Here is a 43,092-nt window from a genome sequence, read left to right on the forward strand (position 1 = left end):
TCCGCTTCCATTTCTGCAACGATGTCTTGCAAGAGACGGATTGCGAGCGGGTCGGTGACCTCGCGTTCCATCATGCGGTAGCGCATCACCCGGTCTTCAAGTTCCCGCTGTTGCTCGCCGTCGGTCATTGCGCACTCCTTGCGTGAGCAAGACGCGCGAGGAGACTAGTGGTTGCCGGAACCTGAAAAATTCTCGGCAGAATTTGGGCGGTTCACAGTCCATTCAGGCCAGAGCCCGTACTCATCTCCGCGGGAAGCGTCAACGAGGAGGTGGAACATGTCGAACGTTCGCGAGGGCTTCGATGCGATCGATATCGTTGTCGATTGGATCGACGCCTGTAAGCAGGGTCGGTTGGATGATTTGCTAGATCTCTATGATGAGGCGGCTACGGTCGAGTGCTGCGAGGGTGGGCGCTTTCAAGGCCGAGCCGCGATGAAATGGTACTGGGGTCAAAGGCTCGCGGCATCCGCAGCCGAGGCTTTCGAGATCGACGCATTGATGCCGGAGGGGGACGGCGTCTCGCTCGACTATCGCGGATATGACGGCAAGCGCGTGCGGACGCATTTCCAATTTACCGATGCCGGAAAAATCCGGCTCACGGCCTGCGTGCCGATCATAGAGGCGGTCTAGAGTGCGATGCTATCGGGCGGGCCTGTCGGAAATCACGGCTGCGCCATGGCAGAGGGCGCTCTGACGGAGGGGCCGTAACGGGGCTCCACATCCAGGCACTCCAAATGGAAAACGGCCCCTGCCTCGGAGAGAGGAGCAAGGGCCGCTTTCTCCTACAGGCGTCCCAACAGACGCAGAGGGCGAACGGCCGCCCGGCCCGATCGTTCCAAGTTAGGACTTGCTGTGGAACGAATGGCCTTGTCACGCGTCATGAGCGTGCTGGGAAAAGCGCGGACATTGGATCGTGAGAGGCAAGTATACTCGCGAAGCGGCAGCGACGCTGCTCCGCTTTGCAAAATCGACTTCCGACCCCAACCTGGCGGCCGCATTGGTGGAGAAGGCCGCCGACCTCAACGAGCGGGTCGGCGACTTGGCTCTTTCCAGCAAGGACGAGAGCGGCACCGCTGCGCGCGAACAGAAGCAGTAGCCATAGCGGCCGGGTGGGAAACGTTACGGTTGGGCCGCCACCCCCGTAGTTCTCCGACCGTGTACAAGGTTCCCGTACTATGATTTCCTTTGCTCACCGGCATGGGCTGGGGCGGTGAGAAGTGGCTATTTATCGACTATTGCAGCACTCCGCCCTAGGGCCGAAAGAGGTTAGCCGCGTGACAGCGGCATACGAGCAAGCGCTGCGTATCCTCTGCGTCAAGGATCGCGACGACCCTCTGACGGAAATGATCGCGCAGAAGATCATCAAGATTGCGCAATCTGGCATCAAGGACCCCGCACAAATTTCGGCTCTGGCAATCAAAGAACTCGAAATGCGATAAGGCCGGCGCGCTCGCATTTCGCGCGTCTGGAACCGAAACTTTCTCTAACCCATGTGCATTTCATGGCGGGGCTTCGCAAGATGCGAGGCGGTCATGAACCCTTTCTCAGCGGGCGATGTGTTCCTCACCGTCGCCATCATGTCGACGACGTTTCTGATCGAGGTCGGATTCTTCATCCTGATCGGAATGTTCTGAAAAGAACGCGCGCTCTGGCCAGTGCGCGGCCGGATGCACACTAGTCCTCCGGGAACTTGATGGTTGAGACCGGCCATTTGCCATCATGCCCTTTGATCGAAATCCGAAGCCCGTGCAATTCATCCAGCCAGACATTCTCGACCGTACCGGCCTTTCCGTTGGTAAGGACGACGGCGATGCCGATCAGTTCGGATTGCGCCTCACCGTACTCATTCAAAATCGTTATCGCATGGCGCTGAACGGATGGCATTGCTCGTCATCTTCGGCGGAGCCGACTGTGCGGTCCAACGCTGCTCAACGGCCCGGTTTGTCCCAACGCTCAGCCGCTGGAATGATCGACGGTGACTGACTTTCCAGTTCCCGAAGCCGATTGACTTGCGTTCTAATGCTCGCCGGCAATTCCGGCTCCGGTTTTAGCGACGCCCGCAGTCTCTCGCCGATCTCTCGAACAATCGCGCGGCTGTGTTTGTGGTCTAACTCGACCCCGGCGAGCACCGCTGGTAATTCTGAATGGAACCGGAGACCGCCGCTTTTGGCTATCTGCGCGAGCGCTTGTTCTGAAACAGCGGGTCTTTGTGACCTTTGGCTATCCGCGACATGCGCCGTGTAGTTTAACGGCGAGCGGCGGTCTCATGCCTTCTAAAATCGTGGCACGAGCGTTCGTTCCCAATTTCTTGTCGCAGATGATCCTCGCAGTGCGGGAACCGCTTGGCCGTTTTTGAGCCGGCCAGCGTGATAGGGAACTCGTCGGCTCCTTCTTCGCCTCAATGAGCCGAGGCGATCTCCATCAGCCGCCGGGCGGCTTTTTCGGGGTCGGCGTAGGGGCTCGGTTCGACGTATTTCATTCTGGCTTACTCTGCTTCAACGCCTGACCGCCTTCTCCCAGAGCTCAGGCCCTGGCTCTAGGCTCAACCGATATTCTGGATCTACACAGTACCGACGCGCTTCTGCCTCTCGGCTTGGTCCGAAATGATGCACCGGAATCCCGTTGGAGGTGATCGTCCACCAGTCTGCCGGCAGATCATGAGGGCTCCCCGGAGGATGCGTCACCTCGTAGGCCTCGTTCGGATCGTTGGCGGCGTCGATCGGCATTCGTGGCTGATCAACGCTTCATATCGCAGGTGATCTTCGAGCCGTTCAACTCAAAGTCGGCGACGCCTTGGGTGGCGGTACAGAAGTCGAAACCGACACCGTCCTCCTCAGCGCGCCATCCGGCCTTGCCGCAACCATTCTCCGTGATCTTGTAGTCGGTCCCCTTCCAAGTCAGGATGTTCTTCGTATCGTCGACCTTCAGCGGGTGCGTCTTCCCGTGATCCTTGCAGGCGTAGATGAAGGTGTATGCCTGAGCCGGGGTGAGACCAATGGCCAGCGCAACTAGCACCAGTGTCGCAACCCGCAGCCCGGTGTGGAGCTTCTCGATCTTGGCTTGCATTTGCTCAGGCATCATCTTCATTTAGCTTCGGTTCCAGTGGAAAGGTGGAGGCGAAAGGGGAGGGGGTTCTCCCCCCGAAATGCGGAATAATCATCAACATAAAAATTATCTAACCGAAACGCACCTCAGCCCTTTTTATCGTACCAAATGCACCCAGGTCGCCTTGCTAACATATTGAAATTGCGCGCTTTCCCAGTAACCTCCGAGCGCATTATAAGCCCACGTCTAGCGGGCTGCTTGGGAGGAGAAATTACCGTAGCGCGCCCAAGTCAGGTTCAAGCAATCTGCGAGACTCCTGCTCGTAACGCCGTCACTATGGTTCTACGGCTTTCCCTGTCACAGCCACCCTTGCAAGTTCGCCATTCGCGAGCGTTTGGACGAATTCTTCCAGCGAAGGCTGCGCTACCGTTTGAAGCTTGTGAAGCTCTTCGGGCTTCAAATTGGTGTAACGCTGCAGTGCCCGCCAGTGCTTATGGCCGGTCACTAACGCGACCTTCTCGATAGGGAGTCCGGCCTCAAAGAGGCGACTGGTGCCTTCGTGACGAAGGTCGTGAAAGTGCAGGTCCTCGATCTTCAACGTGTCGCAGGCTCGCGTGAACGCCGCGCTCACTGAGCGATGGTTGAATGGGAATACGCGACCCTGACCTCTGGTGATAATCCGCTGCTGAAGCAGGATCTCCCACGCATCGTAACCGGTCAGGTTGAGAAGCGGGACCTTTTGGTCGTTGCCTTCCTTCTCCCGCGGATCCTTGCGGTCGCGGATCACCAGGATCCGCTTCTTCATATCGACGTCCGGCCAGTCGGGCCGGCAGATCTCCTCCTGCCGCATCGTTGTCGCAACGGCGTACCGAACGATGCGGCCCATCGGAATGATTTGTCGACGACTGCTTTCGAAGTATTCAATGAGCTCATCAAGCTCATCTTGTGTTGGCCGGCGATATCGTTCCTGGCCTTTGCCGACGAGACCCAAATGCTTCAATGCAAAACGCGCTAAGCGAACTTCCTCAGCCGAAACTTCAATACCGTGAACTGCCGCCGCATGGGTTGCGATGGTTCTGATGAACGACATGTCGATTGCCAGGGTGGCCGGCCCAGCGCCTTCCTTCGCTCGCTTTCTCCCAAATTCGATCAACCGCTCGCGATTGAGTTGAGAAATTTTCACAGTCCCCAGGGAGAGCTTGAGCGCTTCCATGACCGCCGCTTTGGATCGGCGAGGGGGGCGACCGACTTCATGCATGTCTTCAACGTGCAGATCGATGAGATCGCCGAATGTGCGGACCTTTTGCGTTGCTCGCGGTTTGGGCGATCCGCTGCGATCGATGTTGCGCTCGATATCGAGCGCCCATTCCTCGCCATCCTTGCGACGGCGGAAGGTCTCCGCCACGTAGCGGTTCTTCCGGCGGACCTGGACGCGCCAGTTTCCGGAAGGCAATTGAGTGAAGCTGGCCACAGCCGTGTGCACTCCCCAATTCGTGTGCGCTACGTGTGCACTGAGAGGTCAAAACAGGTACAAACGTGTGCAATTTCGGCTAGTTTGGAGTGCACACGTTCGTGCTTCATCCCATTGAGAGTGTAAGGTAAATCATTGGAATCGCAACACTATCGCTTTTCTGTGGCACCCATGATGGATTGGACCGACCGGCAGTGTCGCGTCTTCCATCGCCAGCTTTCGCGGCGGGCGCGGCTTTATACGGAGATGCTGACCACCGGCGCCGTCATTCATGGTGATCGCGCGCGGCTGCTCGGGTTTGATGCGAGCGAGCATCCGGTGGCGTTACAGCTTGGTGGGTCCGATCCGCGTGAACTCGCCGCTGCAGCCAAGATCGGCGAGGATTTCGGCTATGACGAGATCAACCTCAATGTCGGCTGCCCGTCCGATCGGGTCAAGGATGGCCGGTTCGGCGCCTGCCTGATGGCGGAGCCGGTGCTCGTTGCCGAGGGTGTCGCGGCGATGAAGCGCGCGGTGAAGGTTCCGGTGACGGTGAAGTGCCGTATCGGGATCGACGACCAGGATCCGGAACTGGCGCTCGATACGCTCGCGCGCGGCGTGATCGAAGCGGGCGCGGATGCGCTGATCGTGCACGCGCGAAAAGCCTGGCTAAACGGCCTGTCGCCGAAGGAGAACCGCGACATCCCGCCGCTCGACTATGATCGCGTCTATCGGCTGAAAGCCGCCATGCCCCACGTTCCCATCATCATCAATGGCGGCATCGCGAGTCTCGACGAGGCGAAGCGGCACCTGGCGCATGTCGATGGCGTGATGCTGGGCCGCGCGGCCTATCAGGAGCCGTGGCGGTTGTTGTCGGTCGACCCCGACCTGTTCGGCGAGGCGGCGCCGTACGCCACGATGCAGGACGCGTTTGAGGCGATGATCCCCTATATCGAAGGCGAACTCGCGCGCGGCGCGCGGCTGCATGCGATCACGCGGCATTTCGTCGGCGCGTTCTTCGGCGTGCCGGGAGCGCGCGCCTTCCGCCGCCATCTCGCCGAGCATGGCACGAGGCCGGGTGCGGGGGTGAATGTACTACGCGAGGCGATCGCGCTAGTTGGAAGCCGTGCGGCCGCGTCGATGGCGGCCTAGCACGTCGGGATAGCCGGTCAGCATCAGCTTGTCGGCGCGCACGCCCCAGCTTTCCAGCCGATCCAGGAAGCTCATGCCGAGCAGATTCGTCTTCATCTGCCCGCGCGGCACCACCAGCGCCGGGATAGACTTTTCGACCAGGTGACCGACGGCGAGGCGATCGAGCGTCAGCCGTGCTGCCTTGGTGTGGCCGCCGGCGGTTTCGAGATCGACATTGTATTCGAGCATTTCGATCGGCAGCCCGATTGCCTTCGCGGTCTCCCAGGTCAACACCACCGAGGTCGCGCCGGTGTCGATCACCATCGGCGCGCTGACGCCGTTGATCTTGGCGCGCAGCGCGAACTCGCCGCCCTGTCCGCGCGGGATCTGCACGGCGGGGCCGGGGGTCACAACGTTCCCGCGCAGCATGTGCGAGACTTGGTGGCTGGCGCGCGCGATCTGCTCGGGATCGCCATAGGCGACGACCGCGCCGGCGGTCGCAACCAGCAATAGGAGCACGAGGAGGATGCGGCTCATGACACCGCCTCCCGCGTCCAATGCACCAGAGCATGATCCGGAAAAGTGGGCACCGGTTTTCCCTCGCGACAAACGCGAAGCGTTTGCGCGGAGATCATGCTCAAACAAAGAGCTAGAGCGGGATGACGATTCGAAGAAGAGTCATCACGCTCTAGGCGCGCTTCGGGCGCGGCTCTATCCGCTCGAGGCCCGCTTCCGCCATGCGCGCGGGCAATAGCGTCATTACGGCGAGGCGCTCGGCGCTGTCCATCTTGTGCCAGCGCGCGATCTCCGGCAGCGTCCGCCCACAGCCGAAGCAGAGCTTGGTCCTGGGGTCGATCATACAGACTGCGATACACGGCGTTTCTGTGCTCATCCATCGATAGTGAAACGATTTCGATCGCGGGTGCAAGCGCGTAGCGGGATGACTCTTCGTAGTGTCTATAGCCCGGTGCCTGCACTCATGATCGGCTTGTGGCGCCCCCTTTGCTTGTCGTCGGTCATAGGAATCGAGGGTTGCGGCTGCAACGGCGGCGCTTCCTCGGCCATCGGCGCCAACGCCGACATCACGCGCTCCGGCGGGAAGGTCACGATCACCTCGGTGCCGATGCGCAGCTTCGACTTCAGCGTGAAGGTGCCGCCATGCAGGTCGATCAGGCTCTTGGCGATCGGCAAGCCAAGGCCCGCGCCCTGTTCCGCGGATTTAATCGAGTTGGAGCCCTGGCCGAACGATGCCAGCACGATCGGGATCTCGTCCTCGGCAATGCCGGAGCCGGTGTCCTTCACGCTGAGATACTGGCCGCCGGAGGCGGTCCAGCCGACCTTCAGCCAGATCTCGCCGCCTTGCGGGGTGAACTTGATCGAGTTGGACAACAGATTGAGCACGATCTGCCGGGTGGCGCGCTCGTCGACCCAGATCCGCGGCATGCCCTGCTCAAATACTTCGTGGATGGTGATGCCGCGGCTGGTCGCGCGCAGTTTCAAGAGATGGTGGCAGTCGGCGACGACATGCAGCAGCGAGACCGCTTCCTCGTTGAGCTCGTAGCGGCCGGCCTCGATCCGCGACAGATCGAGGATCTCGTTGATGAGATTGAGCAGGTGGACGCCGGAATTGTGGATGTCGGCAGAATATTCCTTGTACACCGGCACCGCATGCGCGCCGAAGATCTCGCTCTTCATCACCTCGGAGAAGCCGAGGATGGCGTTCAGCGGCGTGCGCAGTTCGTGGCTCATCTGCGCCAGGAAGCGCGATTTGGCGACGTTGGCGGCTTCGGCGCGATGCCGTGCCTCGTCGGAGATCGCCTTGGACTGTTCGAGCTCGGCGATCAGCACGTCCTTCTCGGCGCGCGCCTGCAGCGTGGCGAGCGTCGTCGAATGCAGCCGGTGGGCAAGCAGCGCGAAATAGCCCTCGGCGCCGAGCGCGAGCAGCGCGAACACGTAATTGTCGAAGGAACCGCTCAGCACGAAACTGACGGCGATCGCGATCGTCACCGGCGCGGTGGCCGCCAGTGCCGCCATCGGAAGGCTCGCCGCGAGCATGCTGGAGACCGCGATCACCAGCAGCATCAGGAACATCATCATTGCATTGGAGGCGGCATCCGTGCCCGCGGGATGGGCCAGGATCACCGTCCAGAACAAGCCGTAGAGCAGGTCGAGCAGCACGAAGCGCGCCCGCCATTTGCGCGTCGCGGCAGGCGAGGGGGATTCCTTCAGGAACTTGGTGCAGCTCTTCACGGTCGCGGCATGGATGCCGAGCACGCCGATGGTCCAGGCCGCCGCCACGAGCGGCTCTCGCCACAGGCCGAACAGCACGCCGGTGGCGATCACCAGCAGCATCACGACGTAGGATGCCGAGATCCTGGTCTGGGCATATTGGCGGAGCAGTTCGGTGTCGAATGCGGGGCGCGTCCCGCTGGTTGACGTTAACCGATCCCGCGCCTCCCGCACCCGCTGCGCTGCGGCGCGGCGACTGTTGACCGGCGCGGCAGCCTGGGGCTCGGCCGGCAGCTGGACAACTTCAGGCTTTTCCGCGGGATCACTCATTAACAACACAAAATCCTGCCCGCAAACCGCACGGGCTTTTGCATTGTCTATCTCTCGCGCCAAATCATTAAGCGATGACTTAGAAAGCTAAAGAATCTCGTTAACGAGAGGTTAAATTAACCATTTGGCGTTTGGGCGAGAGCGCCTCGTCCGGCCGTCAACGATGATCGGGTCATCGAAGGTGCGTAGCCAGCCCAGTTTCGTCACGAAGCTCAAGCGCTTTCAGTCAAGCCAGCGTGCACAAGAATAGAATATCCAATCGTCCATGCCTTTCCGCCCCGGTGAAAGATGGTGGAGGTTTCAAAGTATTCGGAGGTTTTCGGAGCAACACTCTGGACGTAAGAACTCGCTAGCTGAGTAGCCTGCTGCATCTCGAATATGTCAAATGTCTCAGGTTGCCCGCGCAACCGCTCCAGCGAGGTCAAGACGTGTTCATGCGCGCGGCGACGCCTCCATCCCAGCATCGATACCATCTTTCGTGTTGCGTCTATCCAAGACTGTTGCGTGATTTCTGCGATGCCCCAACGAACGGCATTCCTTCGTTGGGCGATCAACGTCGGTTCTGTGGGGATTGATCGGTCGCTCTCTTCTTCAAGCCGTTCCAGCGTCGTCCAGACCGCTGCAAGGGCCTCTGCGATCCGATCCAAATCATCGGCAAGCACGCTCTCGACCTCGGTTCGGTCCGCGACGGCCCTGCGCTCGTCAGCAGAGATTTGAAGCTGAACTGCGGTCCACGCCATCCAACCGGCGAACACGGCGGCGCACGCCGCAAGCAATCCTCCTGACAGGTTTTCATAAGAGCCGAGAGCGCACCCGATGATTTTGAGAGACCAGTGATGTTCTTCGCAATGATGAGGTCCCCATGCGACGGCATTCGCCAGCGTTACCGCAGAGACGATTGCCGAGCCGATCACGATGTAGATGCCTTGAACCCATCGACTGTTCATGTCGCAGCCTTATCCTCTAGTTCGCTTCATCGGGCGGCACCAACTCGATCCGATCCACGATGCGGCCCACCAGGCGGTGGATTTCATTGACGCTAAGGCACTGTTCTTGCGCAAATGCAGCCGTCGCAAACAGCAACGGGATCGTAGCAAATAGAGTTTTCGGCAAGGAAGGTGCCCCTCTTGTTAGAGCGCGGTGTGCGCGCCAGATAGCGCGGGTCGGCGGATACTGCGAAAAATTCGGTAGACGATAAACGCCCACCAAATTCCAAGCGTCGCGTACATAATGGGAGAGATGACCCTCTGGTCCTCAGCCTGTAGTTGTTGCCAGACCAGAAACCCATCACGCAGCGAAAGGTTGAACGTGCGGTGTTCAAATGGCGCGCACGCCGCCGCCGTTGATGATGGCTTCGGCTGGCGCTGACCAGTGATGCGCTGGGTCGAACGCGAAATCGTGTAGGTGTAGGACACGCACACCGGGTCGCGGGAAACATAGACGATCGACTGGTTGTCCCACGATGTGATCGGAAAGCGCTCAGCCTGCACGGTTAGCATATCCGACACAATTTCGGCTTGCGCCGAGAGGCACTCCTTCTCGTCTCGATAGCATTTGATTTCCGTCGTCTGACGCGGAAACGCCTGCTTGGTCTCGTCCTCGAACACCCACGTGCCAACCGCCCGCACGTAGCCACGATCCCAAGAGTCGGTGTAAACCTGCCCGCCCGACTGAATTCGCGGATACCCGCGAAGATCGATGATGCTATTGGTGACCATCAGAATGGCCAAGCTGCCGGCAAAGCCGCACAACAGCCAAAGAACCGCGCGCCCAACCGCCCGAACCATCGACATGATTTCGGAAATTCCCACTCCGCCCAAGGCAAGCCTACTGTGGCTGGTACCCTGAGAGCAAAACCCAGCCCGTTTAATATTGTGAATTGCGAGATCAAGCGGTGCACCGCTCGCAATCAAGGCCCCGGCATAACGACACGCGGCTGCTATGTCATCTTCCGCTGCGTCGGGACAGTAATAGGCATCGCGTACCGGGAGCGGCAAGCGACGGGCAGGCGTCAGGGACGAGGCGCAGGAAGGCCCTGCAGCGCGCCGGAGCGACGGGGCTACAGAACGCCGCGAGCCGTGCCAGCGCACAGGCGGCCACGCTCGGGCGGGGGCTACCGGGCGCGCAGGCCAAGACCCTCCCCAAATCTCGCCGGGACACAGCCGGGAACGCGCCGGAACCGTAATCCACAATATATTCAGAACGCAGCGCTTTTTCCGTCCAAGGGGGCTTAAGTGTTTACCCTTTCAGGGGGAAGGAGTGCGGCAGGCGCCGTCAGCGCTCCAGCCGCGCGAGCAGGCTCGAGGTGTCCCAGCGCTTGCCGCCCATCTTCTCGACTTCGGCGTAGAACTGATCGACCAGCGCGCTCACCGGCAGGTTGGCGCCGTTGCGTCGCGCTTCCGCGATGCAGATCGAGAGATCCTTGCGCATCCATTCGACCGCGAAGCCGAAATCGTACTTGCCGTCGTTCATGGTCTTGTAGCGGTTCTCCATCTGCCAGGATTGCGCCGCGCCCTTCGAGATCACCTCGATCACGCTAGCCACGTCGAGCCCCGACTTCTTGGCGAAATGGATGCCTTCGGAAAGGCCCTGTACCAGGCCGGCGATGCAGATCTGGTTGACCATCTTGGTGAGCTGGCCGGAGCCTGCCGGTCCGAGCAGCTTGCACATCCGCGCATAGGCCGCGATGACCGGCTCGGCGCCGGCATAGGCGTCTTCCTTGCCGCCGCACATCACCGTCAGCACGCCGTTCTCGGCGCCGGCCTGTCCGCCGGAGACCGGAGCATCGACGAATTTGAATCCTGCCTTCTCGGCGGCGGCATTGAGCTCGCGCGCGACTTCGGCGGAAGCGGTGGTGTGGTCGACGAAGGTCGCGCCCTTCTTCATGCCGGCGAATGCGCCGTCCGGGCCGATCGTGACCGCGCGCAGGTCGTTGTCATTGCCGACGCAGCACATCACGAATTCCTGGCCTTCGGCCGCGGCTTTCGGCGTCGGCGCCGCGCGGCCGCCGAATTTCTCGACCCAGGCCTGCGCCTTCGCCGGCGTCCGATTGTACACCGTCACCTCGTGGCCCCCCTTTTTCACGAGATGTCCTGCCATGGGGAAACCCATCACGCCGAGACCGAGAAAAGCGACTTTAGCCATGTCTGCTACCTTGTTTCTTCTAGTGACCTTGGGATTTGCCGGCGACATTGCACGGGCCGGACGGTGTTTTTCAGGCGGGAGGGCCGCACCATAAACGCTGCGCCGCAGAGGGCAACGGCTCGTTTGGCCGGCATTAGAGCATGATCCGGAAAAGTGGAAACCGGTTTTCCGAAAAGATCATGCTCCAACAAAGAGATGAGATCATGATCCGATTCTGTCCAATCGGATCATGATCTAGCGGTTTTGTGCTATGATAACCCACCAACGAACCTCACAAAAATGGGAGTGAGACATGAATGGAAGAGAGGCGGGCGCAAGCGTAGGCGTGCTCGATCATTTCAACATCCGCACCCGGAAACTCGCCGAAACCGTCACGTTCTATGAGGAGGTTTTGGGCCTGGAGAAGGGCGCCCGGCCGAATTTCGCCTTTCCCGGCGCCTGGATGTACAGCGAGGGCAAACCGGTGGTTCACCTCGTGGACATTTCCGCGACCGACGAGCCGCAAAAGCCCGACTCCGGCGTGGTCCATCATGTCGCCTTTGTCAGCCGCGGTTTCACGGCGATGCAGCAGCGTCTGCAGTCCAAGGGCATGAAATTCGATTCCCGGCAGGTTCCGGGCGGCGACCTCTGGCAGATCTTTGTGCACGATCCTAACGGCGTGATGATCGAGCTGAATTACGAGGTCGCCAAGGAACAGGGCGCCGCAGCGCCGGCCGAGCGCGCCGACGACGTCGGCGGCAGGTAGGAACCGTTCGGACGCGCCGTGTGAACCGCGGAATCTATTGTGCTGGCGCAACTACCCTTTCTTGCCGATCCGTCATATCTGTGACTTCACCATGTGGATATTCGGCAGGAGAGCGGCTGTGAGCGTGACGCAGCAACAGGTTCTGGAGAAATTGGCCGGGGTGACATCGCCGCGCGGCGTCGCCCTGACCAATGCCAACGTGCTGTCGCCGATCACGGTCAGCGACGGCAAGGTGTTCTTTTCGATCAATGTCGATGCCGCAGAGGCGCGCGCCTGGGAAAGCGTGCGCGCGCAGGCCGAGAGCGCCGTGCGCGCCATCCCCGGCGTCACCGCCGCCATGATCGCGCTGACCGCCGAGCGCAAGCCTGGCACGGCGGCTCCGCCGCAGCCGCACCGCCATGGCGGCGGCGGCATCGCGCCGGCCTCGACGCATCGGCCGCCGCAAGGCGCGCCGTCGCCGATGTCGCGGCAGGCCGAAATCCCCGGGATCGCCGCCGTCATCGCAGTGGCCTCGGGCAAGGGCGGTGTCGGCAAGTCGACCACCGCGCTCAACCTCGCGCTCGGCCTGCGCGATCTCGGTTTGCGCGTCGGCCTGCTCGATGCCGATATCTATGGCCCCTCGGTGCCGCGGCTGACCGGGATCCGCGAGAAGCCCGCGCTCAACGACGACAAGAAGATGATCCCGATCTCCCGCTTCGGGCTCTCGATCATGTCGATCGGATTCCTGGTCGAGGAAGACACCGCGATGATCTGGCGCGGGCCGATGGTGATGTCGGCGATCACGCAGATGCTGCGCGATGTCGCCTGGGGCACGCTGGATGTGCTGGTGGTCGATATGCCGCCCGGCACCGGTGACGCGCAGCTCACGCTGGCGCAGAATGTGCCCCTCAAAGGCGCCATCATCATCTCGACCCCGCAGGACCTGTCCCTGATCGATGCGCGGCGCGGGCTCGCCATGTTCAAAAAGGTTAACGTGCCCGTGCTCGGCATTGTCGAGAACATGAGCTATTTCCAGTGCCCGCATTGCGGCACGCGGTCGGACATTTTCGGCCATGGCGGCGCCCGGCATGAGGCCGAACGGCTGGGGGTACCGTTCCTGGGCGAAATTCCCCTCCATATGGCGATCCGCACCACCTCGGATTCCGGCAATCCGGTGGTGGATAGCGAGCCGGACGGGCCGCACGCGGCGATTTACCGCGCAATCGGGACCAAGGTCCGCGACCAGCTCCGGGGCGTGATCGCCGCGGCTTGACAGTCCTTTCCGCCCGATATTTCGCCTGGCGTCTTGCGACTTTCGTCCAGTCCCGTCATGCCAATGTCGCGTTTCCGCGGGCGGCCATCCGTGTTAAACGGCCCCGCCAGAGCGCCCCCGGAGCCTGAGGATTCGCCCGCCCGGAGGAGATGTTTTGGGGACAAAAGGGAAACGCCCCGCAAGGAGATGACTTAAGATGAAGCGTCGTGACTTTTTGAAAGTTTCTGCGGCCGGTGCGGCCGCGACTGCGGTTGCCGCGCCGGCGATTGCGCAGTCTTCTCCCGAAATCAAGTGGCGCTTGACCTCGAGCTTCCCGAAGTCGCTGGACACGATCTATGGCGGCGCTGAGCAGTTGTCGAAATACGTCGCCGAGATGACCGACAACAAATTCCAGATCCAGGTGTTCGCGGCGGGCGAGATCGCGCCGGGCCTGCAGGCGCTGGACTCGACGTCAACAGGTACCGTCGAGATGTCGCATACGGTGGCCTATTATTATGTCGGCAAGGACCCGACGTTCGCGATCTACGCCTCGGTCCCGTTCGGCCTCAATGCGCGGCAGCAGAACTCCTGGTGGTACCAGGGCGGCGGCGAGCAGCTCGGCAATGAGTTCTTCAAGAAGTTCAACGTGATCGGTTTGCCCTGCGGCAACACCGGCACTCAGATGGGCGGCTGGTTCCGCAAGGAGATCAAGACGGTCGCCGACCTCTCCGGCCTCAAATTCCGCATCGGCGGCATCGCCGGCCAGGTCCTGCAGAAGGTCGGTGTGGTGCCGCAGCAGCTCGCCGGCGGCGACATCTATCCGGCGTTGGAGAAGGGCACCATCGACGCCGCCGAATGGGTCGGCCCCTATGACGACGAGAAGCTCGGCTTCCAGAAGGTCGCAAAGTACTACTACTATCCGGGCTTCTGGGAAGGCGGCCCGACCGTCCACGCATTCGTCAACCTCGAGAAGTGGAATGCGCTGCCGAAGAACTATCAGGCAATCCTCACCAACGGGGCCGCGAATGCCAATAGCTGGATGGCCGCGCGGTATGACCTGCAAAACCCGACGGCGCTGAAGCGGCTGGTTGCCGGCGGCACGCAGCTTCGTCCGTTCACCAACGAGGTGCTGGAAGCCTGCCTGAAGGCGACCAACGAGCTGTGGAGCGAAATCTCCGCCAAGAACCCCGACTTCAAGAAGTCGATCGACGCAATGCAGGCCTACCGCTCCGACGAATATCTATGGTGGCAGGTCGCCGAATACACCTACGACAGCTTCATGATCCGCTCGCGCACCCGCGGTTGATCGGGCTTTAAATAGTAGATGCACGGCCCGGTCCCCTCGTGGGGCCGGGCTTTTTTGCACTGAGAATGCGGATGCCCGGATTCAGGCGTTCGCTGCAGCTCGAACGATTTCTTCCAGTTCTCCAACAAGCGGAGCTGCGCTGACTTCGGCAGCAATGATGTCCTTGAACCGTCGGGCAGCGATCAGGAATTGCGGCTCCCGGATCAGGCGCGTCATGGCGGCGGCAATTTCTGCTTCCGTAGCGGTCGGCGGCAAGACCAACCCCACGCCGCAGGCTTCCACACGCGCGGCAATGTCGCCCTGATCGCGGCCGAACGGCATGACCAGCAGCGGCAGGCCATGCGCGAGTGCACGGCTCGTCGTGCCGTGGCCACCGTGGCTCACGACTAGCGAGGCTTCCTTCATGGCCGCATCATGCGGGGCGCTCGGCAGCAGCGTGACATTGTCCGGCGCCTGCAGGGTGACGTCTTCCAGGGCAGGTCCGAGCGTTGCAACCGCATCCACATCGACGCGTCCTGCCGCGTTGATCGTGCGTTGCAGCGCCTCGGTCTGATCCTGATTGGTCGTGCTGAAAGAGATCAGCACGCGCGGACGATCCCCTTGGGACCAGGGAGAGATCCATGGCTTCGACCAATTCGAGGAATCCAGGAGCGGCCCGATGTACCTGACATTGCTGGGGAGGAAGTCGGGGGCAAAGTCAAACGCCGCGCTTACCGCTATCAGGAGCCGCGCCGGTCGGTCGAACAACTCCATCACATCAGCCCAAGGAGCAAGCTGCAGGCTCGCCCGCGCCTCGTTCAGCATCGGCAGCCATTCGTTCATGAGAGCAGCGAACCGGTTGCTTGCCGCCTCGACGGCGACGCGCTCTTCCGGCGTGCGAGGCGCCGACAGACCGCTGCCGATCGGCGGCTGCCCCGGGAGAGGTCGTAGGCTGATGGTGGGCGAGAGCAGGGCACAGGGAATATGTTCGGCCTCCGCGGCGAGCACCGCGCCGAACAGAGGCATATCGGTCAACACAGCGTCAGTGGTGGCGCGCCGGATTTCGTCGCGGACATCCGCACCTTGCGCGGCGGCTGGCCCAAACAGCAGGTGATCGCAGGCGTACTGAAGGGGGTCGGTGGCCTGCCCAATAGGCGAAACGTGGGGCGTCCGTTGCCAGGTCGCGAAGCCGAAGCCCGCCGTCTCGACGGACGCGCGCGCGTCCGCACGCGCGATGAAACGAACGACATGACCCCTTGCACGCAATTGCTGCGCCGCTGTCAGGGTCGGTCCGAGATGGCCGTGGTCTCCCCAGGTGGCCACCAGGAAATTGTAGGACATGGCTTGTTTCCCATCGATCGGAAGCGGCGATGGCGAGCCTGTCGACGGCAGGCCGCCGATCGTGTCGGACGGGAGAGATTTGGGTACCCGCGCTACCAGACGATTGCAGCAGATCGGATCTTTGTTGCATCGGTAATCTGCACGCTGCCTGACCGCGGCTTTTTGCGCGCTGCGGCGAACGTTGGCGATGGCAATCGGGAAGGGGATGTTCCATGCTGCCCTCAGGCCTCGGTACGAAGGCCGATGACACATATTCAAAGGGAGGAAACAACATGAAACGACGGGATTTCATCAAAGTCGCCGGCATTGGTGCCGCCGGTGCCGCCACGCTCGCCGCGCCGGCCATCGCGCAGTCGATGCCGGAGCTGAAATGGCGGATGACGACGAGCTGGCCGAAATCGCTCGATACGCTGCATGGCGCAGCCGAGATCATGGCCAAGGTCGTCGGCGAGGCCACCGACAACAAATTCCAGATCCAGACCTTCGCCGCCGGCGAGATCGTGCCGGGCCTGCAGGTGCTGGATGCCGTGCAGAGCGGCACGGTCGAGATGGGCCACACCGCCTCCTACTACTATTTCGGCAAGGATCCGACCTTCACCTTCGGCTCATCGGTGCCGTTCGGGCCGAACGCGAGGCTCAATCAGGCCTGGTACATGATGGGCGGCGGCAAGGAGCTCCTGAACGAGTTCTATAAGAGCTACAACGTCACCTCGCTGCTTGCCGGCAACACGACCTGCCAGATGGGCGGCTGGTTCCGCAAGGAGATCAACACCGTCGATGATCTCAAAGGATTGAAATTCCGCATCGGCGGTTTCGCCGGCCGCGTCATGGAGAAGCTCGGTTGCGTGCCGCAGCAGATCGCCGGCGGCGACATCTACCCGGCGCTTGAGAAAGGCACGATCGACGCCGCCGAATGGGTCGGCCCTTACGATGACGAGAAGCTCGGCCTGCAGAAGGTCGCGCCGCATTACTACTATCCGGGATGGTGGGAAGGCGGCCCGATGCTGCTGGTCTTCGTCAATCTCGAGAAGTGGAATGCGTTGCCGAAATACTACCAGGCCATCCTCGAGCAGGCCGGCCATCAAGCCAACAACTGGATGATGGCGAAGTACGACACCGTGAACCCGACCGCGCTGAAGAAGCTGCTCGCGGGCGGCGCCAAGCTGCATGCCTTCTCGCCGCAGATCATGCAAGCAAGCTTCAAGGCGGCAAAGGAGCTGCACGCCGAAGTCGCGGCCAGCAACGCCAATTTCAAGAAGGTCTATGAATCGCTGACAGCCTATACCAGCAACGGCTATCAATGGTTCCAGGTCGCCGAAGTCGGCTACGACAACTTCATGGCGCGCCACTCGCAGAGCTGATCCGTCGATCAATCAAAGGGGTGGCCTGCTCCGTAGCCCGGGTGAAGCGCAGCGCAACCCGGGACCGCGCGTAGTCGCGGATGCCGACGTCCCGGGTTACGCATTCGCTCCACCCGGGCTACGGGCTGGTGCACCAGCCTGCACTTTCACCGGTGCCGTCTCGGGCATCAGGCTCATCGCGATCAGTCCGACGACGGCCGCAAGCAACAGGTACCAGGCGGGCGCCAGCGGATCTCCTGAAATATGCAGCAGCCACGTGACCACGAGCTGCGCGGTGCCGCCGAAGCTTGCGATTGCAACCGCGTAGACGGTGGCGAACACGCCGCCGCGGATCTGTTGGGGCAGCGCCTCGGTGAAGGTGGCATAGAAAGCCGTGAACGGCAGCGATCCGATCAGCGATAGCGCGCCGAAGCCGAACAACAGCGACCACGCGCCGGGTGCACCGGCGATCCACAGGAAGATCGGATAGGTCAGCGCGAGCGTGACGATCTGCGGATAGATCATGACCGGCTTGCGACCCAGCAAGTCGGCCAGCCAGCCTCCCAGCAACGCGCCCGCGATCCCAAGACCATTGCTGACAAGCGACGTCGCAAAGGCCAGAGACGGCGCCACATGGAGCGTGTTCTGCGCATAAGTCGTCATGTATTGCGTCACATAGGTCGAAATCGTGCCGCTCGCCAGGATCATCAGCGCCAGTGCAATCAGGCGAATGTGCCGGCGCGCCAGCGCGAGATGGCTCGAGCTCTCGATGCGCCGGGCGCCGCTTTCGCCTTGCGGGATCGTCTCCGGCAGCGTCCGGCGCATCCAGAGCCCGAACGGCAGGCAGATGGCGCCGATCAGGAACGCCACGCGCCAGCCGTAGGAATCCAGCGCCTCTGGCGTCATCGTCCTGCTCAAGAGGAAGCCGACCAGCGCGCCGGTGGTGGCGGCGATCTGCTGGCTTGTCGGCTGCCACGAGACCACCAGCGCCCGACGTTCCGGCGGGGCGATCTCCAGGAGATAGGCCGTGGTCGGCCCGACCTCGCCGCCGAGCGCAAATCCCTGCATCAAGCGCGCCACGATCACAATGATCGGCGCCGCAAGGCCGATGGCGTTGTAGGATGGGGTGATCGAGATCGCCAGGATCGCGCTCCCCATCAACGCAAAGCTGAGCAGCATTGCCGGCCGCCGGCCGACACGGTCGGAATAGATGCCAAGCACGATCCCGCCGATCGGGCGCGTGATGAAACCCGCGCCGAAGGTCGCAAGCGACAGCATCAGGCTGCCATACTCGCCTTGCACAGGGAAGAAGGTGTGGCCGATCTGTATCGCGAAGAAGCTGTAGGTGATGAAATCATAGAATTCGAGCATGTTGCCGATCGTGGCGGCAAATGCTGCGCGCTTCACGCCGAACTGTTTGGTCTCCTCAACGACAAGCGACAATCGTACCTTCCCTGAAGCGATTCAATGATGAGCATTATTCGTGCTGGCGCGACTACTTACAACGTTATGGCGGCGCCCTTCTGCCATGCGTGCATCGCAGTTGGGATAGAACATGTCACTCTTCCGTGTCCGGAACTGCGCAACCGCTATCCGCGGTTTGATGTTTGCGCTGACCTTCGGCCGATCACGTGGCGCTATAGCGCTCCAGGTCCAAAGCCAGCTGGTCGAGCGGCTGCCTGTTTCCAATTTGGGCCATCCAGCACCAAAGTTCGAGAACGAAGTATAGGTGGTAGAGGTCGAGCGTCAAAAGCCAGTGCTTTCGGTCCATGACGCCGTATCCGTCAAGGAGCGCGCTCCTTGCCTCTGCGTCGAGATAATAGAGTGCTTTGGCGACATCCATCAGCGGATCTCCGGCCAGCGCGCCTTCAAAATCCAAAACACCAGTGAGCCGTAGGCGGCCATTTGAGACGGTGGCAAGCAGGTTGCCCGCGTGCAGATCATTGTGACATAGCACCGCTTGCGTGCAGTCGCTGAGCAGTTCGGCGCGGTCGGCGAGATGCTTGGCAACCCGCTTGGCAAGGTCTGCATTTCCGCCGCGTTCGGCAAATTCCTTGAGCTTTCGTTGGAATTGATGCGTCAGGTACTGGTGGTTTGTCGAATGCGCCGTCCAGATTCCGTTCGCACCGATGTAGCCGAATGCGTCCATGGCGATGCAATGAAACTCGCGGAGCAGCCGGCCGATTTGTGCGTAAGCGGATAGCCGTTGCGCCGCGTCCAGAGTCGCTTCCAGTCGGCCCAGTATCGAACCCTCGAGCTTGGTCATCAATGTCAAGTTTAGACCGAGCAATCTCTTTGAGTCGTCCGCAAGCAGAATGCGTGGAGTAGACACGCTAAGGCGATCTCGGACTAGGCCAATGACGGTCAACTCCTTTTGCATCTTCCAATGCAATTCGTCGGGATAAACCTTCAATACGAGCGGTGGATGCGCGTGATCCGCGAAAGCGATCTCGTAAACTGCTGAGATCTCGCCGCCATGAAGCCTGGAAATCGTCGCAACAGCTCGCTTCGAAACGGTCTGATCAACGATCGCCTGCGCCGTCGCGACGGACAGTTCTAGATCGGGCTTGAGGCTCATCGTGCTGTCCATTCGAAACTTGGCTCCCTCGGACGTCGGCGTATCCGCGGCGCCTGGTGTAAAAGTGGCGACACCTCGGCATCACCACATTTACGCTGCAATAGGAAAGGTATACTATCGGCTGCTCGTTCGGTTGAGATAAACATCCGGCCTTTCGCTCGTTCGTTGAACTGCATCGCGAAGAGGAGCACGACCATGGCGATTACCACGCTGAAGGTTTTGGCGAGCCTCCTGCAATTGCACGGGCCAGGTGCAACAATTCAGAGCGACCATCCCGGCATCGACGCGCTGCTTAACGAACTGCGCGAGCAGAGTTCGACAGAAGGACTTAGCTCCGACCAACCCGCGGTTATTCCTGACCAACCCGTTGTAAATCAAGTTTATTTCAGGCGAGGCTTTGGCCGAGGGCCGCATGCGGGCGTCTTTCGCAGGGCCGGATACGCTCCAGGGGCAGGTGCCTTCCGCAGAGGCGCGTACGCTCCGGGAGCGGGCGCGTTCCGCAGAGGGGGCTTTGTTCGGGGATACTAGCTAATCGCAATTTTTTCAGGCGCGTACCGGCATCGGCATGTTGTTTGACGATTCAAATCCTGTCGCTTTCCATGACCAGCCGATCACGCAGTTGCTGGTCAAGGTGGCAGCGCGATGCAACATCGACTACTCCTATTGCTACTGGTTTCGCGACGCGGCCGTCTACGACAAGCCCAAGCTGATGAGCACCGGCGTGCTACATCAATTGTTGCAGCGCATCGAAGAACACGTCGCACGATACTCCCTCGTCGATTTTCCCATCGTTCTGCACGGTGGCGAGCCCTTGCTCTGGGGTGTCGAGAATTTCCACCGTTTTGCCGAGGGCTGCGAGCGCATTTCATCGCGAACCGGCTGCGACATTCCCATCGCGGTCACGACCAATGGCGTGTTGATCGATGATCAATGGCTGGACTGCTTCGAGACACGCAACATTTCGGTTGCGATCAGTCTCGATGGACCGGCACATATTCACGACCTTCACCGTCGGACATTTCAGGGGACGGGCACCCACGCTGCGGTGGAGCGCGCCGCCCGCATGCTGGTCTCGCGCGACATTTGCGTAAGCGCCCTGGCTGTCTGCAATCCCGCGTACCCGCCGGAGCAGTATGTCGCGTTTTTCACCGCGTGCGGAATTGCGAACTACGACATCATGATCCCCGATGCGACGGTGGACGAGAAGCCGGCGTCCATTGCGTCGTTCTACAACGGACTGTTCGACTTGTGGCTGACGGCAAATCGCACGGCGCCGACCGCCAATATCCGCATCGTTTCCGACATGATCACTGCCCTGCTGGGCAACAATTCGCCGACCGAAGGCGTCGGCCACAAGCCGATCGAGCTTTGCACCGTGATGACCGATGGCACCGTGGAGGCCCACGATGTGCTCCGCATCGCGGGCGACGGCTTCACGCGGACCAGGTTCAACATCTTCGATCATGCGATCGACGAGGTCAGGAACGAACCGCGCTGGAAAGCGGCGCGCGACGCCTCAATCAATCTTTGCGAGAAATGCCGGCAGTGCAAGTTCATGAATGCTTGCGGAGGGGGGTATCTTCCGCATCGTTTTTCCAAGGCGAATGGTTACGACAATCCGTCGGTATATTGCGACGATCTCTATTCGATGTTCGAGAACATGCAATCCGTCCTGGAGAGCCATCTTTATGTCAGCAAGCCAGGCGGGGAACGTGTCAACGTGCGCGAAGCGTTGACACGCGCTTAGCGGCTGGATGGCGAAAGGCGACCGGGAGTTCGAGTCTCGAGCGCTGGATCATGCTCAAACAAAGAGATGAGAACATGATCCGAATCCGCCTAATCGGGTCATGGTCTAATGCGCCTCGTTATGCGGCGAGACATTCCGCTTTGCAGCCGGCGGGTGGGGCGCGGGGCGCGACGCTGGATGCGACGCGGCGGCAACTCGATGTGGCGCTGGAGCAGCGGATGGATGCTGGGGCGGCTTCGGGGCCGCGGCAACGGCGCCGGGTTTTGGCGCCGGTGGGGCGGCGACCGGTTTCGCTGCGACATTTGCCGGCTTCGCTGCGGCATTCAGAGGCTTTGCTTCCGGTCTGACCGCCGCATTCGGCGGCTTGGGCAGCGCTCCGTTGGTCGGCGCAGCATGCTCCGAGCCAACAGATGCCTTGTTTTCAAGTGACTTGTTCGCGGCGGGAGGATCGTTCGCAACAGGCTTATTGCCGGGTGGGGTGGCCGCAAGAGGCTTGCTCTCGAGCGGCTTGTTGGCGACCGCATTGTTCGCAGGTGCCTTGGGAGCGACCGGCTGCGGCAGCGGCGCGGGTCCCGGCTTGGCTTCCCGTGCGGCGACAATACCCTTGCCGGTGAACTCGCCGGGCTTGGCTGTCGCTGCGATTGCCGGGCGACCGTGGTTCTCGGAGGCGAGCAGCGCTCTGTTCGTGCTCGCCAGGTGCTGCTGCTGGATCTGCGCGGGCGCAGGAGCAACGTGGTGATCCTGCGCAGCCACTTGCTCTTGCGCCGTCGGCTGAGACGTGATGCCACCACTGCCGCCGTTGAAACTGACACGCGTGATGTTGTTGTTGATCACGGTCTTACTATAGACGTTGGTGACGTTGACACTGCCGAAATTATTGATGGTGCGGTTGTAGGCCAACACGCCATTGTCCCAGTGGCCGCCTTCATAGCCGACGCCGCCATAGCCGAAACCATAGTTGACGCCACCGTAGAAGCCGACACGCGGCCCCCAATAACCGGTGTTCCACGCGTAAACACCGTCACGCCACGCCCAGTAACCGGGCGTCCACAACAGGCCGACGGCCGGCGGCTCCACCCAGGTGCCCGGAACCCAGTAATAACCGTCCGTGCCGTAAGCCCAATAGCCGGGCGTCCAAATGTACCCAGGGGCTGGAAGCGGCGGTTGCTCATAGACCGGAAGCTCCGGTGGGGCGATCGTAATGCTTATGATTTGGGCTTGGGTGACGGGGGAAATGATCAGCGCGGCAAGAAGCCCGATGATGAATAGAAAGCGTCGCATGCTTGTTCCTTTCACATGAGCAGCTCCCCGCGAGTCGGAACGATGTTGAGCGAATGACGCAATATTATGGCGCACTGGTCTAGTGCAGCAGGCGCTACTGGATGATGTAGGCGGCGGCGCTGAGCAATCCCAGCGCAATGACGATGATATCCTGGCGCCCGATCTCGCAGGTCCGCTCTCACGTCCGGAAACTCGCTCGCGCGAGTTTCTACCGCCGCTTGTGACCCATAGCGATCAAAGGAAGTCGGCGATAAAGATGTTTGCGTGAAACTAGAGCGTCGAAGTGAGGCCTATGGTTTTCTGGACAGGCTAAGTAGACTGACCCATACAGATTGGGGGAGGTCGCGCTTTGACCCGAAGCCGCTGTTAACCAAAGAGCGGAGCGTGTCCGCTCGGCGGGGCAATTCAGACTTCGACTCGTTCCGCAATGTGACATGCGTCGTCCACGTCGCCAAACTGATATCGAGCGTCACTCCCAATTTTTATGTTGCCGAACAAGAGTTCGGCGTTAACCACCGCTAACGGTTGCAGCCTGAGCGAAATCGCTTCGAAGTTTCTTAAATTTTGCTGGGTACCTCTTCCGGGCATGGTGACTGGGGGAAAGATATGAGTAAGCGGGCCAAACGTGGAAAGGCAGAAGCGCTCGCACTACCAATGGCCGCGAGAGTTGCAGTTGGCGCCGTGGCCGTGGCCGCATTGGGATACAGCTTGCTGTCTCGCCCGACGAGCGTGCAACCGATACGGAAGCCGTCCGCTCCCCAAGCCCTGGCATCGTCAACTCCGGTTCACGTGTCAACTCCAGTTCATGCATCAGCGCCAGCTCCGGCTCCGATTTCGGTCCCGGCGCCTCTGGTCGAACCACCAAAAGCTGCTGACGGTCCCGGAGCATTTGTTCGGCAGGTAGTTGACTACGCGAGCCACCAGACGCCGGGCACCGTGATCATCGATACCAAGAACACATTCCTGTATTTCGTTCTGAGCGACACGCAAGCGTTGCGCTACGGCATCGGTGTTGGCCGCGAAGGCTTCACATGGTCAGGCGAGCAGACTGTGGCCCGTAAGACGGAATGGCCGGATTGGCGTCCGCCGGCAGAGATGCTTGTGCGTCAGCCTTATCTGCCGCGGTTTATGGCAGGCGGTCCCGGCAACCCGCTCGGCGCTCGGGCGATGTATCTGGGCGAGACCGAATATAGAATTCACGGCACCAACAAGCCCGATACGATCGGGAAGCGGGTTTCGTCCGGCTGTATCCGGCTGACCAATGAGGACGTCGTGGACCTTTATGAGCGGGTGAAAGTCGGAGCGAAAGTGATCGTGCTTCCGGCAACCGCTGCCCGTCGACCATCCCAGGGAGCGCCGCCCGACGCCGCTTTCCGATCGCCGGACCCGGCATCGCCGTCGAACCGGCCCTCGGTAACCAACGCGCAGATGCTGTCATCTGAACCGAAGATCGCCGAGGTCCAGTAACTCAGTCCTCCGTCCTCGGTCTGCAACTGAGGACAAGGAGGCAATTCAAGTCGTCGCTTTTAAGTGAGTGTCTGGTCCTGAGCGGCAGTTCTGGAATGTCTGCTATCACGCCGCTATGGGCGGTTGAGCAGACGTAAACCAAGCCAAGCGACTTATGAATCCAAGTGTCCTAGCCCGGGTGAAGCGTTAGCGTAATCCGGGACTGGCCGCAGATGTTGATGCAGATGTCAGGCTGTACATGCCCATCGTCGCCGCCACCAGCGGCACGTTGTCGATGACGGCGCTGAGAAGCCCGAGCGCGATGACGATGATGTCCAGGCGCCCGAGCAGGTCCGCTCTCATGGGTAGTCCGGAAACTCGCTCGCGCGAGCCTCTACCGCCCCTTGTGACCCAAAGCTGCCGTGTCACAATCGGTGTATTGATTTAAGTCAAACAACCGCACATTGATCACGGGTGTACAGCAGCTGCATTTTGCCGCACGCTCCTCGCCGCAAGCTCTTGGAAGGCGGCGTTCGCTGCATGCGGTAGTCCGAGAGGGGTGGGAGTTTCAAACCACTGACCATCCGGGAGGAGACACCATGAGCATAGGGAATGCTTGGACGTGCGGGCTTACGCTGATCGCTGCGATGACGATGGCGAGCCCGCAAGCAATCGCACAGCAGCAGCAACGGCCCAACATCGTCATGATCATGGGCGACGACATCGGATGGTTCAATATCGGCGTCTATAATCAGGGCATGATGGCTGGTCGAACGCCAAATCTTGACCAGCTCGCGTCAGAGGGCATGCGGTTCACCGACTACTACGCCGAGGCGAGCTGCACGGCAGGCCGCGCCAACTTCATTACTGGCGAGCTGCCGATCCGCACCGGGCTGACCACAGTCGGGCAGGCTGGGTCCCCGATCGGTATGCCGGACGAGGCCCCGACCATTGCCAGCGTGCTGAAATCGATGGGCTACGCCACCGGCCAGTTCGGCAAGAACCATTTGGGCGACAGGAACCAGTTCCTGCCTACGATGCACGGGTTCGATGAGTTCTTCGGCTATCTCTATCACCTCGATGCAATGGAAGACCCCTGTCATCGCAACTACCCGCCTGCCCTGAAAGAGACCGTAGGCCCGCGGCACATGATCCACAGCTTCGCGTCTGACGTGGATGATGCCACCGTCCAGCCGCGCTGGGGCAAGATCGGCAAACAGAGGATCGAGGACGCGGGCGAACTGTGTCCCAAACGAATGGAGACTGTGGACGACGAAATCCTCAGCCACGCCCTGGCCTTCATCGACAAAGCCAGAGGCGAGAACAGGCCGTTCTTCGTTTGGCTCAATCCTACGCGGATGCATGTCTTCACGCATCTCTCCGAGAAATACGAGAACATGCGCAACCCCGAGAACGGCTGGTCCATCGAAGAAGCTGGCATGGCGCAACTCGACGACATCGTCGGCTCGGTCATGAAGTACCTGAAGGACAACGGGCTCGAGAACAACACGATCCTCGGCTTCACCACCGACAACGGCGCCGAGAACTTCACTTGGCCGGACGGCGGTCAGACCCCGTTTGCCGGCGCGAAGGGAATGGCGCTCGAGGGCGGCTTCCGTGCGCCGATGATCATCCGCTGGCCGGGCAAGGTGCCGGCCGGCAAGGTGGAGAACAGCATCGTATCCGGCCTCGACTGGTTCCCAACGTTTGTAGCTGCCGCCGGCAATCCGAACATCGTTGAAGAACTCAAGAAAGGCAAACAGGTCGGCGACCGCACCTACAGGGTCCACCTGGACGGTTATGATCAGACGGACCTCATCACCGGCAAAGGCCCCTCGAAGCGCCACGAGATCTTCTATTTCACCGAAGGCAACCTCTCCGCGGTGCGCATCAACGACTTCAAGTACAGACTGACCGATCAGCCGAACGGCTGGTTCGGTTCCACAGTCAAGGTCGATTTTCCAATTTTGATCAACTTGCGCCTCGATCCCTTCGAGCGTACGGGCCTGAACCAATCGCTCGCAGCGATTGAATGGTGGGGCAACGAGTTCTGGCGCTTCGTCTTCCTTCAGCAGAAGATGGGCGAGGAGGCGCAGACCTTCCTTGAGTTCCCGCCAATGCAGAAGGGCGGAAGCTTCAATCTCGCCGCCGTGAAGGAAGAGCTGGATAGGAAGATGGCTGCCCAAGCCGCGCACTAGACCAACTTCCACGCGTGGGCTTCAAGGAGCCCGCGCGGTCGTTCCGTCCATTTCTTGCTGGGGCAGCGCCGCAGAATTTTCGAGTTACGGGCGCAGCAATGTGCGTTCATCGCCCTGAGCAGCGGTTCTGGAATGTCTGCCTTCGCGCCGCTATGGGCGGTTGAACGGACGTAAACCAAGCCAAGCGACTTATGAATCCAAGTGTCGTAGCCCGGGTGAAGCGTTAGCGTAACCCGGGACCGGCCGGAGATGTTGATGCAGATGTCCCGGGTCGCGCTTCGCGGCACCCGGGCTAGGGGTTAGAGCGTTTTCGAGCGAAGTGGAAATCGGTTCGCACGCGTCAAAACAAGAATCTAGAGCTTCGGTTCTGATTCAATCAGGACCGAAAATGCTCTAGTGCAGCAGGCGGTACTGGATGATGTAGGCGGCGGCGCCGGCGAAATAGCCGAGCAAGGCAAGGCCGCTGATGCGGCGGACGTACCAGAAGAAGTGGATATTCTCCAAGCCCATCGCGGCGACGCCTGCCGCCGAGCCGATGATCAGGATCGATCCGCCGGTGCCGGCGCAGTAAGCGATGAACTCCCACAGGAAACTGTCCGAAGGATACTGAGTCAGGCTGTACATGCCCATCGTCGCCGCCACCAGCGGCACGTTGTCGATGACGGCGCTGAGAAGCCCGAGCGCGATGACGATGATGTCCTGGCGCCCGATGGTCGCATCCAGCCACCTGGCCAGTATTTCCAGAACATGGGTGTGCTCGAGCGCTGCGACCGACAGCAAGATCCCGACGAAGAAGACGATCGAGCCCATGTCGATCCGCGTCAGCGCGTGGAGGAGGGTGAGATGCTCCTTTTCGTCTTGCTCCTTGTGTCGATGGATCAGTTCGCCAACCGTCCAGAGGATGCCCAGTCCAAAAAGGATTCCCATGAACGGCGGCAGGTGCGTCACGGCCTTGAAGGCGGGCACCGCGATCAGGATGCCGAGGCCGAGATAGAACATCACGTTGCGCTCGAAGACGCTGGTCTCGGGCGTCTCACGCTCCACCTCTGCGAGCGCTGGAATTTCCTTGCCCCGCAAGAAATAGCAGACGACGAGGAGAGGGACGATCAAGTTGATCAGCGAAGCGAGGAAGACCCCCTTGATGATCGCGAGCGGCGTGATCTGTCCGCCGATCCACAGCATCGTGGTCGTCACGTCGCCGATCGGCGACCATGCGCCGCCTGCGTTGGCCGCGATCACGATCATGGAGGCGAAGAACAGGCGATCGTCTGCATCGTCGAGCAGCTTCCGCATCAGCGATATCATCACGATCGTGGTCGTCAGATTGTCCAGGATCGCACTCAGGAAAAAGGTTACGAAGCCGACCAGCCACATCAGGGTGACTTGCTTCCTGGTGCGGATCAGCGAGGTGATGACTTCAAAGCCGTTATGGGCATCGATCACCTCGACGATCGTCATGGCGCCGAGCAGGAAGAAGACGATCTGCGCGGTCGTGGAGACGGATTCGTTGAGCTGCTTGTCGATCAGGGCCGCGTCGCCGCTCGCCACGGCGTACACCGTCCAGAGCAGTCCGGCGCCCAGCAATGCGGAGGCTGACTTGTTGATCCCGATCGGGTGTTCCAGCGCGATCGCGGCGTAGGCGACGACAAAGATCGCGACGATTGCGGCCAACAAGACCTGATCCCCCAAGCCCGTCCATACCGATCCCGATCGGCAGCCGTCCAGCAGCTTCGCCGCGGCTATTTGCCCGCGCACCCTCCGGAGGAAGGGCACGGCCAGATCAGTTCGCCAGTTCAATTCTTGGGCTGACCAAAATCGAGCGGCGGCAGGTCGATCTGCGGCACCTCGATTTTCACCTTGGTCAGGTCGACGTCGAGCGGCTTGTCGAGCAGGGCCGTCACCGTGATCGGGAAGGCGATCACCAGCGCGACCATGATCGCCTGCAGTCCGATCCACGGCATCGCGCCCCAATAGATGTCGGAGCTCTTCACTTCCTTCGGCGCCACGCCGCGCAGATAGAACAGCGCGAAGCCGAACGGCGGATGCAGGAACGACGTCTGCATGTTGACGCAGAGCATGACGCCGAACCAGATCAGGGCGGCATCGGGGCCGACGACCGGCGCCAGGATCTTCTGCGCGATCGGCGCGATCATCGGCAGGATGATGAAGGCGATCTCGAAGAAGTCGAGGAAGAAGGCCAGGAAGAAGATGAAGAGATTGATGAAGATCAGGAAGCCCCACACGCCGCCGGGCAGCGATGTCAGATGGTGCTCGAGCCAGACGCCTCCGGAGACGCCGAGGAACACGACCGAGAAACAGGTCGAGCCGATCAGGATGAAGGTGACCATGCAGGTGATCCGCATGGTCGTCTCATAGCCCTGCTTGATCAGGTCGCGCAGGTCGGGAATGCGCACCGCCTCGAGGCAGATCCAGACCACCGCAAGATAGGTGATGGCGAACATGATCTTGAAGATCAGGTTCTCGCTGTAGAGGATCGCGACGATGGTGCCGATGCCTGCGGCGATGACGCCGGCGATCATTACCTTGTGGCCGGTCGAGCTGAAATCCTTGTGGTGGATCGCGGCGAGCACGATGGCGCCGACCGCGCCCATGGCGCCGGCTTCGGTCGGGGTCGCAAGGCCCATCATCATGGTGCCGAGCACGACGAAGATCAGCACCGCGGATGGAATGATGCCGAGCAGGCATTTCTTCCATAGCGCCCAGCCGGTCAGCGTGCGCGCTTCCTTTGGCACCGCCGGCACGTGGCTCGGCTTGATGATGCCCAGCACGAAGGTGTAGCCGGCAAACAGGAGGATCTGGAAGATCGATGGTCCCCAGGCGCCGAGATACATGTCGCCGACCGATTTGCCGAGCTGGTCGGCGAGCACGATCAGGACCAGCGACGGCGGCACCAGTTGGGTGATGGTGCCGGAGGCCGCCAGCACGCCGGTGATGTAGCGTATGTTGTAGCCATAGCGGATCATCACCGGCATCGAGATCAGCGCCATCGCGATCACCTGCGCCGCCACCGTGCCGGTGATCGCGCCCAGGATGAAGCCGACGATGATGACGGAATAGCCGAGGCCGCCGCGGATCGGGCCGAACAACTGGCCCATCGAATCCAGCATGTCCTCCGCAAGCCCGCACCGTTCCAGGATCGCGCCCATGAAGGTGAAGAAGGGGATTGCGAGCAGCAGCTCATTGGACAGCACGCTGCCGAAGATGCGGCCGGGGATCGCCTGCAGGAAGTTGAGGTCGAAGAAGCCGAGATAGATCGAGAGGAATCCGAACGAAAGCCCGACTGCGGCCAGCGTGAATGCCACGGGGTAGCCGATCAGCATGGCTATGATCATGCCACCGAACATCAGTGGCGGCATCATCTCCAGCGTAATCATTGGGTCGGCCTCTCGTACTTCGCGTCGATCGTCACATAGCCCTGCAGCGCCGCGATGCGCTTGATCACCTCCGAGACGCCTTGCAACGCCAGCATCACGAAACCCGCCGGAATGACGAACTTGATTGGCCAGCGGACCAGGCCGCCGGCATTGCTTGAGATCTCGCCGACCGCATAGGACTGGTAGAAGAACGGCCAGGACAGATAAGCGAGCAGCAGGCAGGCCGGGATCAGGAAGAACAGCGTGCCGATCAGGTCGAGCCAGAGCTGGCCGCGCTCGGACAGCATGAGATAGAAGATCTCGACCCGGACATGCTCGTTGCGCTTGAAGGTGTAGGACGCGCCGAACATCACGAGGACGGCGAACATGTACCACTGCGCTTCGAGCCAGCCGTTCGAGCTATAGGAAAAGGCGTAGCGGATCATCGCATTGCCCGCGCTGACGAGACAGGCAATCAGCACCAGGAGGTTGCAGATATAGCCGATCTTCTCATTGAGCCGGTCGATGGCTGTACTCAATCCCATCAAAGGGCGCATTATGGTCTCCGCGGCTGCGCCAAACGCGCGCCGTTTGTGTCAACGAGCATCGCTACGCCACTGCGCCAACGCGCGCGGTGCCAAAGCTCACCTCTACGAGCGATTGCAATGCCAGTCCTCCCCATCGGTGTGCTTCTGCCGTCTTGGCTGCACCGGGTAGGGCAGCGGCCTGTCCGGCCGAGCTGGCGTGAAAGCTGCCGCACCATTTCAGCGTGGGGTGATAAGGTCAATTGGAAAATGGGCAAATTGACGCGGCCCCAAGCCGCTGCATGGGCTTGGTGAATCCCGGTCCGATCGGCCGTTTTCGAGAGGGCTGGCTGGGCCGAGGCGGGCGGCCCTCAGCCGCCGGTGACGCTCATGTGCCGGCTGACGCTGGGGCGGTTGTGCCGGCGGTCGATGATGAAATCATGCCCCTTCGGCTTCAACCCGATGGCACGGTCGATCGTGGCGGACAAGAGCTCGTTGTCTGCCGACGCGCGCAGCGGTTTGCGCAAATCGGAGGCATCCTCGTGGCCCAGGCAGGTGTGCAGCGTGCCGGTGCAGGTGATGCGCACGCGGTTGCAGGATTCGCAGAAATTGTGGGTCATCGGCGTGATGAAGCCGAGCTTGCCGCCGGTCTCGCTGACACGGACATAGCGGGCAGGGCCGCCGGTGCTTTCTTCGAGATCGGTCAGCGTGAACTGCTTTTCCAGCCGGGCGCGGAGAAGCGACAGCGGCACATACTGATCGATACGGCCGGCGCCGATGTCGCCCATCGGCATCACCTCGATCAGGGTCAGCGCCATACCCTTGCCGTGCGCCCACTCCATCAGCGAGGGGATCTCGTCCTCGTTCATGTTCTTGAGCGCCACCGCGTTGATCTTGACCGCAAGCCCCGCGGCCCGTGCCGCCTCGATCCCGGCCAGGACCTTGTCGATGTCGCCCCAGCGCGTGATCGCGCGGAACTTGTCGGCATCAAGCGTGTCGAGCGAGACGTTGATGCGGCGCACGCCGCAATCGGCGAGTTCGCCGGCGAAGCGCGCGAGCTGTGAGCCGTTGGTGGTCAGCGTCAATTCATCGAGCGCGCCGCTGGCAAGATGCCGCGACAGCGAGCGCACCAGCGTCATCACGTTGCGCCGCACCAGGGGCTCCCCGCCGGTAAGGCGGAGCTTGCGCACGCCCTTGGCGATGAAGGCGGAGCACAGCCGGTCGAGCTCTTCCAGCGTCAGGAGATCGGCTTTCGGAAGAAAGGTCATGTCTTCCGACATGCAGTAGAAGCAGCGCAGGTCACAGCGGTCGGTGACGGAGACGCGCAGGTAGCGGATCGTCCGGCCGAACGGATCGGTCATCGGACGGAACAGGGATTCGGAGGGGGGAAGCGAAATCGCGCTCATTCACACGCCTTGCCAACGCCTTGCTCGACGGAGCCGGACGAAAGGGAAGTGGCTCCGCGAGCACAATCTAGGCAGCTTGTTACCGTCCGACAATGCGCGCCGTCAAATAGTGCAGTGCGAACGTGTAATTTAGAGCGTTTTCGAGCGAAGTGGACGCCGGTTCGCATAGCAATCAAGTTTACGCAGATTGCGTAGACTTATCTGCGCAGAAAACGCGTCAAAACAAGAATCTGGAGCTTCGGTTCTGATTCAATCAGAACCGAATATGCTCTAGCGCTGCACCGGCGCGTTCGGATCCGGGAAAGGCGTACCGGCAGCGGTGGCCGGCTCGGCTGCGGGGGCTGCCGCAGCGGCGGCCGGCTTCGGCCGCTTCGGTCGCGGCTTGCGCGCCTTGGGCGGCGGAGCCGTGGGCTTCAGTTCCGCAACCACGGGGTTTGGATCGACGACGGTCGATGCCGCAGTGGTGAGGTCGCCGGGGTTGCGGACCACCGTGACCGGAACCGTGGCCGATTCATACTTCGGCAGGTTGAAGGTGACGGAGAAGCCACTGTCGGGCGCTGCCACCGAGACGGTGCAGGGCGTTTTGCAGCCCGGTCCGACCGAGGTCACCGCGTCCGCGCCCGGAGGCGTCGATTCGAGCTGAACCTGGACCGGCGCAGGCGCCGACTTGAACGAATCCCAAGAAAAAGACGAACAGCCCGCCAGGCTTGCCCCGGCGACGGCAATCGCGATGACACGACGCATGATTGATCCACCTAACTGTGGCTGAGAGCCACAATCCCCGGCCGGACCATAGGAGGGTGGGCACTGCGGCGCAACGGCGCAGGGCGAATTCGCTAAGCGATGGTTAATAAGGATGCCTGGCGTTGCAGAAAAGCAACGTTATCTCAGTAGGTTAAGAGATATTCACAGCCCTGGCGAGGCTGTCGACGGCCGCCGGCAGCTCCCGCATATGGCCGATCAGCCGATCCGGCTTCAATTCGGCAATAGGTATCTCGGTATAGCCGAATTCGACTCCGATCACCGGGATACCTGCCCGTCGGGCGACCCCGACATCCGGCCCGCCATCGCCGACCATGATTGCGGAGGATAGCTGTCCCTCCGCCCGCGCCACCGTTTGCCGGAGGATCGCGGGATCCGGTTTCGAGATTCCGAAGGTGTCCGCGCCGCAGATTGCAGCAAACCGGCCGCTCAGGCCGAGTTGATCGAGCAGGAGCTTTGACAGGAACTCGAGCTTGTTGGTGCAGACCGCAAAGCGGAACCCCTGCGCGGCGAGTTCGTCCAGGGCGTTTTCCAGGCCTTCGAACGGGCGCGATTCGTTGGCGATATGGGCGGCGTAATAGTCGATGAAATCCTTGGTCAGCCGGCTGACGTCGTCCGTGCTGATCTGGCGGCCCTCGACCTCGAGCGCGCGCTCGATCAATCTGCGTGCTCCGCCGCCGATCATGGTCCGCGCCGATTGCAGCGGCATCGGGGCCAAGCCCTCGCGGTCCAGCACGTAATTGAGCGCGCTGATCAGGTCGGGCGCGGTATCGACGAGGGTACCGTCGAGATCGAAAACGACAATGCCGGGAGAGTTCATCCTCCTTTGGCTATCGTTTCCGGCGCCGTCATGCAAGAGAAGAGGGCGGACTTCGCTGCGCATAGAGCATGATCCGGAAAAGTGGAGACCGGTTTTCCGAAAAGATCATGCTCAAACAAAAGATCCGAGGGAGGGCGTTCCATGCGTGAACTTGCCGGCAGAACAGCCTTTGTCACCGGCGGGGCCAGCGGCATCGGCCTTGCGCTTGGTCGTGCGTTCGCGGAGGCCGGCATGAAGGTGATGCTCGCCGACATCGAGGCGGACGCGCTCGAACGCGCCGTCAAAAGTCTGGCTGAGTTTGGTTCGAGCGTCAGAGGCACGCTCTGCGATGTCGCCGATCCCGCAAGCGTCGAGGACGCCGCCGGTGCCGCGTTCGATGCCTTCGGCAATGTCCACATTCTCTGCAACAATGCCGGCGTCGCCGCCGGCGGCGGCATTGACGCGATCTCGCTCGAGAGCTGGCGCTGGGTGATCGATGTCAACCTGATGGGCGTCGTGCATGGCATCGCAAGCTTCCTGCCGCACATGCGCAAGCACGGCGAGGGCGGGCACATCGTCAACACCGCCTCGATGGCGGGGATAAACGGCGGCCTCGGCTTCAGCCCATACTCGGCGACGAAGTTCGCGGTCGTCAGCATGTCCGAGGGGCTGGCCCTGCGGCTCAAGCCGCTTGGCATCGGCGTCAGCGTGCTGTGCCCGAGCTTCGTGCGGACCCGGATCGGCGAGAGCGGACGCAACCGCCCTCCGCGCTACGGTCCGACGCCTGCACTCGATCCTGAGAGCCCGGCGGCCGCCATGGTCGCGGAGATCGCGCGGCAGCTTGAGGCCGGCATCGATCCGGCCGACGTCGCCGCACGCGTCCTTGCCGCCATACGGGAGGATCGCCTCTATGTATTTACCCATCCCGGCATGCGGGCCGAGGTCGAGACTCGGTTTGGCGCGATCCTGGCCGCGATGGACGAGGTCTGAAAGTTAATCTTTCGGTAGAGGACGAAGCATTGCGTCGCCGGAAGAAAGCGTGGAAAAACAGCACGCTGGCGCCGGGTTCTGATCGAATATTAAAACTGCATTCCGCGGCCGTATAAGGCGCTATTGGCGCTGTCCCTGCGCGCAAAAGGCGGCTAGATATGCGCCGCCGGAGCGGGGATGGGGCCGCTCCCAAGCCTTGACAACTGGTCCCGCGAACAAGTTCTGGGAAATCGTCGCACGTGGACATGGACGGATTGAAACGACAGGCCGCCGCGCGCGCCCTGCAAGAGGTGCGCGACGGCATGAAGCTCGGGCTCGGCACCGGGTCGACCGCCAAGCATTTCGTCGACCTGCTTGGCGAGAAGGTGCGCGGTGGCATGAAGGTCGTGGGCGTGCCGACCTCGGAGGCGACCCGCGCGCAGGCGGAAGCCTGCGGCATTGCGCTCGCCACACTGGACGAGATCAACCATCTCGATCTCACGGTCGACGGCGCCGACGAGGTCGATCCCGCGCTCAACCTGATCAAGGGCGGCGGTGGCGCGCTGCTCCGCGAGAAGATCGTGGCGGCCGCATCCGATCGCATGGTCGTGATCGCCGATGAGAGCAAGTGGGTCGATCCGCTCGGCCGTTTCCCGCTGCCGATCGAGGTGAGCCCGTTCGGCCTCGCGGCGACCAAGGCGGCGATCGCCAAGGCCTTTGCGGAGGCCGGCGTTGCCGGCCAGATGGTGCTGCGGACGGCCAAGGATGGCCACGTTTTTGTCACCGATGGCGGCCACTGGATTGTCGACGCCCATCTGGGACGGATAGGGGATGCGCCGCGCCTGGCGGGACTGCTGAGCGTGATCCCGGGCGTTGTCGAACACGGGTTGTTCATCGGTCTCGCCGGCACGGTCGTGCTGGCGGGCGCGCAGGGAATTCGCGTTGTTGAACGGCGCTGACGCCGTAAATTCTGGGAGAATTAGAATGACGAGCTTTGTACGGATTTTGTCGGCCACAGGCCTCGGATTGGCTGTGGCCCTGACCGCCGTATCGGTGAGCGCGCAGCAGAAGGCGCCGGCTCCCGCGGCGGCGCCCGCGCTGAAGGAAGGCTCGCCGGCGGCGATCGCAGCGGCCAAGGAAATCCTCAAGATGAAGAACGCGAGCGCGATGTACGCCAACGCCGTTCCCAACATCGTGCTGCAGACCAAGGAAAGCCTGCTGCAGTCCAACCTCAACTACCAGAAGGACCTCAATGAGGTCGCCACCATCGTCGCCAAGAACCTGGCCGGCCGCGAGCAGGAGATCGGCGATGGCATGGCCAAGGTCTATGCCAACGAATTCACCGAGCAGGAACTGAAGGACCTCGTCACCTTCTACAAGTCGCCGCTGGGCCAGAAGCTGCTCGCCAGCGAGCCCCGGGCAATCCAGTTCTCGATGTCCTATATGAACCAGTGGGCGCAGCAGTTCGCCGAGACTGTGAACGCCCAGTTCCGGGCCGAGATGCGCAAGCGCGGCAAGGAGATCTAATTCTCTGAAGTAGGACATAGAGCGCCATGGCTGAATACGACGTCGATCTGTTCGTCATCGGGGGCGGTTCGGGCGGGGTTCGCGCCGCCCGTATCGCCGCCGGCCATGGTGCCAAGGTCATGGTCGCCGAAGAGTACCGGATGGGCGGTACCTGCGTGATCCGCGGCTGCGTGCCGAAAAAGCTGTTCGTGATCGGCTCGCACGTCCAGCAGGAGATCGAGGATGCCGCCGGCTTCGGCTGGACCATCCCGCAAGCCTCGTTCGACTGGCCGACGCTCGTCGCCAACAAGGACAAGGAAATTGCGCGGCTGGAGGCGGCCTATACCACCAATGTCGAAAAATCCGGCGCGCATATCGTCAAGACGCGGGCCATCTTCGAGGACGCGCACACGCTGCGTCTTGCGACCGGCGAGACGGTCAAGGCCAAGTACGTGCTGATCGCGACCGGCGGCGCGCCCAACCATGGGCCCGTGATTCCCGGTATCGAGCACGTGATCTCGTCCAACGAGGCGTTTCACTTGCCCGAGTTGCCGCGGCGCATCGTGATTCAGGGCGGCGGCTACATCGCGCTGGAATTCGCCGGCATCTTCGCCGGCTTCGGCTCGGACGTCACCGTGATCTACCGCGGCGACAACATCCTGCGCGGCTTCGACGAGGACGTCCGAGAGCATGTGCGCGCCGAGATGGAGAAGCGCGGCATCACCATCCTGACCGGCTGCACCGTTACCAAGGTCGATCGTCACGGCAAGGAATTCACCACGCATCTGTCCAACGGCTCGAGCCTCGCCTCCGAGAAGGTGATGTTCGCGATCGGCCGGCATCCGAACGTCGCCAATCTCGGCCTGGAGAAGGCGGGCGTCGCCATCAATCCGGACAATGGCGGCATCGCGGTCGATGCCTGGTCGAAAAGCTCGGTGCCGAACATCTACGCCATCGGCGACGTCACCCATCGCCACAACCTGACGCCGGTCGCGATCCGCGAGGGCCACGCCTTCGCCGACACCGTGTTCGGCAAGCGCCCGGTCCAGGTCGACCACGCCAGCATTCCGACCGCGGTGTTCTCGCAGCCGGAGGTCGGCACCGTGGGTCTGACGGAGGCCGAGGCGCGCGCGCAGTTCAGCCATGTCGACGTCTACAAGACCAGTTTCCGCCCCATCAAGGCGACGATGTCAGGCCGCGACACCCGCGTGCTGATGAAACTCGTGGTCGACGGCGTAAGCGACCGCGTGCTCGGCTGTCACATCGTCGGCGATTGCGCCGCCGAGACCATCCAGGTGCTCGCGATCGCGGTGAAGATGAAAGCGACCAAGGCCGACTTCGACGCGACCATCGCGCTACACCCCACCGCCGCCGAAGAACTCGTGACCATGCGCACGCCAAGCGCGCGGTACGTCAGGCAGGCCGCGGAGTAGCCCCCGCTCGTCATTCCGGGGCGCGCGAAGCGCGAGCCCGGAATCCGTCTTGCCATTCGCGTCCGCGGTCCGATGGATTCCGGGCCTGCGTGCTGCGCACGCATCCCGGAATGACGAGGGCGGAGGGGCAACGCTCCCGTCTCACTGCACAAGGCTGCGCACCGCCCACAGCCCTGCGAACACGGTGCGCAGCGGGGGCGATCCGGCCATGACGCCGGAAACTTGAATGCCCATGCAACGCATTTTGCTTCCGCGGCGGCGCCTCCGCGCCAGCGAGCGCTCAAAAGAACCTTTCCGGAGTTCGGCGATTAGGCGAACGAGGAAGCCCCTCAAAACCTGCGGAGAGTTCCATGCAAGTCCAGGAAATGATCAGCCGGCACCCACGGGCCCATGGCCAGGGCGATGGCCTGCTCGTCCGCTGCATCGAGGAATGCTATTCCTGCGCCCAGATCTGCACGTCTTGCGCCGACGCCTGCCTCGCCGAGGACATGGTCAAGTCGCTGACGCAATGCATCCGCCTCAATCTCGACTGCGCAGACGTCTGCAATATCACCGGCAGGATGGCCACCCGTCAGACCGGCTGGGACGACGAAATGATCCGCCGCATGCTGCACACTTGCGCCGCTGCCTGCCGGCTCTGCGCCGACGAATGCCAGAAGCACGCAGGCGAGCACGAGCATTGCCGCATCTGCGCCGACGCCTGCCGCCGCTGCATGCAGGCCTGTGACGAGGCCGGACGCAGCATGGCGCATTGACGGAACTGACCCGACAGCCATCTGTCGACGCGGCTATTCCGCGCCTTGCCGCCGGAACGAAGCGGCCGCTCTTGGCTTATGAGAACAGGAGTTTTGGTTTCGAGCAGAGCGGCGAGGAGCACATGCTCGCCCTGTCCATCATATGGAGCTGTCCAAACTGTCATCTGCCGCTGACGCACGTGGAGACAGTTTGGGACATGGAGAAAAGAGAGCGTATTCGGATATTCGAGTGTGGTCGCTGCACCGAATTGATCTGGGAGGATTCGTCGTGCGCGGTGGCCGCTTCACGCGCGAAGCGCTCGACTGTCCGTCAGCCTCACCACGTTACGCGAAAGGCCACCTTGCGCCCATAGCGGGGAGAAATCTCACCTGCCAGGAGCATCGGCGGCGCTGCGGGGCTCCCGCCGGCCGCCATCCGAGGGCCTGTCCGTATCCGGCTAACCGGGGCGGTCGAGTATCTCGCGGACGCGCAAAGCAAGCTTTGCTTGCGATACGGGCTTTTCCAGGAGATCGACCCCTTGATCCAGCCGGCCTTGGTGCACAATGGCGTTGCGCGAATAGCCGGTCATATAAAGGATTTTGAGTTCCGGCCGGATTTGGATCGCTCGTTTGCCCAGTTCCCTGCCGTTCATGCCGGGCATCACCACGTCCGTCAGCATGAGATTGATGTGCGGCTGATCCTGCAGCAGCAGCGTGAGCGCCGCTTGCGCGCTTGGAGCGGTGAGCACGCGATAGTTCAGGTCGCGCAGCAGCTCACCTACATAGGCGCGGAGATCTTCGTCGTCCTCAACAACAAGGATTGTCTCAACCTTGTCGCCTTCGGCGAAAGGCTCGCTGATCTCTTCCGCTTCCATGACCGCGCCATGGTGGCGCGGGAAATACATCTTGATGGTCGTTCCCTGTCCCACCTCGCTGTAGATCTTGACGTGTCCGCCCGACTGCTTGACGAACCCGTAGACCTGGCTGAGACCGAGGCCCGTGCCGTGGCCGGCTTCCTTTGTCGTGAAGAAGGGCTCGAAGGCATGATGCAGCACGTCCTGGTTCATGCCCACGCCGTTGTCGGTGACGCATACGACCACATACTGGCCCGGCGTCAGCTCGGGATTGCGTGAGCAATATTCCTCGTCGGCGGCGACGTTCACCGCTTCGATCGTGAGCTTGCCGCCCTCCGGCATGGCATCGCGCGCGTTGATCGCGAGGTTGACGAGCGCCGATTCCAGGTGGTTGGGATCGACCTCCACCTGCCAGAGGCCGGCGCTGCCGACGGTCTGCACTTCGATCCGCTCACCAAGGGTCCGCTGCAGGAAGTCCTGCAGGCCGGCCAGGAAGTTGTTGGGGTTGATCGACCTGGGGTCAAGCGCCTGGCGGCGCGAGAAAGCGAGCAGCCTGCTGGTCAGCGCGGCCGCACGTTGGGCGCCGCGCTTGGCGTGAGCGAGCGCGCGTTGGATGCTGCTGTTGGCCGGAACCTGCTTGAGATGGCGTTCGGCGGTTTCGAGATTGCCGATCACGATCATCAAGAGGTTGTTGAAATCGTGCGCGATGCCGCCGCTGAGCTGTCCGACCGCTTCGAGCTTCTGCGAGGCGACCAGCTGGTTTTGAATTTCCGCCAGCTTATCCTGGGCCTCCTTGCGCTCGCTGATGTCCCGCGTGACCTTGGCAAATCCGATCAATTCGCCGTTCTCGTCGGTGATCCTGTCGATCACCACGGAGGCCCAGAACTTCGAGCCATCCTTGCGGATTCGCCAGCCCTCGGCCTCGAACCGGCCTTGGCGCGCGGCCTGCTCCAGCGCCTTTTTCGGAATCTCGAGGGCGCGATCCTCTTCGCTGTAGAAGCGTGAGAAATGCTGGCCGATGATCTCGTCCGGCTCGTAGCCCTTGATCCGCTGCGCACCGGGGTTCCAGGTAACAATGTTGCCGGCAGCATCGAGCTGGAAGATCGCATAATCGACGACCGCTTCGATCAACTGCCGATAGCGCTGCTCGCTCTCCAGAAACCTCTGGTGGGCGTCCTGCCGCTCGGTGATGTCGCGGGTCAGCTTGGCGAAGCCAAGCAGCCTTCCTTGTTCATCCTTGATGGCATCGAGCACGACCATTGCCCAGAACCGGCTGCCGTCCTTGCGCACCCGCCAGCCTTCGGCGGTGAACCGTCCTTTCTCGCGGGCAGTGGCGAGCGCCCGTTCTGGCAGCCCAGCGTCGCGATCCTCGGGTGGGTAGAACATCGAGAACGATTTTCCGATGATTTCATCGGCGCGGTAGCCCTTCAGGCGCGCGGCGCCGGAATTCCAGCTCGCGATCGTGCCATCCGGCTCGACCATGTAGATGGCGTAGTCGACAATGGCGTCGATGAGGAGTTGAAGGCGTTCAGCGTCCGCTATCTGGTTTACGGGGTGTTCCATGCTTGGGAAGGCTGCTCGCGTGTCGAGGCATTGGGGCCGTGCAGGTTCTGCGCTGCACGATTGGCGGTGTTGCTGACAATAATAGCAGTAGCTCTAGCTAGTTCCGCTATCGGCCAAACGGCTTACCGTGACCGATAGGCAGTGATGATCGACCGGTCCGGCACACCCCTAACGACGGCCGCATAGACATAGGTTGTGGCGCGAGTCGGCGGCGGCTGTGAGCATGACGTGCCGGACTATTGACACCCCTTGTGAGTCCGGCAGGCCTCCGGTCCCCAGCTCATTCGGAGCTGGGGATTTTTATTCCTGCAGCCGCGGGCTGCGATGGATCGTTGCGGCCGCAGCCTTTTCCAGTTTGTTTGGAAATCCGGCTTGCGTTGGCGCGGATGGAAAGCGAGGAAATCTGGTTCCGGAATTAACCTGAATCCGCAGCATCAAGCTTAATTCCGGTATTGTGCTGCGGTCGGGAAATCTTGGCACTAGGTTGCGGTATGCCAAACCGCAACCGCCGCAATGAGCCGCCATCAGCGCCCTGGATCAGAAACGATCTGCGCGCCCAGTACGAAGAGCTTCTTCGCCTGCGAGCCAAGTTGAAGCGCTTGCTCGCGAAGAAGAAGCGCGGTCAATCGAAGCGACGGTCCAGCCACCATTAAAGCGAAGGACGAGCTATGATGTGCTCTTGCACATCAGAGAATCCATTAGGCCACAAGCGTGAACGGCGAAATGGACTCAATGCCGGACTTGGGCAAAATGCGATCTCACTCTCGTGGAATTTGTGCACCCGGCGCGGCGTGACTGTGAGGCCTCCTTTCCGGCGGCGACATAATGCGATCGATTCTACGGCACATAGCCTTGTAGCAATCGCATGCCGCTGCTTCGAGCCGCGGTCTGTCAATCTCAATCAGACCCCGCCGATTGGACCGGATGGCGCGCGACACCCGAAGCTTGTGCACGACCTGCGTCACGGTCGTTCGCCGCACGCCGAGCAACGTCGAAAGTTCCTCCTGCGTCACCGGCAGGATGTCACCATGAATTCTATCGTGGATGTGGAGCAGCCACCGCGCCAAGCGGGCGTCGACCGAGTGCAGCGCATTGCAGGCGCCCACGTACTGGAATTGCGTCATCAGGACCCCGGTGTGGGCCCAAACCAAATCCCTGATCGCGCCACTGTGGCTGAAGGCCGCATGAAATCTTGCAGGAGAAATCTGCAACGATGTCCCAGCGACGAGCACGATCGCGGTCGCCTCAGAGCGGGTGGGGCCCAGCGCCGACAACAGCCCCGCGGCTGCCTCATTCCCGATGACAGCGGTTGCCACCGTTTGTCCGTTGGGCATGTCCAGCATGAACGAAATCGTCGCGCTGCATGGGAAATAGATCTGCTCAATTCGCTCCGTTGATCGTATCAGAACCTCGTCGCGTTCAAGCGATACGTTTCGGAGGTAGGGAGCGAGCAAATTAAAATCTGCCGGCGGCAGTGCAGCTAACAGTCGATTACCAACCCTGGTAGGGTGCTCCATCACGGGAAAGCTCCTTCCCTCGACGGACGTGCGGCTCTCTGCAGAGAATTTCGGGGGCCAGGCTGCGGTGCCGCGCCTGATGGTCTTTCATTTCGCTAAGGTGTCCTGCTTGAAACGCAGTGGTGGTAGCTTGGCAGCCTCTTCGCGAAGCGCCTTAGCGTCCGCAGCCGGCGGGAGCACAACCGATCTCTCGGTTACCGACGCCCGCGAATAATCGCCACCAGCAACGCTAAAATTATGCGCCTAAATCCAAAATCGCGCTAGCCCTCCACGATGAACGATTTCGTAAGAACCTCGGGGCGTTTTGATCTGGATCAAGCTCGGCGGATGGGGCGGTGAACTCGTGGAAGGCTTTGATCTAAGTCAAACGAAATGCAGGCTCGCAACGAAAACTGTTGATGGTGCTGGTCCCCCTTTGGCGCGGGCATCTCTGCTGGAGCTATCGGATCGACGGCACTCCACAATCGGGAGGATGCCCATGGCTCGTTACGGTCTCATCGGCTTCGCGGCAGCCATTCTTGTCGCTGCCAGTTTGGTTCCAGATGACGCTTTTGCCCGCCGTGGTGGAGGTGGAGGGCTCCGTGCCGGTGGATTTCATGGCGGCGGCATGCGCGGCGCTCAGTTCCGGGGCGGGGCTGTTCATGCCGGGCGCGTCGGCGGATACGGGGTCGCCGGACGTGGATACGGGTATCGGCCAATAGCGGGGCGGCCGGTTGCCCGAGGGGTTTATGGCAATGCGGCTTATCGTGGGGCGTGGACAGGAGCGGCCTATGGTCTGGGTGCGGCAGCGGTCGGAGCCGCCGCAGCCGGGGCCTACGGCTACTACGGCAGCGGCTACAACAACTGCTCCTATGACACCTACGGCAATTGGGTCTGCCCGGGTCAGTATCCCTATGGATATCGGTAGTGACGACATTGATCGATTTGCGGACGGCAGCGCGCCAAGGCGGTTGCCGCCCGCTTTCAGATTTGTCGCCGCTTCCAGCGTCGCGTGCGCGGTGAGACGAATTATGCAAGCGATTCCAACAGGATTTGCCTCGTCCAGCCCTCGCACGAAAAATAAACCGCTTAACCCGTCGGGCAAATCAGTGATTTAACTCGGCGCGTCTCACGGCGGATGAGGGGCGGCT

The 43,092-nt window shown here is 61.6% G+C and carries 40 protein-coding genes; 17 read left to right on the forward strand and 23 right to left on the reverse strand.

Going from position 1 to position 43,092, the window contains the following annotated elements; genetic code table 11:
* Positions 1-276 precede the first annotated feature (276 nt).
* The 3 genes from AC5ZGW_RS36250 (at position 277) to AC5ZGW_RS36260 (ending at position 1,439) form a co-directional block, all read left to right on the forward strand.
* Entirely contained in the window at positions 277-630 is a 354-nt protein-coding gene (locus AC5ZGW_RS36250) for a nuclear transport factor 2 family protein (RefSeq protein ID WP_496114042.1), read from the forward strand.
* Between the two features lie 283 nt (positions 631-913).
* Positions 914-1,096 carry a hypothetical protein gene (locus tag AC5ZGW_RS36255; protein ID WP_245475095.1) on the forward strand — a complete coding sequence of 61 codons (183 nt, stop codon included), beginning with the start codon at positions 914-916 and terminating at the stop codon, positions 1,094-1,096.
* Between the two features lie 121 nt (positions 1,097-1,217).
* The gene (locus tag AC5ZGW_RS36260) at positions 1,218-1,439 is read left to right on the forward strand and encodes a hypothetical protein (protein ID WP_028167671.1); all 222 of its coding nucleotides are present in this window, start codon (positions 1,218-1,220) and stop codon (positions 1,437-1,439) included.
* Between the two features lie 235 nt (positions 1,440-1,674).
* On the opposite strand, the gene AC5ZGW_RS36265 is transcribed toward AC5ZGW_RS36260, so the two are convergent.
* From AC5ZGW_RS36265 to AC5ZGW_RS36275, 3 genes are all read right to left on the reverse strand, one after another.
* A complete protein-coding gene (locus AC5ZGW_RS36265; RefSeq protein ID WP_130230249.1) occupies positions 1,675-1,884 on the reverse strand; it encodes a PRC-barrel domain-containing protein in 210 nt (69 codons plus the stop codon).
* 852 nt (positions 1,885-2,736) lie between these two features.
* A complete protein-coding gene (locus AC5ZGW_RS36270; protein WP_496114043.1) occupies positions 2,737-3,066 on the reverse strand; it encodes a hypothetical protein in 330 nt (109 codons plus the stop codon).
* Between the two features lie 313 nt (positions 3,067-3,379).
* Positions 3,380-4,516: a site-specific integrase gene (locus tag AC5ZGW_RS36275; RefSeq protein ID WP_130230245.1), complete on the reverse strand. Its 1,137-nt coding sequence runs from the start codon at positions 4,514-4,516 to the stop codon at positions 3,380-3,382.
* Between the two features lie 171 nt (positions 4,517-4,687).
* Between AC5ZGW_RS36275 and dusA the strand changes: the two genes are divergently transcribed.
* Positions 4,688-5,647 carry a tRNA dihydrouridine(20/20a) synthase DusA gene (gene dusA, locus AC5ZGW_RS36280; RefSeq protein WP_245475094.1) on the forward strand — a complete coding sequence of 320 codons (960 nt, stop codon included), beginning with the start codon at positions 4,688-4,690 and terminating at the stop codon, positions 5,645-5,647.
* On the opposite strand, the gene AC5ZGW_RS36285 is transcribed toward dusA, so the two are convergent.
* The 7 genes from AC5ZGW_RS36285 to AC5ZGW_RS36315 form a co-directional block, all read right to left on the reverse strand.
* Entirely contained in the window at positions 5,609-6,163 is a 555-nt protein-coding gene (locus AC5ZGW_RS36285) for a TIGR02281 family clan AA aspartic protease (RefSeq protein WP_130230241.1), read from the reverse strand. The two genes, dusA and AC5ZGW_RS36285, sit on opposite strands and share 39 nt — an antisense overlap.
* A gap of 151 nt (positions 6,164-6,314) precedes the next feature.
* A complete protein-coding gene (locus AC5ZGW_RS36290; RefSeq protein WP_130230239.1) occupies positions 6,315-6,518 on the reverse strand; it encodes a DUF1289 domain-containing protein in 204 nt (67 codons plus the stop codon).
* Positions 6,519-6,583: 65 nt separating this feature from the next.
* Positions 6,584-8,185 carry a sensor histidine kinase gene (locus AC5ZGW_RS36295; protein ID WP_130230237.1) on the reverse strand — a complete coding sequence of 534 codons (1,602 nt, stop codon included), beginning with the start codon at positions 8,183-8,185 and terminating at the stop codon, positions 6,584-6,586.
* Positions 8,186-8,397: 212 nt separating this feature from the next.
* Positions 8,398-9,132, reverse strand: a complete 735-nt coding sequence (locus tag AC5ZGW_RS36300; RefSeq protein ID WP_130230235.1) for a hypothetical protein — start codon at positions 9,130-9,132, stop codon at positions 8,398-8,400.
* Between the two features lie 16 nt (positions 9,133-9,148).
* Positions 9,149-9,298: a hypothetical protein gene (locus AC5ZGW_RS36305; protein WP_165435587.1), complete on the reverse strand. Its 150-nt coding sequence runs from the start codon at positions 9,296-9,298 to the stop codon at positions 9,149-9,151.
* Positions 9,299-9,315: 17 nt separating this feature from the next.
* Complete coding sequence (locus AC5ZGW_RS36310) at positions 9,316-9,978, reverse strand: hypothetical protein (protein ID WP_130230233.1); 663 nt, start codon at positions 9,976-9,978, stop codon at positions 9,316-9,318.
* Between the two features lie 481 nt (positions 9,979-10,459).
* The gene (locus AC5ZGW_RS36315; RefSeq protein WP_130230231.1) at positions 10,460-11,329 is read right to left on the reverse strand and encodes an NAD(P)-dependent oxidoreductase; all 870 of its coding nucleotides are present in this window, start codon (positions 11,327-11,329) and stop codon (positions 10,460-10,462) included.
* Between the two features lie 292 nt (positions 11,330-11,621).
* Here AC5ZGW_RS36315 and AC5ZGW_RS36320 point away from each other — a divergent pair, with 292 nt between their 5' ends.
* From AC5ZGW_RS36320 to AC5ZGW_RS36330, 3 genes are all read left to right on the forward strand, one after another.
* Entirely contained in the window at positions 11,622-12,074 is a 453-nt protein-coding gene (locus AC5ZGW_RS36320) for a VOC family protein (RefSeq protein WP_130230229.1), read from the forward strand.
* Positions 12,075-12,192: 118 nt separating this feature from the next.
* Positions 12,193-13,326 (forward strand): Mrp/NBP35 family ATP-binding protein, encoded by a 1,134-nt coding sequence (locus AC5ZGW_RS36325; protein WP_463326695.1) that lies wholly within the window; start codon positions 12,193-12,195, stop codon positions 13,324-13,326.
* Between the two features lie 196 nt (positions 13,327-13,522).
* Positions 13,523-14,611, forward strand: coding sequence for a TRAP transporter substrate-binding protein (locus tag AC5ZGW_RS36330; RefSeq protein ID WP_028167047.1), 1,089 nt, complete (start codon positions 13,523-13,525; stop codon positions 14,609-14,611).
* Between the two features lie 81 nt (positions 14,612-14,692).
* Here the strand turns inward: AC5ZGW_RS36330 and AC5ZGW_RS36335 are convergent, their stop codons facing one another.
* Positions 14,693-15,931 (reverse strand): glycosyltransferase, encoded by a 1,239-nt coding sequence (locus tag AC5ZGW_RS36335; protein WP_130228080.1) that lies wholly within the window; start codon positions 15,929-15,931, stop codon positions 14,693-14,695.
* Between the two features lie 272 nt (positions 15,932-16,203).
* Between AC5ZGW_RS36335 and AC5ZGW_RS36340 the strand changes: the two genes are divergently transcribed.
* Complete coding sequence (locus AC5ZGW_RS36340; protein WP_130228079.1) at positions 16,204-17,292, forward strand: TRAP transporter substrate-binding protein; 1,089 nt, start codon at positions 16,204-16,206, stop codon at positions 17,290-17,292.
* A 96-nt stretch (positions 17,293-17,388) separates the two neighbouring features.
* Here the strand turns inward: AC5ZGW_RS36340 and AC5ZGW_RS36345 are convergent, their stop codons facing one another.
* Positions 17,389-18,642: an MFS transporter gene (locus AC5ZGW_RS36345; RefSeq protein WP_463326912.1), complete on the reverse strand. Its 1,254-nt coding sequence runs from the start codon at positions 18,640-18,642 to the stop codon at positions 17,389-17,391.
* Between the two features lie 256 nt (positions 18,643-18,898).
* Positions 18,899-19,861 carry a phosphotransferase family protein gene (locus AC5ZGW_RS36350; protein ID WP_245474900.1) on the reverse strand — a complete coding sequence of 321 codons (963 nt, stop codon included), beginning with the start codon at positions 19,859-19,861 and terminating at the stop codon, positions 18,899-18,901.
* A 553-nt stretch (positions 19,862-20,414) separates the two neighbouring features.
* On the opposite strand from AC5ZGW_RS36350, the gene AC5ZGW_RS36355 reads away from it, so the two are divergent.
* Positions 20,415-21,596 carry a radical SAM protein gene (locus AC5ZGW_RS36355; RefSeq protein WP_130228077.1) on the forward strand — a complete coding sequence of 394 codons (1,182 nt, stop codon included), beginning with the start codon at positions 20,415-20,417 and terminating at the stop codon, positions 21,594-21,596.
* Between the two features lie 105 nt (positions 21,597-21,701).
* Here the strand turns inward: AC5ZGW_RS36355 and AC5ZGW_RS36360 are convergent, their stop codons facing one another.
* Positions 21,702-22,877, reverse strand: a complete 1,176-nt coding sequence (locus AC5ZGW_RS36360; protein WP_130228076.1) for a YXWGXW repeat-containing protein — start codon at positions 22,875-22,877, stop codon at positions 21,702-21,704.
* 606 nt (positions 22,878-23,483) lie between these two features.
* Here AC5ZGW_RS36360 and AC5ZGW_RS36365 point away from each other — a divergent pair.
* On the forward strand, positions 23,484-24,344 hold the full coding sequence (locus tag AC5ZGW_RS36365; protein WP_165435393.1) for a L,D-transpeptidase: 861 nt from the start codon (positions 23,484-23,486) through the stop codon (positions 24,342-24,344).
* Between the two features lie 186 nt (positions 24,345-24,530).
* Here the strand turns inward: AC5ZGW_RS36365 and AC5ZGW_RS36370 are convergent, their stop codons facing one another.
* Positions 24,531-24,686: a hypothetical protein gene (locus tag AC5ZGW_RS36370; protein ID WP_165435391.1), complete on the reverse strand. Its 156-nt coding sequence runs from the start codon at positions 24,684-24,686 to the stop codon at positions 24,531-24,533.
* Between the two features lie 236 nt (positions 24,687-24,922).
* Here AC5ZGW_RS36370 and AC5ZGW_RS36375 point away from each other — a divergent pair, with 236 nt between their 5' ends.
* Complete coding sequence (locus AC5ZGW_RS36375) at positions 24,923-26,521, forward strand: arylsulfatase (RefSeq protein WP_130228074.1); 1,599 nt, start codon at positions 24,923-24,925, stop codon at positions 26,519-26,521.
* A 393-nt stretch (positions 26,522-26,914) separates the two neighbouring features.
* On the opposite strand, the gene nhaD is transcribed toward AC5ZGW_RS36375, so the two are convergent.
* From nhaD to gph, 6 genes are all read right to left on the reverse strand, one after another.
* Positions 26,915-28,195, reverse strand: coding sequence for a sodium:proton antiporter NhaD (nhaD, locus tag AC5ZGW_RS36380; protein WP_130228073.1), 1,281 nt, complete (start codon positions 28,193-28,195; stop codon positions 26,915-26,917).
* A gap of 119 nt (positions 28,196-28,314) precedes the next feature.
* On the reverse strand, positions 28,315-29,916 hold the full coding sequence (locus AC5ZGW_RS36385) for a TRAP transporter large permease (protein WP_130228072.1): 1,602 nt from the start codon (positions 29,914-29,916) through the stop codon (positions 28,315-28,317).
* The gene (locus AC5ZGW_RS36390) at positions 29,913-30,452 is read right to left on the reverse strand and encodes a TRAP transporter small permease subunit (protein ID WP_028166533.1); all 540 of its coding nucleotides are present in this window, start codon (positions 30,450-30,452) and stop codon (positions 29,913-29,915) included. Before AC5ZGW_RS36390 ends, AC5ZGW_RS36385 begins: the two co-directional genes overlap by 4 nt.
* A gap of 338 nt (positions 30,453-30,790) precedes the next feature.
* Entirely contained in the window at positions 30,791-31,825 is a 1,035-nt protein-coding gene (gene moaA, locus AC5ZGW_RS36395) for a GTP 3',8-cyclase MoaA (RefSeq protein ID WP_028166532.1), read from the reverse strand.
* A 270-nt stretch (positions 31,826-32,095) separates the two neighbouring features.
* Positions 32,096-32,569, reverse strand: a complete 474-nt coding sequence (locus tag AC5ZGW_RS36400; protein WP_130228071.1) for a hypothetical protein — start codon at positions 32,567-32,569, stop codon at positions 32,096-32,098.
* Between the two features lie 151 nt (positions 32,570-32,720).
* Positions 32,721-33,407: a phosphoglycolate phosphatase gene (gene gph, locus AC5ZGW_RS36405; RefSeq protein ID WP_130228070.1), complete on the reverse strand. Its 687-nt coding sequence runs from the start codon at positions 33,405-33,407 to the stop codon at positions 32,721-32,723.
* Positions 33,408-33,548: 141 nt separating this feature from the next.
* Here gph and AC5ZGW_RS36410 point away from each other — a divergent pair, with 141 nt between their 5' ends.
* The 5 genes from AC5ZGW_RS36410 to AC5ZGW_RS36430 all read left to right on the forward strand — a co-directional run bounded on the left by AC5ZGW_RS36410 (position 33,549) and on the right by AC5ZGW_RS36430 (position 38,049).
* Entirely contained in the window at positions 33,549-34,376 is an 828-nt protein-coding gene (locus tag AC5ZGW_RS36410) for an SDR family NAD(P)-dependent oxidoreductase (protein WP_130228069.1), read from the forward strand.
* A gap of 245 nt (positions 34,377-34,621) precedes the next feature.
* Positions 34,622-35,314, forward strand: coding sequence for a ribose-5-phosphate isomerase RpiA (rpiA, locus tag AC5ZGW_RS36415; RefSeq protein WP_130228082.1), 693 nt, complete (start codon positions 34,622-34,624; stop codon positions 35,312-35,314).
* Positions 35,315-35,339: 25 nt separating this feature from the next.
* Entirely contained in the window at positions 35,340-35,882 is a 543-nt protein-coding gene (locus tag AC5ZGW_RS36420) for a DUF2059 domain-containing protein (protein WP_130228068.1), read from the forward strand.
* A 26-nt stretch (positions 35,883-35,908) separates the two neighbouring features.
* On the forward strand, positions 35,909-37,294 hold the full coding sequence (gene gor / locus AC5ZGW_RS36425; RefSeq protein ID WP_130228067.1) for a glutathione-disulfide reductase: 1,386 nt from the start codon (positions 35,909-35,911) through the stop codon (positions 37,292-37,294).
* A 350-nt stretch (positions 37,295-37,644) separates the two neighbouring features.
* Positions 37,645-38,049, forward strand: a complete 405-nt coding sequence (locus AC5ZGW_RS36430; protein ID WP_028166525.1) for a four-helix bundle copper-binding protein — start codon at positions 37,645-37,647, stop codon at positions 38,047-38,049.
* Between the two features lie 437 nt (positions 38,050-38,486).
* Here AC5ZGW_RS36430 and AC5ZGW_RS36435 read toward each other — a convergent pair whose 3' ends face one another.
* Together AC5ZGW_RS36435 and AC5ZGW_RS36440 are read right to left on the reverse strand one after the other, a co-directional pair.
* Positions 38,487-40,445, reverse strand: a complete 1,959-nt coding sequence (locus AC5ZGW_RS36435) for a hybrid sensor histidine kinase/response regulator (protein ID WP_130228066.1) — start codon at positions 40,443-40,445, stop codon at positions 38,487-38,489.
* A 758-nt stretch (positions 40,446-41,203) separates the two neighbouring features.
* Positions 41,204-41,962, reverse strand: a complete 759-nt coding sequence (locus AC5ZGW_RS36440) for a Crp/Fnr family transcriptional regulator (protein WP_165435392.1) — start codon at positions 41,960-41,962, stop codon at positions 41,204-41,206.
* A gap of 478 nt (positions 41,963-42,440) precedes the next feature.
* On the opposite strand from AC5ZGW_RS36440, the gene AC5ZGW_RS36445 reads away from it, so the two are divergent.
* Positions 42,441-42,869: a hypothetical protein gene (locus tag AC5ZGW_RS36445; RefSeq protein WP_130228064.1), complete on the forward strand. Its 429-nt coding sequence runs from the start codon at positions 42,441-42,443 to the stop codon at positions 42,867-42,869.
* The last annotated feature ends 223 nt before the right edge of the window (positions 42,870-43,092 follow it).

The organism is Bradyrhizobium sp. Crot121, from assembly GCF_059512385.1.

What these genes read in the sequence shown, in the direction of transcription:
- AC5ZGW_RS36250 (WP_496114042.1), top strand. Translation starts at nt 277, where the DNA reads ATGTCGAACGTTCGCGAGGGCTTCGATGCGATCGATATCGTTGTCGAT.
- AC5ZGW_RS36265 (WP_130230249.1), bottom strand. Translation starts at nt 1,884, where the DNA reads ATGCCATCCGTTCAGCGCCATGCGATAACGATTTTGAATGAGTACGGT.
- AC5ZGW_RS36270 (WP_496114043.1), bottom strand. Translation starts at nt 3,066, where the DNA reads ATGCAAGCCAAGATCGAGAAGCTCCACACCGGGCTGCGGGTTGCGACA.
- dusA (WP_245475094.1), top strand. Translation starts at nt 4,688, where the DNA reads ATGATGGATTGGACCGACCGGCAGTGTCGCGTCTTCCATCGCCAGCTT.
- AC5ZGW_RS36285 (WP_130230241.1), bottom strand. Translation starts at nt 6,163, where the DNA reads ATGAGCCGCATCCTCCTCGTGCTCCTATTGCTGGTTGCGACCGCCGGC.
- AC5ZGW_RS36290 (WP_130230239.1), bottom strand. Translation starts at nt 6,518, where the DNA reads ATGAGCACAGAAACGCCGTGTATCGCAGTCTGTATGATCGACCCCAGG.
- AC5ZGW_RS36295 (WP_130230237.1), bottom strand. Translation starts at nt 8,185, where the DNA reads ATGAGTGATCCCGCGGAAAAGCCTGAAGTTGTCCAGCTGCCGGCCGAG.
- AC5ZGW_RS36300 (WP_130230235.1), bottom strand. Translation starts at nt 9,132, where the DNA reads ATGAACAGTCGATGGGTTCAAGGCATCTACATCGTGATCGGCTCGGCA.
- AC5ZGW_RS36310 (WP_130230233.1), bottom strand. Translation starts at nt 9,978, where the DNA reads ATGTCGATGGTTCGGGCGGTTGGGCGCGCGGTTCTTTGGCTGTTGTGC.
- AC5ZGW_RS36315 (WP_130230231.1), bottom strand. Translation starts at nt 11,329, where the DNA reads ATGGCTAAAGTCGCTTTTCTCGGTCTCGGCGTGATGGGTTTCCCCATG.
- AC5ZGW_RS36320 (WP_130230229.1), top strand. Translation starts at nt 11,622, where the DNA reads ATGAATGGAAGAGAGGCGGGCGCAAGCGTAGGCGTGCTCGATCATTTC.
- AC5ZGW_RS36330 (WP_028167047.1), top strand. Translation starts at nt 13,523, where the DNA reads ATGAAGCGTCGTGACTTTTTGAAAGTTTCTGCGGCCGGTGCGGCCGCG.
- AC5ZGW_RS36335 (WP_130228080.1), bottom strand. Translation starts at nt 15,931, where the DNA reads ATGTCCTACAATTTCCTGGTGGCCACCTGGGGAGACCACGGCCATCTC.
- AC5ZGW_RS36340 (WP_130228079.1), top strand. Translation starts at nt 16,204, where the DNA reads ATGAAACGACGGGATTTCATCAAAGTCGCCGGCATTGGTGCCGCCGGT.
- AC5ZGW_RS36345 (WP_463326912.1), bottom strand. Translation starts at nt 18,642, where the DNA reads ATGCTCGAATTCTATGATTTCATCACCTACAGCTTCTTCGCGATACAG.
- AC5ZGW_RS36350 (WP_245474900.1), bottom strand. Translation starts at nt 19,861, where the DNA reads ATGGACAGCACGATGAGCCTCAAGCCCGATCTAGAACTGTCCGTCGCG.
- AC5ZGW_RS36355 (WP_130228077.1), top strand. Translation starts at nt 20,415, where the DNA reads ATGTTGTTTGACGATTCAAATCCTGTCGCTTTCCATGACCAGCCGATC.
- AC5ZGW_RS36360 (WP_130228076.1), bottom strand. Translation starts at nt 22,877, where the DNA reads ATGCGACGCTTTCTATTCATCATCGGGCTTCTTGCCGCGCTGATCATT.
- AC5ZGW_RS36365 (WP_165435393.1), top strand. Translation starts at nt 23,484, where the DNA reads ATGAGTAAGCGGGCCAAACGTGGAAAGGCAGAAGCGCTCGCACTACCA.
- AC5ZGW_RS36370 (WP_165435391.1), bottom strand. Translation starts at nt 24,686, where the DNA reads ATGAGAGCGGACCTGCTCGGGCGCCTGGACATCATCGTCATCGCGCTC.
- AC5ZGW_RS36375 (WP_130228074.1), top strand. Translation starts at nt 24,923, where the DNA reads ATGAGCATAGGGAATGCTTGGACGTGCGGGCTTACGCTGATCGCTGCG.
- AC5ZGW_RS36385 (WP_130228072.1), bottom strand. Translation starts at nt 29,916, where the DNA reads ATGATTACGCTGGAGATGATGCCGCCACTGATGTTCGGTGGCATGATC.
- AC5ZGW_RS36390 (WP_028166533.1), bottom strand. Translation starts at nt 30,452, where the DNA reads ATGCGCCCTTTGATGGGATTGAGTACAGCCATCGACCGGCTCAATGAG.
- moaA (WP_028166532.1), bottom strand. Translation starts at nt 31,825, where the DNA reads ATGAGCGCGATTTCGCTTCCCCCCTCCGAATCCCTGTTCCGTCCGATG.
- AC5ZGW_RS36400 (WP_130228071.1), bottom strand. Translation starts at nt 32,569, where the DNA reads ATGCGTCGTGTCATCGCGATTGCCGTCGCCGGGGCAAGCCTGGCGGGC.
- gph (WP_130228070.1), bottom strand. Translation starts at nt 33,407, where the DNA reads ATGAACTCTCCCGGCATTGTCGTTTTCGATCTCGACGGTACCCTCGTC.
- AC5ZGW_RS36410 (WP_130228069.1), top strand. Translation starts at nt 33,549, where the DNA reads ATGCGTGAACTTGCCGGCAGAACAGCCTTTGTCACCGGCGGGGCCAGC.
- rpiA (WP_130228082.1), top strand. Translation starts at nt 34,622, where the DNA reads ATGGACGGATTGAAACGACAGGCCGCCGCGCGCGCCCTGCAAGAGGTG.
- AC5ZGW_RS36420 (WP_130228068.1), top strand. Translation starts at nt 35,340, where the DNA reads ATGACGAGCTTTGTACGGATTTTGTCGGCCACAGGCCTCGGATTGGCT.
- gor (WP_130228067.1), top strand. Translation starts at nt 35,909, where the DNA reads ATGGCTGAATACGACGTCGATCTGTTCGTCATCGGGGGCGGTTCGGGC.
- AC5ZGW_RS36430 (WP_028166525.1), top strand. Translation starts at nt 37,645, where the DNA reads ATGCAAGTCCAGGAAATGATCAGCCGGCACCCACGGGCCCATGGCCAG.
- AC5ZGW_RS36435 (WP_130228066.1), bottom strand. Translation starts at nt 40,445, where the DNA reads ATGGAACACCCCGTAAACCAGATAGCGGACGCTGAACGCCTTCAACTC.
- AC5ZGW_RS36440 (WP_165435392.1), bottom strand. Translation starts at nt 41,962, where the DNA reads ATGGAGCACCCTACCAGGGTTGGTAATCGACTGTTAGCTGCACTGCCG.
- AC5ZGW_RS36445 (WP_130228064.1), top strand. Translation starts at nt 42,441, where the DNA reads ATGGCTCGTTACGGTCTCATCGGCTTCGCGGCAGCCATTCTTGTCGCT.